Origin of the sequence: Niallia sp. M35, from assembly GCF_050971705.1 — a bacterium.
GTDB lineage: Bacteria > Bacillota > Bacilli > Bacillales > Cytobacillaceae > Niallia > Niallia circulans_A.
Window position 1 is genome coordinate 1 of sequence record NZ_JBPCEP010000023.1, and the last position, 57,671, is coordinate 57,671.

Consider the following 57,671-nt stretch of genomic DNA (forward strand, 5'->3'; position numbering starts at 1 on the left):
CTTTGATTAAATTTTTTATATGCATTATTTTAAAAATAGTTTTGGTTATTATTGATTTGCACGCAGTGTTTCGATGGTTGTATGATCCGTTGTTTTTACTAATTTAGTTACCAGTTCTTTTGCTGCCGCATAATCATCGATGTGGATAATAGAAGCACTTGTATGAATATAACGTGAGCATATGCCAATAACAGCGCTAGGTACACCATTGTTTGAAATATGAACCTGTCCCGCATCCGTTCCGCCTGGTGAAATAAAGTACTGGTAGGCAATATTATTAGATTCCGCTGTATCTAAAATAAATTCTCTCATCCCTTTATGCATAACCATCGTGGCATCATAAATGCGTAACAATGCTCCTTTTCCAAGCTGACCAAATTGATTTTTATCACCAGAGGCATCATTTGCAGGACTTGCGTCTAAAGCATAAAATACATCTGGCTTAATCATATTAGCTGCAGTTCTAGCTCCTCTAAGACCTACTTCCTCTTGCACAGTAGCCCCAGAATACAAGATATTCGGAATCTCCTCTCCTTGAAGATTCTTTAACAATTCAATCGCTAAACCACAACCATAACGATTATCCCAGGCCTTTGCCATAATTTTCTTTTCATTAGCCATTGGCGTAAATGGACAAATTGGCACAATCATTTGACCAGGCTTAATCCCAATTTTCAATGCATCTTCCTTATCATCCGCTCCGATATCGATCAGCATATTTTTTATATCCATTGGTTTACTTCTTAATGCTTCGTCCAATAGATGTGGAGGAATCGAACCGATTACCCCAGTAACAGGTCCTTTATTAGTTATAATCTGTACTCTTTGTGCTAAAAGGACCTGACTCCACCAGCCACCGATAGGCTGAAAACGAATCATTCCGTTATCCGTGATTGCAGTAACCATAAAACCAACTTCATCCATATGTCCGGCAACCATAACAGTTGGTCCATTTTCCGTTCCTCTTTTCACCCCAAAAATACTGCCAAGGTTATCTTGCACGATTTCATTTGTATAAAGACTTAATTGTTCTTTCATAAATTTTCGAACTTGGTGTTCATTTCCAGCTACTCCCGGAAGTTCCGTTAATGTTCGAAACATATCTAATGTCTGTTGTTCCATTCTAGTTAAACCCCTTTAATTACTATGTATTTTGATAATATATTTATTGTACCGAAATATCTAACTGCATACCACTACTTTCCTCTAACCAATTAGAAATTATCCACTTTAAAACTTAGAACCAGTACTCAGGCAGAAATCGGCTAATCATTTCTTCTATCATATAAATTAGTTATAATAACAATATCTACTTTTTTGTAGCTCGAAGTATTTAGCCTAATACAAAAAAATACGACACAAAACATAAGGAGTTCTATTATGAATTGGAAACATATCATAGGCGGTGTTGTGGCAGGACTAGCCGCAAGCTATATCGTGAAAGAAGTCATTGTTAAAAATAGTAGTCTTTCGGGTGACCAGGTCTTATCTTTAGCTAAAACTGCTTTTAAAGAAAAGGGACCGATTAACGGATCTTGGATAAATATGGAGAAGGAAATACTTCATACGCAAGCATCTTCCCTTACCGTTTATAGAGGTGGTATCACTCGCATGAACGGTGATACACAAGAAGTATATGAATTCATTTCAGATAGTGAGACAGGCAGGATTCTTGATGTTAATCAATTAACCTAACTGTATTTTAGCAGCTGGGACAAAGCAATTTTAAAAGAATAAAAAAACCCAACCAATGATACGAAATATTTTTGAAATCTTCGTATCATTGGTTGGGTATATCTTGGCTGGAAAGGTTACGTCTCCAACCTCTTTTACTCTTATTTAAATTGCACTTCACAACGATAAATTCTATTTCCTCGATTGGAAAATTTCTCTTCATATTCAGTCATGATATTGCCCTCATAATCGCTATTATGCAAATCAAGGCTTACATATTTTAAAAGCATACCATATTCAGAAAAACTCTTAAGAGAGTATTCAAATAACCCTTGGTTATCTGTTTTAAAATGCACTTCCCCTTTATCAATGAGAACTGATTGATATGAATCCAAGAACGTTTTATACGTAAGTCTTCGTTTTTCGTGTCTTGTTTTTGGCCAAGGATCGGAAAAATTTAAATAAACTCGTGCAATTTCTCCTTTTTCAAAATAATCCTTAAGCTTTTCTGCATTTATATTCATTAACTTCAAGTTTGGTACTTCTGCTTCAATTAATCGATCTAACGCAGAAACAATGACACTTTCCTGAAGTTCTACGCCAATATAATTAATAGAAGGATTTGCTTTTGCCATTTCTGTGATAAATCTACCTTTTCCAGTACCAATCTCAATATGGATCGGCCCTTTTTGACTAAATGCCTGATCCCATTTCCCTTTCCAATCTTCCGGGGTTTGGATAACATATTGCGGATATGCACTTAATTTATCTTTCGCCCATGGTTTATGTCTTAATCGCATGTGGACACTCCTTATTAATAACTATCGTTTCAAACAATATCATGCATTATACATCGATGCAATACTCTTTTCTTGGCAATTGATTTTTTTGAAGGATAAATTTACATTAGGAACATTTGTATAAAGAAAAAAAGAATTCACAACCTATAAGTGAATTCCTTAACTGGTATTTGAAAAGAATGATTTTACTCTTTTCATACTAGAACCTATAGAAAGGGTGTTCTATGTATGCCTATAAACCATGAGCATCAACTAGCATTATTAGCCGATATTCTCAGTAATCAACAAACAGATTGCTGTGGATCTGTAGCAGAATGCGAACAGATCGAAAGATTGATTACTTCTTTAAGAACCAATGATCAAATTGATCAAAATATCCTTCCGATTTTAGAGGAAGTACACCTTTACAGCAAGCAAGGAGTCAATGCCTCCAATTTAGACAATCATATTCATTCACACCAAGACCAATTGTCGCAATGGGTAGATGGAATTAACAATTTATCTTAAAAGATAAATGGACGATTAATCAATGTCATGTAAAAATTGCATCCATTTTTGCATTTCGCTAAATCGGCCTTTTTTCTTATACCAACGTATGGAATTAATCGTTTGAGCAATAACATACCATTTCATTCTTAAGGATAAATGATCGGTAAGTTCATACCCATAAGTATGTAACCAATTTTTCCAATCTTCCTTTGGAATGTACCAATAAAGTAACATACCTAAATCAATGGCTGGATCTGCAATCATTGCACCATCCCAGTCAATTAAATACAACTGGTTGTCTTCAGAAAGCAGCCAGTTGTTATGATTTACATCACAATGACAAACGACATGCTCTGTTGTTTTGATAAACGGAAGATTATCCTCTAAAAATTGGATATATCGAATGATATCTTCGTTATCTTTTAATTCATCGTCTATTTCTGCTTTTATGACTGACAAAATCATTTCAGGATGAAAAGATGTTTTACCCAGTCTTTTGAGCATCTCTAATAAAGGCTTAGAGGTATGAATTTTTTTGAGTAACATGGTTACTCTTTCATCCGTCATATCCGAATGACTAAATTCTCTACCAATCAGCCATTGCTGGGCAGTAAAAACATCTCCGTTTTCAAATCTTTTTGTCCAAACAAGTTTTGGGACAATTCCTTCTGCTGACAGCACAGCTAAAAATGGAGAAGAATTTCGTTTTAAAAAAAGCTTCTGTCCATTATTTTGTGCAAAAAAGGCTTCGCCTGTTTCTCCACCTGCAGGAGTTATTTCCCAATCTTGCCCTAATAAATGTTCCAAAATTGTTCACCTACTATATATTATGCTCCAAAAAAAAGATGAGAAATTCCTGTTTGAGTCTTTTTTGTCCTAAATTTGTAGGAAGAACAAACAAAAATGGTTATTAGCTATTCATCAATTATAGTAAATTATACTCATCGTACAGCTATCAATCTTTAACTAGCACATATGTGCCTAAAATTTAATGAGATAAAAAAGAAAAAGGACATAGTATCCATACAATTATACTATGTATCCAATATTTCCAATCATTTTATATTAAATTTTACTTAAATACTTATTTTTAATTGAAAGTTTCTCATTTAAATATTATCTCTTATTTCATTTTTTAGTCAAGTGAATCTCCAGTTAAAATAAATATTTCTCTTAAAAAATATCGGATTCTCCTATTAAGAACATCTCTCGTTAAATTCCCACTATTCAGGCAATAGTATTCTCACTTGCCAAATAGCATGCTATTTGGCAAGTATCGTTACACTACTTGGGTTAACTATTAGGCTGTCTCCATGTATTGTTGGATAGTCCTCTTCATATACAATTCCGTCTTCCACAAGTATCTTCCATTCATTTTCCGGACAAAAGCCTTTCTCTGCAGAATCATTACCATTTATCAATACGATGATAGTTTTCCATTCTCCAAATTGCTGCAAATCATTTAAACAATACTGGATAACTTCATTTGCTTGCTGATTTATAGTTACATGTTTTTGGATTTCCTCCACAGATCGTAACCGGAAAGCACGATTATTTTTTCTTAGGGAAATTAATCCTTTTATATAGTCAACATTTCTTAAGAATTGGTCTTTTCTATTCCAATCTAACTGATTAATCTCATCAGGCGATTGATAACTATTTTCCACACCAAATTTTGTGCGAAAAAATTCCTGTCCCGAATGCAAGAAAGGGATTCCTTGACTTAGAAGAACAAGAGAAGTTGCCAGTCGGTGTTTTTTACTCTTTTCTTCATCTGATGCATCTGGAAAGCAAATATCGATTTTATCCCATAAGGTATGATTATCATGTGATTCTACATAGTTTACAGATTGCCCTGGTTCAAAAAACATGCCACCTTCTTTATAGATTCCAACGCTACCAGCTAATAATTCAGCAATTTCTCCTTTATATTGCTTATTTCCAAGCGCGTACCCTCGATCATATTTATCAAAGGTGCTCCCCTTTATTTTATCTCTAAATTGATCATTAAACTGGCCAATTCTAGGCAATGATTGTTGATTAGCAATAATGGCTTTCTTGTCATGATTGATGGGGGTTGCAAGATCCCAGCCTTCTCCAATAATTAAGATGCTCTTATCAACATTATCACAAATTGTCCGGACTTCATTCATTGTTTGGCAATCAAGTATTCCCATCAAATCAAAACGTAATCCATCTATTTGATATTCCTCTATCCAAAAACGAACGGAATCGACAATAAATCTCCTTACCATCGATCGTTCAGAAGCAATGTCATTCCCTACTCCAGTTCCATTTGCTGGCATACCATGCTTATCATAGCGGAAGTAATAACCTGGAACGATTTTTTCAAAAGAGGAATCTTCCTTTTTATAGACATGATTATATACAACATCCAAAATGACACGAATGCCTTGTTCCTGTACAGCATGAATCATTTCTTTCAATTCATTAATTCTTACATAAGGATCCATTGGGTTTGTTGAGTAACTGCCCTCTGGAACATTATAATGGGAAGGGTTATAGCCCCAATTGTATTTTTTTAGCACCTCTAGCTCATCAATTTCTTCAAAGTCATGTACTGGGAGGAACTCTATATGGGTGACGCCTAAGTCTTTAATATAGGTTAGCCCTGACAGATTGTTTTGGGGCGTTTGCGTATTCAATTCTGCCACTCCAACATATTTGCCCTTTTGCTGAATTCCACTGTCAGGATGTATCGTTAAATCGCGTATATGCGCTTCGTAGATGATACTATCTACATCCTGTTCTAACGGCGGCAAGGCTGGTTTCTGCCTTTTGGTTTTATTTAAGTCAACGATTACTCCTGTTTCCCCATTTACAGAAACAGCGACAGCATATGGATCAATCGCTTCTTTCCATTCCAAGTTAATAAGGACTAGATAGCTGTAATAATAACCTTCCAAATCTGCTAAATAGGTTGTTTTCCAAACACCTTTTTCTTCTCTTTCCATCTCTACAATCCGTCTTTCCTTACTAGATGGATCTGGAGATTGCAGCACTAATTTCACTTGTTGGGCAGTGGGAGCCCACAGATAGAAAGTGCACTGATCGGAAGCATAATGAACACCTAGTGGTCCATCATAATAAAACTCCTCATCAAATAAAGGTGTTCTGATAACCGCACCTATCTGTAAATCTGTCACACCTTTATTTCCATCTTCGACTTCATATTTTTGCCCGATCTGTATCTTATTATGCGTACGGCATTTGTACTTGACGAAATGCTGCATTTTTTCTTTGGATTCAATCACAAGATTAGTAGCTTGATTAGTCCCTCTTAATATAAATGATGTTGATTCCCCTTGGAAATACGAATAGGGAAGTAGAACAGTTATTAATGACATTTCATCTAAATAGGCAAAGAAACTCCTTCTTATCGATAACAAATCCCTCAACTCCCTTTTCTCATGAACATCTATCTATTCTCAACTTCCCCATTATTGCTTATGATTCCTCTGTATCCCATTCATACCTTCTTTTTGCATTCGTCAAACCATAATGTAAAAGACTTTCTGCTGCTTTTAATTGAATTGCTTTAATTGGTGAATGGTTATTTCTCATTTTATGAAACCATTCTTCATAGTTTCTTTTTTCGATAATTTTCAAATCATATGGTGGTGCTGGAAAATCAACATAGCCATTTCGGGTAAGGATTACTTTTTGTACAGGTAAAGTAATGTCATACTTTTCTAGAATACCCTTTACAATTTTCTCTGTTCTGTTTATAGATATGACAGGACTAAGAATCTTTTTCTCCTTATCCCCCTTTTTTTTAAGCCAAAATTTATCATTCGAACCAACAAATACGGCTGAGTTCTCTGCTTCAAGAACATGTATACACCAAACATCTGTTGGTGTAACTATAATGGTGTCCAATTCAACAGGAGCATTCTTCAATTGAAATAGCGGTTGATAGAGAACCAAAAAGGTATCTGGGAATCTTTGCAAGAAATATTTTAATAAATCATCATAATAAAGTGTTTTTTTTACTTTTGACATTTCTGTGAGCGTAGAACTGGCCCATTTGAGCTGAAATTCAAATAATTGATTTAGAAACTGCTGTTTTAACTCATCGATTGATTGTGGATGTTTATATTTTTTGGCATCGTAATCGAAGTCTAGTTCTTCTTCATCTTCTTCCTTTTTTTCGCTTTCATTTATTTTTGCCGTTTCTGCATCTTCCAACTTATTTCGATTTAAGATGGTTTTCTTTACTCTTTCCAGCAAAGTCGGTTTTTCCATTAACCAGTTGTCTTCTATTGGATTCTCTATGTAAAAGAGACTTCTGTCTTTAGTATCAAAAGCTCTCTTTAATCCTGTCCACTGTTGTTTTTTTAAACGAACAAAACGTGATGGATACAAGACGATATTCTGCTCATATCGCGAAACATAATCTTGCAATTTGATTAACTGCGCCAAGCTTTTCCCCCCCTATATTACAATGTTTCTATTGCTTGTAATTATGAAAGCTGTAACTATTTATTATCTCATATTTGGGTATTTTATCCATATGCGTTTGAAACAGATGAATGCTATCAACATTAGAAATAAAATTTTTAGGCATTGAAAACTCGTTTAACTCCCGCTCTGAAAAGATGGTGTCTTCCTTCCATTTTCTCGCTAAAGTCAAATGTGGATGAAATGGCCGTGTTTCTAACTGAAAACCAGCCTTGCTGCTTACAGCAAAGACCTGATTTCTTAACTCAACCAGTTTCTGCTCTTCTTTCATCCCTGCCCAGAAAATCCGCGGATTTTGTCGCTGACCGAAAACACCCAAATGATCTATATGTATTTGAAAATTAGTACTTAAAGGAGATGATTGATTTAAAAGAACATGTAACTTTTCCTTTTGTTCATCGGAGGCATTTCCTAAAAAGGCAAGTGTAATATGATAATCTAAAGGATGCACCCATTTCTTAAAAGGAAATTTTAGTTGTAACTCTTTTTGTATCTTTTCTATTTCATTTATAACTTGTACATCTGGCTTAATACCAATAAAGTAATGAGGAATAGTTGTCTTCATATCTAATCTTCCTTTTAGCTTTTTTCTCCAGATTGTTATTTCCTCATAAAATTCATTAAATTCTGGCCTCTCTTAACGCACGGCCTTGTATTTCCTTTATAAGAAACATACTTTACGGAGAACAGCCTGTCTTTGTTTTGTTATAGCTCCTAGTAACTTTATTCTATTATATAACCTATCGGATTAATTTTAACCGTATCTGTGTACGATATTTTAGAAATATATATGCTTACTATACCTTACTTTCCATTGAATTACTTTCTTAAAAAAATGAGTTGTCTCAGAAACATAGCTATTAGCCAGTCTGAAACAACTCTTTTTTATTTTTATAAGCAAAAACTAATTGCTTATTTGTCCACACTCACTAATGATTGCATCAACAAATAAATTTTGGAGTTTTTTTGTCATTTCTCCAACTTCCCCTTCCTTGACGGGGACATTATTCACAGAAACGATTGGTGTTACTTCGGAAGTTGTACTGGATAAAAAAACTTCGTCAGCATCGATTAAATCTTCGATAGAAAATGCCTTTTCTTCAACCTCAATCCCATTTTCGCCACATATTTGAATAATTTTTTGTCTAGTAATTCCATTTAATATAAATTGATTTGCTTCGTGTGTTTGAATCTTTTCGCCATTAACAATCCAAATATTTGAAGAGCTACCTTCTGTTACAGATAACTCTCTATACTGGATGCTTTCATAACAATCTGCTTCTGCAGCTTTTTGTTTCGCCATTACGTTTCCAAGCAAATTTAAACTTTTTATATCACATCGTGACCATCTAATATCTTCTACGGTAATGGTACTGACACCATTTTCCAGATTATCAAGTGGTCTATTTAATGTTTTAGTATAAGCTACAAAGGTTGGAGTAACTGCTTCTGTTGGGTAGCTATGATTTCGCGGGCTCACGCCTCTTGTGAATTGCATATAAAGGATACCGGTGCTTAATGAGTTTTTTGCAATTAACTCTTCTAAAAGATTAGTTAATTCTGAGATGGAATAAGAAATAGCTATGCCTATTTTCTCGCTGCTTGCAGATAATCGTTCTAGATGTTCCTTCGCCATGAACATTTTACCATTGTACACACGGATTACTTCATATATCCCATCGCCAAACTGATAACCTCTATCTTCAATATCTACTTTCGCTTGTTCTCTTGGTATAAACTCCCCATTCATTAACACCATTCTCATTTTCTCTTCTCCTTTAATAAAACATTATTTAGCTAATTCATATATTGCTTGTGCATAAATAGCAGTTGCCTTCAACAAATCTTCTATATACATATATTCATCTTTTTTGTGCGCAATATCTTCTCTTCCTGGAAAGAGTGGTCCGAAAGCAACTCCTTTTTCTAGCGACCTAGCATAAGTGCCTCCACCAATTGATAAAAGCTTCGCCTTTTCACCAGTTTGCTCTTCATAGACTTTGCTTAGTGTCTGAATTAATTCAGAGTCTTTTTCTACATAATGCGGTTTAGAATCCGTGAAATTTTCCAAGCTGAAATTATGTTCTGCTAGTAATTTTATTAATTTTTCTTTTGTTTGATCCATATCATTGGTAACAGGATAACGTACTGTCTGTCCTATTTTCCCACCATGATCTGACTGATAATCCAATATCCCAGCATTTAATGTCAGCTCTCCTGTTATCTCATCCTCAAAATCGATACCAAGTTTTTTCCCTCTAGAGTCATTCACAAAGAAGTTTCTTACAAATTGAAAATAATGGTCCGCTTTTTCATCCAATTCTAACTCTACGAGAAAATCAGCCAGCTTTAATCCAGCATTTATGCCATTATTAGGCTCTAGACCATGTGCTGAAACTCCCTCTAATTCTAATACTAAATCGCCATTGTCAACTAAATAGCGGCCAGGGATATTTTCAAGTTTCAAATAATTTTGATATCGTTGAATAATCTCCGTTTGCTCTCCTTCTTTGACTTCTAACACAGCTTGCGCAAAGTCTGGGACCATATTATATCTTCTACCTGATGAAAAACAGAGAATTTTAACTTCACCCGAATCGCTAGATGCTTCCGTGTATTTTTGTACAATGTCAAAATCAGAAATTCCTTTTTCCGCATAAATAATCGGAAAATCTGCATCAGGAGCAAAGCCGATTGTAGGCATACTTTCTTCTTGAAAATAAGTCTCTACACATCTCCAATCACTTTCTTCATCGGTTCCAATAATCATTCGAACCTCTTTCGTTAAGGGAAGGTGCAGCTCCTTCACAATTTTCATTGCATAGTAAGCAGCCATTGTAGGGCCTTTATCATCTAAAGCGCCTCTTGCGAATATTTTCCCATCGCGAATCTCTGCCTTGTAAGGATCACTTGTCCATCCATCTCCCTCAGGAACAACATCTACATGGCAAAGAACCCCAACGCTTTCTGTTCCCTCACCATAAAGTAAATGTCCAGCAACATTTTTTACATTCTTACTAACAAAACCATCTTTTTCACCCAAGGATAGCATATAGGTTAATGCTTCTTTCACACCTTTTCCAAAAGGTGCATCCTCTGTTGCATTTTCTTCATCTAATACACTCTTAATTTGCAACAGCCCTTGCAAATCCTTAATAAAACTATCTTTACGATTATGTACTTCATTTAACCAATCAATTGAACTCATAGCTGCCTCCTTGCAAGCTTATAAATATATTATAGGAAAAACATATCATAAAACGCTTTATATGAAAAATAAAAGCTTTAAATCCCTATTCCACTAAATTATCATTAAGTATAGTATACCTTTTATTAAAAACAAAGCTATACTTATTTAATCTAGCATATGGAAGGAATGTATTTAATTGGGATACGTAGAAGATTTAAGAAAGCTTGTCGGAAAAATGCCTATTATTCTTGTTGGAGCAGTAGTTATCCTGTTCGATAAAGATCAGAAAGTACTTTTGCAAGAGAGAAAACATCCTAAACATGTGTGGGGTTTACCTGGTGGATTAATGGAATTAGGAGAAAGCACAGAAGAAACAGCAAAACGAGAAGTTTTCGAAGAAACGGGTCTGCAAATAACGAATCTTCAATTATTATCCGTTTATTCTGGGAAAGATTATTTTGCGGTGGCCGCAAATGGGGACCCTTTTTACACCGTAACAACTGCCTACTGCACTTCAGAATATGAAGGAAAGCTCAAAAATGATCAAGAGGAGGCATTCAGTCTCCGATATTTCAATTTAGATGAACTACCAGAAAAAATGGTCGGCAGCCATAGAAGAATGATTGAAGACTTTAAAAAGAATTTAAAGAGAATTTAAAAAACCTTATCCCGTTTTATTTTTTTATTTCATTTGGTTTATCAACCACAAAAATCGGGAAAGAAAGTTATTTACTAACTTTTCGCATTTTTATTCATATCATAAACATAAATCCCATATGATGAATGTAAAGAAACCCTGCAGGGGGTGGTAAATAAATACATAAATAAGCAAATATTTTGTAAATTAACGCAAATAATGTAGAATATATTAGTAAATAGGGGTACAATATTTATATAGAATTTCATTCTATTAACTATTTCACTATTTATTTAACCAGTTGAAAAGGGGTTGTCTGTGGAAAAGAAAATTACATACGCTTGAAGATTTTACTCTTCAAATAAGCTGTCGGTCGCTGGAATTTGCCAAAGGTTTGAAAAAAGGATAGGGAGTGGTTTATTGAAACCTTCAACTAACCGGATGTTAAACCGTATCAAATCCGTCTACATGTTTATTAGTAAGCGTGGAACTGTCACAACACAAGAGCTAGTGGAGGAATTTGGTATTACTCCGCGAACGATTCAAAGAGATTTGAATGTGTTAGCTTATAATGACTTGGTACAAAGTCCAAGTCGTGGAAAATGGACAACAACTAGAAAAAAAGTAAAAATGACATCCTAAAACGAATGGAACGAACTTAAGTTTAAAATTTGTTTAATAAAAAGCAAAAACCTTACTAGATTTTCAGGAAAGGATTGATATTTTCCTAAAATCCAAGTAAGGTTTTTACTTTTACTCCACTAATATGAGCTATTATAGCCATATTCTAATTATTTACTTCATAGTTTCTTAACAGCTCTATTTCTTCTTCTGTCAACTCCCGATATTCTCCAAGCTCTAGTGTTTCATCCAGTTCCAATGGTCCCATGGAAATCCGCTTTAAATAAACAACTTTTTTCCCAACACTTTCAAACATTCTTTTCACTTGATGAAATTTCCCTTCTGAAATCGTTAGTTCAATATCAGAAGTTTCGCCAGCTTTTAATATTACTAGGTGACCAGGCTTCGTAAGGTATCCATCATCTAAAACAACGCCCTTTTTAAATGCCTCGATATCCTCTTCGCCTACTTTCCCACTTATAACGGCAAAGTACGTTTTCGGAACGTGTTTTTTGGGAGATAATAAACGATGTGCTAATTTGCCATCATTTGTGAGCAGAAGTAAGCCTTCTGTATCCTTATCCAACCTTCCTACAGGAAATGGATTATAAACGGAATCCTCTATTTGCAGAATGTCTACCACTGTTTCTTCTCTTGTATCTTCAGTTGCAGAAATAATGCCAGGTGGCTTATTCATCATTAAGTAAATAAACTCTTTGTATTCGACTATTTCATTATTTAACGATACTGCATCCTTTTCCGGATCTACTTGATGCTTAGCATCTTTAATAATTACATCATTTACTTTTACTGCCTTATTTTTCAGGAGCATTTTCACTTCTTTTCTACTTCCGTACCCTAAATTAGCGAGCATTTTATCTATTCGCATATAAACTCAACCTCTATCTATTATTTCTATTTTTAAAGGCTCTTTTCCTATTATTTAAAAGCTTACTTCCTACTGTTTCTCCTAAATTAAAAAGGAAGTCTTAATTTTTGTTTTATTTTATTAGCTTGCTCTCCAAAAATGCGATAAATCAATTTAGAGCGGTAAGCTAAATATACGTACATGAGAACTCCAAAAATAGCTACAATAACAACCATTAATAAAGAAGCTACAACGGACTCTGTTGATAAAAATAACCGGAGTAATGAATAGACAATATTTGTTACAATATACATCATTACCGAAAATCCAATGATGAGAATGCTTCTTCGAATAACTATTTTATAGGAATAATTTGCGTATGCCTTTATTACCCCTAAATTAATGAGGATAGATACTGTATACCCTAATGAAGTTGCAAGGATAGCGCCATTTGTTTCCCATCTTTCTATAAACGGGATATTTAAACTTAATTTAATTAAAATCCCTACTAATAAACTTAATATAGTAAATCGTTGCTCATTTAACCCTTGTAAGATGGACGCGGTAACTGGATAAAGGGAAAAAAGAATGGCAACAGGAGCATACAATCTTAGCACTTCTGCACCCATTAGAAGATCTTCTGTCCCATAAAACAACCGATACACTGGCTCTGCTAGAACAGAAAGACCAATACATGCGGGCAACGTAATAAATAATAAGACTTGGAAAGTTTGATTTAAGTTTGTGGCAAGATCGGTATGATCCTCTTTTATAAAGGCTCTTGTAATCATTGGAATTAATGCCATCGAAAAACCAGTTGCAAGCGATACGGGAATAATAATGATTTTATGGGTTTGGTAATTAAAAATATTTAAGGCAGTTTCAGAGATTGAACTTAGCCCAATACTACTCATCGCACGGTTAAAAGTAACGGTATCGATTGCCTGAAATAACGGATTCGCCACTCCCACGAAAACAAATGGAGCAGCAGACAAGAGAATTTCTTTATACATAGAGCGCAGACGAATATCTGTCTGCATGCCTTTATCATATAATAAAAGATTATCATACTCATCTTTACTTTTTCGCCAATACAATAACAGCACAGCAAGTCCACCTATTGCACCGACAAATGCTGCAAAAACGGAAATACTGACTGCAGTAATCAATTTTCCTTTTAATATAAACAGAACAATTGCTGATCCGCCAAGTAAGAAAACAATCCGAACAATCTGCTCGATTACTGTCGAGACAGCTGAAGGTGCCATTGCATCATGCCCTTGAAAAAAGCCTCTGATTAAACTCATAAATGGAACGACAATCAATGCGAAGCTTACTGCACGGATAACTGTTGTAACCTGCCCTACGGTTGAGGTCAAGTCATCATCTGATATAATAAGCCCTGCTAAAAAGGGAGCTGCTGCATATAAAGCTAAAAAAGACAGGACCCCACTTGCCAGCATGATCACTAATCCTGACTTAAATAATCTTCTTCCTACTTTATATTCTCCCATTGCATTATATTTCGAAATAAATTTACTTACAGCCAATGGAATACCAGCTGTTGCAATACTTATTACAATAGTATAAGCTACATAAGAATATTGATATAGCACTGTCCCTTGTTTTCCGACAATCATATTGAATGGTATAACATAAAATAACCCTAACGCTTTGGATATAATGGTCCCAAGTGTTAAAATAAATGTGCCTTTAAGCAATTTTGATGACATAAAATCCCTTCCTTAAACGAAGCTCTCTTAAAACGTTACACAAATAAGTATTTTACCACGAAAATAGGTAATAAAATATATTCGATTAAAAGTAAATATGAACATTTTCTAACACACTATTAGTAGTGTACCCTTTCTTAAAAAGAAACGCTACTTTTAATAAAGAGCATGATGCGGTTATGGATTACTATAAAAGGAAAGAATCCCCTTTTTTAAAATTAGTGGCTAACAGACATATTCCTTTATAAGATAGATAGATACAAACTAAAATAATAACAAAGAAAACGACACTTTTTCAAGAAAGTAGGATGTAATATGCAATATGATGTAATCGTGATTGGCGGAGGACCATCAGGATTAATGGCCGCAATTGGAGCGGCAGAACAACAGGCGAAAGTATTACTAATTGATAAAGGAAATAAGCTTGGCAGAAAATTAGCCATTTCAGGTGGAGGACGCTGCAACGTAACTAATAGGCTTCCAATAGAGGAAATCATAAAGCATATACCTGGAAATGGGCGTTTTCTCTACAGTGGATTTTCTGAATTTAACAATGAAGATATTATCGCTTTTTTCGAAAAGCTGGGGATTGCTTTAAAGGAAGAGGATCACGGCAGAATGTTTCCTGTTTCCAACAAAGCACAGTCAGTCGTAGATGCCTTATTAAGCGAACTAGATAGATTAGGGGTAACTATTCAGACCAATTCCCCAGTAAAGACAGTAAACTATCATGAAAATAAAACAAAAACGGTGATTCTACAAAATGGTGAAACTAAAACCTGTAAGTCACTGATCATTGCAGTTGGTGGCAAATCTGTACCACATACTGGTTCAACAGGGGATGGATATGCATGGGCTAAAAAAGCAGGGCATACAATAACGGATTTATTTCCAACAGAAGTACCTATCACTTCGAAAGAAGCATTTATTCAAAATAAAACCTTACAAGGGGTTTCACTAAGAGATGTAGCATTAAGTGTACTTAACCCGAAAGGCAAACCTATTATTACCCATCAAATGGATATGATATTCACCCACTTTGGCATTAGTGGTCCAGCCGTATTACGATGCAGCCAATTTGTCGTGAAGGCAAAGAAAAAATGGAATTTAGGGGAAGTGAAAGTTTCCATTGACTCATTTCCTGATAAGAAAGAAGAAGAGCTTTTTCAAGATACAATGACATTGCTGAAAACTGAACCAAAGAAAGCAATTAAAAATACGTTAAAAGGTCTATTAATAGAACGATATTTATTATATTTGCTGGAGCTAGCAAATATCGATCCAGCAGCTCCATGTGCAACTATTTCTCAAGATAAAATTAGAGTCTTTGTTGGTCTATGTAAAGCTTTCACCTTTGATGTAAACGGAACGTTACCGATAGAAAAAGCTTTTGTCACTGGCGGTGGTGTATCTATAAAGGAAATTGCTCCTAAGACAATGGAATCGAAAATGACGGAAGGATTGTTCTTCTGTGGTGAAATATTAGATATTCACGGATATACTGGAGGTTATAATATTACATCAGCTTTTGTAACAGGAAGGCTGGCAGGTGTCAATGCTGCTTTAGTTGCTAAAAGTGAATAAAAAATAAGCAGAGGTGCTTTCCATACAGGCACTTCTGCTTTTTATTTTTCTCTAATTAAGTTCTGTAAATAATCATGGAGGAAAAACAATAGATTTGATCCTCCTCATCCTCTTGCATGGCTGCGACATTGTATTTGATATCGATTAATTTCTTCTCATCTATTTTCTGTAAAAATTTATTCATCTGTAATTCTAGATCCTTCTCGTGCTCTTGATCAAATAATTTTACTTTAATCATCTTTTCTTCCTCTCCCTATTATTTTGTAGGTTATAGTTAAAGGATAGACAAAATTCTTACTATTCAATCAATTCTATAAAAACTTTTAACTTTCTTTTGAATTTCTTAGCAAGCTATTCTTATACTTTCAGAGTGTAGACACTTTTAGCTTTCATTTAAGTTATGTAAACGAAGTCCATATAAAAAAGCTCAAAGAATAAAGGAGAATAATACCTTATCTTTAAGCTTTTTCGCTTATATTAGCTATCAGCCTTTAAACTGTTTTGCCATGCCAATTTAGCATGCCGCCTTCCATATTTACCACTTTGAAGCCTTGGTCTTGCAAATAGTAACATACATTTTCACTTCGTCTACCTGAGCGGCAAATCATGATATATTCTTTATCTTTTGAAAAGTAATCTAAATTTTCAGGGATGCTATTCATCGGAATGTGTTTTGCTCCAGGAATAATTCCTTCTGCTACTTCTTCGTCTTCCCGAACGTCAACTAATTCTAGCTTTTCTTCATTAGTCAGCTTTTCCTCTAATTCCTCAGTAGTAATTGTTTTTATCGTATCCATTTTATTTCCTCCATTATCACCTTTTATACTGTGTATATAGTTTCTCTCATTGTAATATAGATTAAATGACTATGTTATGCAATTAGTCTGCCTAATTGACCGAAAGAGGAGGCTGTCAAAAAAGACAGCCTCTCCCTTTTAATTTGCAACGATATTAACTAATTTACCAGGAACGGCAATAACTTTACGTACTTGCTTGCCATCAATCTGCTCTTTAACTTGGCTATCTTCCATAGCAATCTGCTCTAACGCATCTTTATTAGCATCCGCTGGAACCATTAGTTTCGCTTTCACTTTACCGTTAATTTGTATGACAATTTCGACTTCATCATCAACCAATTTTGCTTCATCATATGCAGGCCATGCTTCATAGGCAATGGATTGATTAGAACCAGTAATGATCTGCCATAGCTCTTCAGTAATATGCGGGCAAATTGGAGAAAGCAACTTCACGAATCCTTCCACATATTTCTTCGGAATACGATCTGCTTTATAACATTCATTGATAAACACCATCATTTGCGAAATGGCCGTATTGAAGCGAAGTGCTTCAAAATCCTCTGTTACCTTTTTCACTGTTTGATGATAAATTTTATCTAGCGCCTTCATTTCCTCTATATCTTGAACTTTAGAAGTAAGCTCTCCATTATCATCAACTAACAATCGCCAAATTCGATCTAGGAATCTTCTTGAACCATCAAGTCCATTTGTTGACCATGCAATTGCAGCATCTAATGGTCCCATAAACATTTCATACAGACGAAGTGTATCTGCACCATGACTAGCTACAATTTCATCTGGATTTACGACATTTCCTTTTGATTTACTCATTTTTTCATTATTTTCACCGAGGATCATTCCTTGATTATATAATTTTTGGAATGGTTCTTTCGTAGGAACAACACCTAAATCATAAAGTACTTTATGCCAGAAGCGTGCATATAAAAGATGCAAGACAGCGTGTTCTACTCCACCAATATACATATCAACTGGTAGCCATTCTTTAATTTTCTCAGGGTCAGCAATCTGCTTGTTATTTTTCGGATCAATATAACGCAAGTAATACCAGCTGCTTCCAGCCCATTGCGGCATGGTATTTGTTTCACGTCTGCCTTTTTTGCCAGTAACTGGATCAACTACGTTTACCCATTCTGAAATATTCGCTAACGGAGATTCACCTGTTCCAGATGGCTTAATTTCAGATGTTTCTGGAAGTGTCAATGGTAATTCCTCTTCTGGAACACCTGTCATTGTGCCATCTTCCCAATGGATAATAGGAATTGGCTCACCCCAATAGCGCTGGCGGCTAAATAGCCAATCACGAAGTCTATAAGTGATTTTCTTCGTTCCTATTTCTTTCTCTTCTAACCAATTAATCATTTTGATAATAGCTTCTTCTTTATTTAAACCATTTAGAAAATCAGAATTTACATGTTCCCCATCACCAGTATAGGCCTCTGTTTCTACATTTCCTCCAGCTACCACTTCTTTAATTGGTAAACCAAATGTTTTAGCAAATTCATAGTCTCTTTCATCATGTGCAGGTACAGCCATAATACTTCCTGTACCGTAGCTGACAAGGACATAATCAGCGATCCAGATTGGCATTTTTTCGCCATTTGCTGGATTGATCGCGTAAGCACCAGTAAATACACCCGTCTTCTCTTTCGCTAAGTCCGTTCTTTCTAAATCACTCTTACTTTTAACCTTTTCTAAGTAAGCTTCTACATCTGCCTTTTGCTCTGAAGTTGTAATTTTCTCTACTAAAGCATGTTCAGGAGCAAGCACAGCATAAGTTGCACCAAATAATGTATCTGGTCTTGTTGTAAAGACAGTGAATGACTCATCATGATTGTCAATTCGGAAGGTAACTTCTGCTCCTTCTGAACGCCCAATCCAATTTCTTTGCATTTCTTTAATACTTTCTGGCCAATCTACTTCATCTAAATCTTCTAACAAACGATCAGCATATGCTGTTATTCTTAATACCCATTGACGCATCGGACGTCTTTCTACTGGATGTCCACCACGTTCACTCTTACCATCAATAACTTCTTCATTAGCTAGAACCGTTCCTAATGCTGGACACCAATTTACTGCTACTTCATCGACATAAGCTAAGCCCATTTCATACAATTTGAGAAAAATCCATTGTGTCCACTTATAATATTCTGGATCTGTTGTGTTAATTTCGCGATCCCAATCATAGGAAAAGCCTAATGATTTAATTTGACGGCGGAATGTGTCGATGTTTTTTTGTGTGAATTCAGCTGGATGGTTACCAGTATCTAGCGCATATTGTTCTGCAGGTAAACCAAATGCATCCCACCCCATTGGATGAAGAACATTAAAATCCTGCATCCTTTTCATACGCGAGAGAATATCTGTTGCTGTATAGCCTTCTGGATGCCCAACATGCAGTCCTGCTCCAGATGGGTATGGAAACATATCTAAAGCATAAAACTTTTTCTTGCTTTTTTCTTCACTTGTTTTAAAAGTCTTGTTTTCTTCCCAAAACTTTTGCCATTTCTGTTCTATTTTCTGATGATTAAAACTCATCTTAAATCCTCCCATAAAGTTGTTTTGACCAAAATAAAAAGCCGCTCATCCCAAATAGGGACGAGAGGCATTATGTATAATCTCCCGCGGTACCACCCACAATTAGTGAATAAATCACTCGCTTCATTATCCTTTAACGCAGGTGTACGGCAAGCATTACTAAAAGTTCACACTTGCAACTCAAAGGTGAGTTCAAGATGTTTTTGACTGACTTGCACCATCCGTCAGTTCTCTTCTTTCAAAAGGGCATCTTTACTATTCCTTATCCTTGTTGATTACTTATATATGTTTTTTATTGTATTGTATTTTAATGTATGTTGCAAGTAGTTTTCAGATTAAGTACATATTAATAAGAGAAATCAAATTAGTCGTTTTGCAACTTAATTATAGTCAAACATTCATTAGAATTTTGCCATTTTCATTTTCAATGAAAACCCACCTTTGACCTTCGTTACTAGAACGTTCAATCGAATCAGCCGCTCTTTAAGAATCGATACATACTAATCAATATCTGTCTAACAAGTGTTTACACTCTTTATAAACCTTGTAACCAAATATTTCTCTAACCTCAGCTTCTTCTTTTGTCATTGTATTCACACAAAGCAACAAATTCTACTTGTGGGAGCTTTGCATAAATTTCAGCATGATAGATACTGATTGTCCCTACACTAATAACACGAATTCTCAGCTTATTTTCATTATTTCCATTGCTTTCATAATTTAATCACATATATTATTCTTATTGCAGCTAACTCCTTACCTATTTCAATAGTTTAGTTTACAATTAAAGACTACTTGAGCATTTTTAGTGGAAAGCAACCGTTAAATTTTCCAAAATACGGATTAATCAGATCCAAATATAGCTACTTAAATTTTGACATTGGCTCACTTTAATATTTTTCGCTCTAAAGTATCCTCTAATAAGGACCAAGCTTCATGACAGCTCGGAGCAGTGATAAACGGCTTAAACCCATAGTTTAAGTACATATTAACCGCTTGGTAACTTGTTGTTTGCGATGTAAGGTATGCTTTTGAGTGATATTTAGCCAAGATATTCATCGCCGCACTTAGTAAAGGTTTGGAGAGTTTCTGTCCTTGATATGCAGGGACAATTCCTACCCAATGAATTCTTCCTGTTATTTCTCCATCTCCTTTTAAGTCACCATACCATGCCGTTGTTGTTCCAATCACTTCTCCATTTTTATTCTCGATGAACAAGCATCTATTTGTCATTTCATCAATATATGGTCCAAATTCTTTATAAAAATGCGCTAAAGCAGCTTCTTCGCTTTCAAATTCATCTACACTCGCCTCCACAAATGCCCAATGATGTTCATCACCTTTTTCAAATAACCTAATTCGAAATTCAGCTGGAAGCGGGTATTGAGGAATATGCGACAAATCTTTTATCACCATACTAAGTGGAATTCTTTTCATTTGAATCAGCTCCTTTTATAATTGATTGTCTATCTTAAATCACGACAAGACACCTTATATATATTTCTTAGCTGTTCATACCCTTTACAAATCGTTTAGTTATTTCCTGAGGACGTGTAATTGCTCCACCTACTACAACAAAAAAAGCACCAAGCTCTAATGCCTTTCTGGCATCTTCTGGGGTTTCAATTCTCCCCTCAGCTATGATAGGAACGTTTACTGCTTTAACAAGATTATCTAATAATTCAAAGGCTGGACCATTTTTCAAATGTTGCGTTTTCACTGTATATCCAGCTAGGGTAGTACCAACGAAATCGCAACCCATAGTCTCTGCACGTATACCTTCCTCTAGAGTGGAAACATCCGCCATAACTTTTTTGTTAAGGTTATCCTTTATAAAATCAATTAATTCCTGTAGATCTTCTGCCCTTGAACGGTCGGTTGCATCTATCGCAATAATGTCGGCGCCCGCATCAGCCACAAGCTGTGCATCTGCCTTAGTTGTGGTAATAAATGCATCATAGCCTGGATAATGTTTTTTTAGAATCCCTATAATAGGTAAATCTACTTTCTCTTTAATTCTTTTGATATCCGAGTAACCGTTTGCTCTGATTCCTACAGCTCCCCCTATTTTTGCAGCAAGCGCCATTGCAGCCATAAATTCTGAACCATGTAATGGCTCAGAATCCAATGCTTGGCAAGAAACGATTAAACCTCCCTTTAGTTTCTCAATCATCAAATTACTCCTCTCTTGAATATATTAGTATGCTTTATCAACCACTGCTTTTGCAGTAGCTTCTCTATATTTTAATGCTATTTCTTTTAACCGATGTGCAACCCCATTGCATAACTTGCCGACATGAAACCGTCTTGAAATGCAGTTTCTCTACCGCCTGTTAATAAAACAACAGTCTGAAATCTTTGTAATGGGAGAATGTTAATGTGCGTAATATATAATTTTAACCTCATTGTTTTTGGCAATATTTAAAGCATCAATAGTATCTTTGGTACTGCCACTTACTGAGATACTAATAGTAATTTTCTATTTGGTTAGCGTTGTTGCAGACATTGCCTGCATATGAGAATCAGTAATCATTTCAGTACCATACTTTTTATGAATTTACTTCGTGCGTCTACAGCAGTGTTCCCTAAAATGCCTGCCCCCAAAAAAGAATTCCTCGCCCTTTTTTGTTTTTATAGTTTCAGAACTGCTTCAAATAGATTACCAAAAATTCGCTAAGCTTGAATAAAAATTTGTAAATAACTAGGTTATCTGCTTCCTTTATAGATATGCCTATATTTCCTTTAAGGTTATATCATTACCATTTCTTTACCCACTCAGCTACTAATCGAAGTAAATTTCTATCTTGATTTCTACTAGCTATAAGAGAAAGACCTACTGGTACTCCATTGCTTGTAGTTAATGGTATGTTCACTTGGGGGAAACCCGTTAATCCTGCAATACAGCACAACTGAAAGGTTTGCTTTCTTCTTTCTTCTAATTCATAAACAGGTAGATTTAAAAGAGGTGCGATTCCTGGAGCTGTAGGAATGATCAAAACTGCGTCATCTTTAAGCAGTTCTTCCATTCTTTGCTGAATTTTACGTCTCAACTGATGATATGGTGCTAAATCTTCGTCTTTTATTGTACTCGCCCACTTAAATCTTTCTGCTATGCCTGGCCCAAACGTAGGCTTTACTTTTTGAATCCATTCTCCATGCTCCTGCCAAATTTCTTTGCCCTGTAGCATTCTAAAGACCTCAGACCACTCTTGCAGACCTTCTTCTGCTATAACCGTTGTTGTATAATTAGGTACCGACTGTTTTAATTTCTCCAATAAAGGAGCAAAGGCTTTATGAACTTCTTGGTCTGCCAATGCCCATGCATCACTTCCCATGATAAATCTCGTAAAAGAGCCGTCTCTTTGGGCAGGCAAAAGCACTTTTCCAACTTCATTTAGAATTTCTGCGTCATTTGCCATCCATCCAACGGTATCAAAGCTTTTTGCAAGAGGGATTACTCCTTCTATATTCACTGCTCCATGGGAAGGGCGGATTCCATAAATTCCACAATAAGAAGATGGAATTCTTATCGATCCTCCTGTATCTGTCCCTAAAGAGAAATCTGTCCGTTTTGCAGCAACTGTTACAGCTGAACCACTGGAGGATCCACCTGGAATTCTATTAGGGGCCTTAGGATTAACTGGAGTTCCGTAATGAAAATTTTCTCCATTTAAACTATACATCAATTCATCTGTGATTGTTATACCTTGCAGCCGGGCACCATTATTCAGCAAGCTAGTAATCACAGGTGCTGTTTCTTTAGCAGGAGGATGACTAGAAAGCCAATCTGGATTCCCAGCCGAGGAAAGATAATCTTTAATAGCAAAAACATCCTTTACAGCGAAAGTCAACCCGTCCAAGTTTCCTCGTTTCATTGGTTTCAATGAAATATTTTTATCTATGTATGCACCAAAATCACTCATTGATCAAATCCCCTTCCAATCATTCCTATTCATGTATCTCCACTAAATGATCGACCAAGTTGTAATTTTTCACTTCCCAGCGCTTCTCTTTATACTGAATATTGCTAATACAAGCATTTGATAAATATTTTTCTATTTTGAGAGATTCTTCTGACACTATGGTTAATAATGTATGGATAACTGCACCGTGAGCAACTAGTAATACTTTTTCGTTTGGAAACCGGCAAAGAATTTTTTCTAGGCCGCCAGTTAGTCTTTTGACAAGGGCTTCTCTTGATTCCTGGTTTGGATAGTGATGATCTGGATAAAGAATCGCTCGTTCTTCTCTTGTTTTCCCTTCCGCATCGCCAAAACTGCGCTCCATGAATTCATCCATTTCTACCACTTCTAGTTGCAAAGCTTCATTTATAATTAACGCTGTTTGCTTTGCTCTTTTAAGAGGACTTGTAACAATGACATCCCAATCTGAATGCTTTAAATAGTCACGGCATTGTTCTGCCTGCTTCTTTCCATTTTCATTTAATGGGATATCCGTTTTTCCTTGAATCCTTCCCAGTGCATTCCAATCTGTTTCTCCATGCCTTATTAAACATATTTTTGTCATTTATTTTATCCTTTCTCCATGCTTAATTTTGGGGTTATTACTACTTTATTAGAAAAATACTTATTTTTCAAATAAATTAAATATTAAAATGATTATTATCGACTTTTCATCCTAATTTACCTTTCAAAAACGCTTTTTATCGCGCTTTTCTATCAGAAAATTCCGCCTTTAAAAAAATGGATACTATTCTATTGCAGGTTTGTTAAAAAGCAACTACACTTATTTTGGTATTTAAGAATAAAGTTGAAAAGGAGCATTATTATGCCTCGTTCTCTATGGCTTTTAGTTATTGGAATGGCTGTTAACGTTACAGGATCTTCCTTACTTTGGCCTTTAAATAGTATATACATTCATGAGCATTTAGGAAAAACACTTACGGTTGCAGGTTTTATTCTTATGCTTAATTCTGGAGCAAGTGTTATCGGTAATTTAATCGGAGGCATTCTTTACGATAAATTAGGGGGATATCTATCCATCTTATTAGGGATCTCTTTAACCGCCTTTTCTTTACTAGGATTGACTCTTTTCCACAATTGGGAAGCTTATTGTACATTCTTTACGTTATCTGGTTTTGGATCAGGTATTATATATCCTAGCATGTACGCAATGGCAGGGAATGTTTGGCCAGAGGGAGGAAGAAAAGCTTTTAATAGTATTTATGTTGCGCAAAACGTTGGTGTGGCACTAGGATCAGCAATTGGTGGATTTATCGCTTCTTATTCGTTCCAATTAATCTTCTTGTCCAACACCCTTATGTATGGGGTATTTTTCCTTATTGCCTTCTTTAGTTATAAAAACATTCAAGTAAAAACAGATGTCCTTCCTTCTACTACTGGTACGGTTTCTAAAAGAAAAGGAAGACATTTGTTAAAAGGCAGTCCCGCTATGTATTCACTCGGTATTTTAGGATTGGGATATTTATTGTGCTGGATTTGCTATGTTCAATGGCAAGCTACCATTTCCACCCATACACAGGAGTTAGGTATTCCTTTAACACAATATAGTTTATTATGGGCTGTTAATGGTGGTCTCATTGTGTTCGGCCAACCGCTGATTTCTTTTTTCACCAAAAAAGTATGTACATCTATAAAGAAACAAATGCTTATTGGAATCGGTATTTTTATTGTTTCCTTCCTTATTGTAGGAAAAGCAGAATACTTTACTGGCTTTCTTGCGGCGATGATAATCTTAACAATCGGAGAAATGCTTATTTGGCCAGCAGTACCGACCATTGCTGATAAGCTGGCTCCTAAAGGGAAAGAAGGCTTTTTCCAAGGAATCGTAAACAGTACAGCAACTGGTGGAAGAATGATTGGTCCACTTGTCGGGGGAATGCTTGTTGACAGCAGTGGTATGACTTTGCTTGTGCCTATATTAGTCGTGCTACTTGTAATTAGCTTGTTTACAGCCTTTTTCTATGATTATCCCACAAAAGAAGCTTCTAAGTTAACGCCTAAAACCAATTGATATAAATGTCCCAACAGTCTTCATACCGTTGGGACATTTTTTATTAATAAATTATTCTTGTCTTGATTTGGATTTAGCTGGTTGACCTCCAGAATTCTCATATTTCTTTTTGGCGGCTTTAATTAGATCAACATCTTTCCCCAGCTCTATATCCTGATTATTTATCCCATTACGTGTTTTTTGTTCTGGATTATTTTTCTTCGAACGTTTATCCATTTTAATCCCCCTCTTAATGCAGTCTTAATGTCATTTGATTTTGCATTTGCTCTATCAGTAATCGCATGCGATGCAGTTCTTCTCTTTGCTGCTGGTTTGCACTGCGATCCATCGTGTGCAAATCATTGTAAATATTCTCTAATTGCATTTGTGCATCCGTATATTCCGTATCATTAAAATGTTCCTGACGTCTTGCTGCTTCATATTGCTGTTCTGCAAAATTGATTACATCATTACATCTTTGTAGTAAGTCGCTCATGGAATCGCGAGTAGCCAAATAATAACCTCCCAACAATCTTTTCAATTAGAAGCAGATTGCTTCACAAGTAGTATCTGTCTATTGTTCCTCTCCTATTACTTCCTTTTCTTAACTGATGAAGAAATTCTGTTGGATAAAGAACTGAGTCATGTTAAAATGCTTAGGTGGAAATGACAAAAAAAGAATTAAAATTACTTAGGAGGTTACACTGATATGAATCAGAATAACCCATTCCCATTTGCCTCTGATAATAAGAGATATCATACATGGAATTATCATCTTCGAAATGAATTCGGTCACAAAGTTTTCAAAATTGCCCTAGATGGCGGCTTTGATTGCCCGAATAGAGATGGTACTGTAGCACATGGAGGATGCACTTTTTGCAGTGCAGCTGGTTCTGGCGATTTTGCTGGCAATCGTGTTGATAGCCTTGAAAAGCAATTCCATGATATAAAAAACAAGATGCATACGAAATGGAAAGACGGAAAGTATATGGCCTATTTTCAAGCGTACACCAATACTCATGCTCCTGTTGATGTACTGCGCGAAAAATATGAAGTGGTGCTTAAGCAGGAAAATGTTGTTGGTCTATCTATCGCAACACGCCCAGATTGTTTACCAGATGATGTTGTCGAGTATTTAGCAGAACTAAATGAACGTACTTATTTATGGGTAGAACTAGGTCTTCAGACGGTTCATGAAAAAACCGCAAACCTTATTAATCGGGCTCATGATTTTCAAACATATGTGGAAGGCGTTAATAAGCTGAGAAAGCATAATATTCGTATTTGCTCCCATATTATTAATGGTTTACCAATGGAAACGAACGAAATGATGATGGAAACAGCCAAAAGCGTTAGCGAGCTAGACGTACAAGGAATTAAAATCCATTTGCTTCATTTATTAAAGGGAACTCCAATGGTCAAGCAATATGAAAAGGGCCTGCTGAAATTTTTAACATTTGATCAATATATATCATTAGTTTGCGATCAATTAGAAATATTACCACCAGAAATAATTATTCACCGAATTACTGGAGATGGACCAATTGAATTAATGGTGGGGCCAATGTGGAGTGTAAATAAATGGGAAGTATTAAACAAAATTGATGCAGAATTAAAAAGCCGCAATAGCTGGCAAGGTAAATTCTATCAGGCAAATAAGAAGGTGACACAATGAAGTTAGACAGAGTCATTCCATTTGCTCATCAATTATTGGAAAAAGCAATATCGAAAGGAGATATTGCAATTGATGCTACAATGGGAAATGGTCATGATACCGTTTTTTTAGCCAATCTTGTTGGAAACAAAGGAAAGGTATTCAGCTTTGATATTCAAGAAGCTGCTTTACTGGCGACAAAGGACAAGCTAATTAATCAAGCATTGCAAGAAGCTGCTTCTCTTCATTTGTGCGGACATGAGCATATAATGGATGTGATTCCTTCTCAGTACCACGGAAAAGTCACAGGAGCTGTTTTTAATCTAGGCTACTTACCTGGTGGAGACAAGTCGATTGTCACAAAGGCTGAAACAACTATTGCCGCAATCGAACAGCTACTTCAAATCCTGTCTAAAGAAGGGATTATTGTATTAGTGATTTATCATGGCCATCCAGAGGGAGCTATTGAACGGGACAAACTTATTACCTATGTTGAAAATATAAATCAACAGGAAGCTCATGTGCTTCGTTATCAGTTTATAAATGGCATTAATAATCCGCCTTTTATTATCGCAATTGAGAAAAGATAGTCACAATATTAATTCAAATGAAATGAAATGGAATGAAACTACTGACATACTTGTGGAAAGAAGCTCAATACCCGCTGCAACAAAATGAGGATGGGACAAAACAAAATATATATTGGATAAAGACGAACAATCTCTAATTCAGTGGTGAAACCAATTCGTTCCATTACACTACAGACACACGATGCGCCGGGGAGCAACCTAAGTCTCCTCGGCTAAAGCCTGTGGGGGCTTAGGCTTTGCTCTGCTTCCCGCAGGAGTCGAGTATCCTCCGTTCCATTTCACTCCTTTTTTAAAGCTTATTTAGTTTTTTAGCAAACTAAAATTACTAGAAAAAAACAGAGCAGACTGAATACACGTAGACTCCTATGGGAGCTGCGAGAAAGTCCAAGACCCCGCAGGAACGAGGAGACTTGGCGCTCGCCCCATGGAAAGCGAAGTGTATTCAGTCTGCGGGTGATTACCACAAACCTTTTTTCTTAAAATAAATAAAAACCCCCAAATAATTATACGAATATTTCCTAATATGCACGCATAATTGTTCGGGGTTATATTGGGTTGAAATACTTATGTCTCACCCTTATTTTATTTGCTCAATGCTCTTAATGCTCCACTCGGTATTACTTTTTGAAACTTTCTATAAGCTCTTCCGTTCAGATAGAAAAAATAGCCGATTGGACCAGATGTCCTAATCATGTTTTTGGCAAGCTTGCGGATATTTCGTTGCTTATTTACCTTCTCGTCAGATAAATAGACGCCTAATAAACCTCGGTTAATCAGTTTATGAAATTTTTGATGAGGGAGTTTATTAGTATGGCGATCGGCTTCTGTTACAAAATGCTTTAGACGATTAAATAATTCCTCTTCATTTTTATAATAGAAACAAAAGTTTAAGTCACCACCTATTTTATCCTCTTCTTGATCGATAAAATAGTCTAGTAAGATATGTAGTCCTTGGATATAAGGAAAATATCCATCTCGAATTAGTGCTGGATAAGAATCATCAAAATCATCCCGAAATGCATAAGAGACTAAGCAAAAAATTCCTAAAGTCGAGCCAGAGCAAGCAGAAAATTCATACCACTCCATTTTAGGGACATGATTTTTATTTTTTTCAAACCAAAATTTCAATCGAGGAATTCGTTCTTCCATTATCACATGTTTATGTATCTGTAAATCACAGTAGTAGCGGCATAATTCTAAAAGCTGTTCCTTAATGCTTCCGTAATTCTGTAGCTTTGCTAGTGTATCTCTGCATGTCTTAGCTAAATCATATAAGTAGCCTCCGTCATCTTGATCCTCTCGATAACGATAATAATTACTTGGTTTAGCTCCAACAGTTAAAGCGTGTTCCATTGATTCATGTAAAGCAGAAAAATCTTTCGGATCAAGCGAAGTGCTTCGATCACAAAGATTATCTAAGTAATCACTTATCGTTTGGTAGGCTACAATAAATTTAATCACTTCTTTGTACTTGCTCATGGCAATTAGGGCCATGATGGAACCACCTTCACAATGAAATGTTTTATTCTCAATACTTGCTAATGCTTGTTTTCTTAATTCTAAATTAGGAATACTCTCTGCTCTTTGCGCCCAATAGCTCAATTCTTGATGGACAACTGGAAAAACCTTTAAGTAAACTTTTGACATTAATGTTATTGGCATCTTTGGAACTGACATATAAAAAACCTCGCTTATACAATATAACCAATTGCTTTCAATTGACTATTGATAAAATCCTTCGTGTATTCAAAAACTTCATCTCTTTCTGGTTCATTAAAAATTTCATGATAAAACTCTGGCCATTCTTTATATCTCTTTTCAGATAATGGTATCATATTGAACCAGGTTTTTACCATTTTTTTATCTACAACTAAATCGCCGCCGCCTTGCATAAGCAAAAGTGGCAAGTCTTGCGTATTGGCGATGTCTTCAAAGGCTTTCTTTGTTGCATTAATCAATTCACGGTACCATCTGATAGAAACTTTCGTTATATATAAAGTATCATTTGAATCAATTTCTCTTACTTCTGCATTACGAGTTGCCATATCAATCGTTAAACCGGAATTAACTCTTAGCTTTGGGGCCACTTTATTCAAGAGAAGTGATACTAAACTCATCAACTTGGAGGGGTAATTAATCAACCCTAAGCATGGTGAAGATAAAATCAAGCCTGCTATTTTTAATTTCTCCTGCTGGAGAAGTCTAATAGAAGCAAGGCCCCCCATGCTATGCCCCAATAAAAAAATAGGCAGATCAAATTGATAGGCAGCTTGAATCCAGTCTTTAATTTCTATTGTATATTCATCAAATGAATCAATATGTCCTCGATCAGATCTAGTTGTCATACCCTGTCCAGGAAGATCTCCCATTACAACATGAAAACCAGCTAACCGAAACATTTCGATAAGCCAGCCATATCTACCATGGTGCTCCATTGCTCCATGAACAATAACAATGACCGCTTTCGCGTTTCCCTCAGCTTCCCATTTCCACATAAAAGCTCCTCCATCCCATGTAAAAATCTAAATTGGCTTTATTCAACTTTAACAAACCAGCAAATTATGAAAAAAATAAAGATTTTATTTGTAATATAACTTATTAATAATAAATGCGAATAGACGAAGATCAGCTTTTTTTATTATGATCCAAAGTTACTTTAATTATAGCAAATAACTTAGAAATGTACCTTTATAATACAAACCTCATCATTTATCAAAATAAATGGTATACTAAAAAAGGTTTCTTTTGTCGAAAAATAGGGAAAAGGAACGAAAGAATGGATATCGTTTCTTAAAAGTTCCAAAATTAACTAAAAGAAAGGAAACTTTGTGACAATTTATATATTTTCTAAAAGAACTTTTTTTCAAGCCGATATAATTTAATAAAGAAATTGATTAGGTGATAACTAAATGGAATCAAATACAATAATAGTAATTTCATTGATTACTTTATTTTTCTTATTATATTTATTAGTAAGAAATAAACTAAGCATCTTTGTAAAAAGTCTCTATTTATTTACGATATTCGCCATGATTGCAATTAGTTTTCTACTTATAAATAGAGACGGCTATCAAGCAATTGTTTATGCGAAGGAGTTTGCCACACAAAATACTCGAAAAGCCCTCTTATCCATAAAAGAGGAAACAAATTTAATAAAAGAATCTGTATTATTAGATGCTCCTATTATAAACCAGTTACCTGAACTTCCACGAGGCTGTGAGGTAACAAGTCTTGCTATGCTGCTTCAATATGTAGATGTAGATGTCGATAAAATGACGCTAGCAAAACAAATTAAAAAAGATACTACTCCCTATACAAGAGCAAACGGTAAAATCTATTATGGACATCCGAATGATGGATTTATTGGGGATATATACTCATTAAACGGTCCAGGTTTAGGTGTATACCATAAACCAATTGCTGCATTAGCGGAGAAATATTTACCAGACTCTATTGTCGATTTCACCGGATCTGATTTTGAAGAAATAAAAAATCATTTATCGAATAATCGACCAGTATGGGTCATTACAAATTCAACATTCAAAAAGTTACCAGAGAGCCAATTTCGGACATGGAATACACCAAGCGGAACTGTAAAAATAACTTATTCAGAGCATTCGGTTCTTATTACTGGCTATGATGAAACATCTATCTACTTTAATGATCCACTTACAGGAGAAAAAAACAAAAAAGCACCCATAAAGGATTTTGAAGAATCCTGGGTGCAAATGGGAAGTCAAGCAATTACGATTAATTCTTAATTGCTACCTTTCCTTCTTTTAAATATTCCTTTTCGAAGGAATATTTTTTTTCAATATAAATACTGTGCCAAACCATGAACATCAATACTGTCCATATTTTACGGCTATTGTCTGCTTTACCTTGACAATGGTCCTCTAGCAACTGAAGAACAACTGATTTATTTAATAAGTGATCTGTATCACTTTCTTTAATAATGTTTTTCGCCCATTCATTCATTTCATCTTTTAACCAATGACGAATTGGAACAGGGAAACCTAGCTTTTTACGATTTAGTACATGCTCTGGGACAAAGGATTCTGCTGCTTTTCGTAAAATATATTTTGTTGTACCATCCGCTGTTTTTAAGGAAGTAGGAATTTTAGAAGCAACTTTAAAGACCTCTTTATCTAAAAATGGTACGCGTAATTCTAGAGAATGAGCCATCGTCATTTTATCCGCTTTTAATAAAATATCCCCACGCATCCACGTATGAATGTCAATAAACTGCATACGATCCACAGGATCATATCCTCTGCTTTCTTCATATAATGGATTTGTAATATCACGATAATGCAAACCATTGTTATAGACAGAAAGTAGTTTTTCTTTTTCCAACTCAGAGAACATTTTTGCGTTTCCAATATATCTTTCTTCCATCGGTGTAACTCCGCGTTCAATGAAACTTTTTCCTTTCACGCCTTCTGGAAGAATATTTGCTACAGCTCGCAACAATTTTTTTCCGACGTTCGGAATTTTATTAAACACTTCAAGAGATTGTGGTTCCCGATAAATATTATATCCGCCGAATAACTCATCTGCACCTTCTCCAGATAGAACAACTGTTACATGTTTTCTTGCTTCACGTGCTACGAAATATAAGGGTACACAAGCTGGATCCGCTAAAGGATCATCCATATGCCACATAATTCTCGGAATTTCGTTCATATATTCTTGCGGAGAAATAATATAACTAATATTTTCTAATCCTAATTTATCAGCTGTTTCTTTTGCTACATCGATTTCACTGAATCCATTATGTTCAAATCCTACAGAAAATGTTTTAATGTTTGGATGAAATTCCTTAGCAATACTAGCAATAATGGATGAATCAATTCCTCCTGAAAGGAATGATCCAACAGGAACATCACTTCTCATATGCATTTTCACACTATCAAACAGTACATCTTTAATTTCTTTTGTATACTCGTCCTCTTGCTTTACAACAGGTTTAAAGGATGCTCTCCAATAGCGTTTGATTTCCATAGGTTCACCAATTTTTTTGGTAAAATAATGGCCTGGTTCTAGCTTTTTAATTCCCTCTGACATCGTATAAGGCTCAGGAACAAATTGATAGGTTAAATAATGTTGTAGAGAACGATAATCGATAACATCACTTTCTAATGCTAATGATATACTTTTCTTCTCAGAAGCAAAGTATGTTTTCTCTCCGTCATCAAAATAAAAGAATGGTTTAATCCCAAACGGATCGCGTGCTCCGTATAATGTTTCTTCTTGTTTATCCCAAATGATGAAAGAGAACATTCCACGCAATTTCTCAACCGCTTTTTCCTTTTCATGGCTATATAAAGCAATAATTACTTCTGTATCTGAATTTGTTTGGAAGGTCAATCCAGCCTTCACTAACTCTTCTCTTATTTCTAAATAGTTATATACTTCTCCGTTAAAGATTATCCAATAACGTTCATTTTCATATGTTAAAGGCTGATGCCCACTTTCAATATCGATAATACTTAATCGGCGAAAACCGAATTGAATGTGGTTATCATAATAATATCCTTCATCGTCAGGACCTCTATGTGTTATAACACGATTCATTCCTGCAAATAGTTCTTTTTGTTCTTCTTGAAAGTTCTGTGCTTTTTCATGTACACAGCCAACAAAACCACACATATTGCTCTCACCTTCTCCATTTCTTTTCCTACATGCATTGAGACATCTATAACTAACTCATTGTTCTAATAGCAGAACCATAATCAATTTTTTACTATACGCTTAAATAGAATAGATGTTAATAGGTAATAAGTTTCATAAAAACTTCACTTAGTCTTCTATTTTAACATAAATAGTGTAAATATATAAATCAGTTATTAGCATTTCCATCCTTATTTTTTATACATGTAATACAATTGTCATCATTAAGTATTAGACGAAAAAAAAAAGAAAGAAGTTACACTTTCTTGTAACTTCTTTCTCAAGTTTTATGCTTCTACTGCTTTTTTTACTAGCTCTGCTCTATCTGTACGTTCCCATGGCAGATCGATGTCCGTACGGCCAAAATGTCCGTAAGCGGCTGTTTGTCTGTATATTGGTTTGCGAAGATCGAGCATTTTAATAATTCCTGCTGGGCGAAGGTCAAAGTTTTCACGTACTGCTTCTACTAGCTTATCTTCTGAAACAATCCCTGTACCAAATGTATCAACAGAAATAGATACTGGCTGCGCTACACCGATTGCATATGCTAATTGTACTTCTACTTTATCAGCTAATCCTGCAGCGACAATATTCTTTGCTACATAACGTGCTGCATAAGCAGCGGAACGGTCCACTTTTGTTGGATCCTTTCCAGAAAACGCTCCACCGCCATGTCGTGCGTATCCACCATATGTATCAACGATGATTTTACGTCCAGTTAATCCAGCATCTCCTTGTGGTCCGCCGATCACGAAGCGTCCTGTAGGATTAATAAAATACTTCGTGTTTTCATCGATTAATTCAGCTGGTACAACAGGATTGATTACATATTCCTTAATATTGCGTTGAATTTGTTCTAATGTCACTTCTGGATGATGCTGTGTGCTAATTACAATTGTATCAATGCGCACTGGTTTATTATTCTCATCATATTCGACTGTAACTTGTGTTTTACCATCTGGACGTAGATAAGGTAAGATTTCTTCTTTTCTAACCTCAGCTAGTCTTCTTGATAATTTATGTGCTAACGAAATGGGTAAAGGCATAAGTTCCTTTGTTTCATTACATGCAAACCCGAACATTAAGCCTTGATCTCCTGCACCAATTGCTTCTATTTCCTCATCCGTCATCTTACCTTCACGAGCTTCTAGAGCTTGGTCTACCCCTAATGCGATATCAGCGGATTGCTCGTCAATAGAAGTTAATACTGCACTTGTTTCTGCATCAAATCCATACTTTGCACGTGTATACCCTATTTCTTTAATCGTTTCCCGAACAATTTTTGGAATATCCACATATGTAGAAGTAGTTATTTCACCTGCAACGAGTACTAGACCTGTTGTTACAGAAGTTTCAGCAGCAACTCTTGCATTAGCATCTTTAGCCAATATAGCGTCCAAAATAGCATCTGAAATTTGATCACAAATTTTATCTGGGTGACCTTCAGTTACCGATTCAGAAGTAAACAAGCGACGTTTTGTTGACATCTGATTTCCTCCTTATTTTAGAAAAAAGTAGAGTGAGGTTTCTTCCTGCACTCCTTAACCTTATCTTGATACGGTACTCATTCCCTAGATAGTATGAAGTAAAAATGGCGTTTTTATCCGAAGTCAATTCCGTGCATTATTATATGTAAAACTTTAAAAATGTTTAAAAATATAATATATATAACGAAGATTTTTGTTTCTAATAAAAACACACATCTAAAAATATACATTTTTATAAAAGATAAATAATTCATTTTACACAAAAAACCTTTTCATTAGTGAAAAGGCTCCTAGTAAAATCAATTCGCACCTTTCACTCTTATCGTTCAAGGAAAAATTCCTTGCTTCAGGTTAGCACCTTTCCTAAGAGAATGTCTGTCCCATTACATGTAAACATGAATGATTCAGTAATTTTCTTCACATAGTAGGTTGCTGGGTTTCATCGGGCCAGTCCCTCCACCAGCTCAGGATAAGAGAGTATCCGTTCAAGGTAAAATGATAGCTTAATCCATCAATACATGTCAATCATTTTTAACTTTATTAATTAATTTGTTGAATTTAATGAAATCAATTTATAAGTGATCGATGTTTTAGTTTTTTCCCATTGTAATTTTTCAATCGTAGCAATCCCCGATATCTCAGCTGTTTTTGTTCTTCTTACCTCTAACGGAATATTCATTGGATATAAACGATAATCTTCTTTTTCTAACAAAAATAAATTTTCTTCTAATCTTATTTCTTTTCCTTTTGTCACAATCATTGTATTTAATTCTAAAGGCATGCCCATTTTTCATTCCCCTTCTCTATTTTTTTCTCTTTCGTAATATGTTACCGGCAATCAAGGCTCCTTGCATGACCATGAAATCGGAACATCAACTAAGATAATAAAGCTTACTTTTTATTTTACCATCCTTTCCGTTTGTTTTTTCATCCAACTGGTTAAGGAAGTGACCACTTTTCGATTTGTAGCTGGAGGAAAGTAGTGAGTTAACTCTGGAAAATACCAAGAGTCTACTTCTTTTCCCAGTTGTTTTAATCTTTCTTCTAATTTGAGACTATGATTAATCGAAACATTTTTGTCCAGCTTCCCATGAATAATAAGAGTAGGAGCATTTATTTTTTCTAATTGATAAAGCGGAGTTCTTTCTTCATATCTGTCTGGATACTTAGAAGGAGTTCCCCCGATCACTCGTTTCATCATCCTACGTAAATCTTTCCGTTCTTCGTATGTTAAGAACATATCGCTTACACCGCCCCATGTAACAATTGATTTTACAGGGCAGTATATACCTACAAATAGAGCCATTACCCCTCCTCTTGAAAACCCAAATACATGAACATCCTGCACATTCGATAAATTCTTAAGGAGTGTAAATGCTGCTATAGCATCATTTCTATCTTCTCCTGCAAAATCTTCATTTCCATCACCACCCTGATTGCCTCTATAAAAGGGAGCAAACACTACAAAGCCTTCGGAAGCAAATTGAATAATTCTTCCAGGACGGACTTTGCCTACATTTTTTATGCCTCCTCTTAGATAAAGAAAGCCATCATACGTTTTCCCATCATTTGGAGAAGCGAGCATTCCTTTTACTCTTAGACCATCGACATAATAAGTAACTAAAAATAAATCTATGGAAGGATTAGGAGATGGAAATCGAATTTTCTCTATCATATCGCCATTTTGCATACTATTTGCTCCTTTCCTTTTTTCTCCTATATTACCCCTTCTATTTGCTTAATAATTCATTTTCAATATAAGCTATACAAAATTGGATGACCTCATCCTTCATAATAAAACTAAAGGATTCATTCCATCGCTTTGTTATTATATTGCCGGTAATCAAAACAGGTCCATCTGTCTCAAGATAATCCTCTTTGGAGGTTAAGTGACTGATTCTTGCAAAAAATACATCCTTCAAAAAAGGAACCTCCCCAAAAACCTGATAGGTCGCAATCCATTTCATACTTTTTATAATGCCACCTGTTTCCTCCATCACTTCTCTGTGTGCTGCTTGAATTGTAGTTTCGCCCATTTCTCTCTTTCCACCTGGAAACTCCAATCCACGTTCCTTATGTTTTGTTAATAACCATTGATCTTTATACTGGCAGATAACTAATACATGTCTTGATTCTTCATTCCATTCATTTTTTACGAATGAAAGTTTCACTAAATTGTTATTTTGATCATAAAATATTTCCATACCTACTCCATTATTATGTATTATTAATATAAGTAGCTTGCATACTAAAGCAAACAGCTGTCATTAACCTGATTTACTGTCTATTATTATCATAGCAAATACTACCATTGAAACTGGAGTTTTTTCCACTAAAATAGGGTATATTTTTTATAGAAGACAGTTTTCTTAATGATATTTATTTTTCAGGATGAATTTTCACGTAATGTAATTAGAAAGGCTTATGAATTTTTGTATCATTCTTTAACATAATGTTCACATAATAACTAGTAATAATAGGATGTTATCATATATAATACGGTTAAATAAAACGGTTACATTTAAAACTGGCTGAAAACTAGGAGGAAACAATAATGAAAATTGTAGATGAACTATATAACTTATATAAAAATAAATTAACTGGTGATGAAGAAGATATCGATATGCTTGCCTTTGCTTTTTTAGAGGAAATGAGTAGAGAAGATTTATTACATATCATCCAAGAATTAAATGAACAAGAATTATATGATTTAATGGGTCTTTATTTAATTGAAAGTTTAAAGGGTAAATTCGCAAGTGAAGATTATCGAAAACCGAATAACCCAATCTTTACCCATCGAAATCTCCATTAATTTTCTATAAAAAGGCTGTTTGACATCCCAAACACAAAAGTTTAGGATAGCAAACAGCCTTTTTTATTATGGATTTGTTATATAATCAAATATGTTTTTCCCAATCAAAGTAGCTGAGACCAAGACAAATAATATTTTTACATATTTAGACCCTTTTGCAATAGCTACTTTAGAGCCAATGTATGCTCCAAAAATCATAGCAATCCCCATCACTATTCCATATAAATAATACACAGAATCATAACATAAAAAAACAATAAGTGCTGTAAGATTACTTCCAAAGTTAAGAACTTTAGCATTTCCCGCAGATTCGACAAAATCAAATCCCATCAGGAGAAAGGAAAATAAAAAGAACGAACCAGTTCCTCCTCCTAAAAAACCATCATAGAATCCTATTAATGGTACAATAAATAGAGCAAACAAGAGTTTCTTTTTCGTCATCCCGTTATATGTAGAATGTAATCCCCATTCTTTTTTCGTAAGAGTATAAATGGTCACCATAATTAAAACAGCAAGAATCAGCGGCTTTAGTGATTCTGATGGGATTTTTTGTACTACATAAACTCCAATTGCAGAACCAATAATGGAAAGAGGTAAGAGTTTTGATAGTAACTTTTTATCTGTTTTTCCATTCCTTATAAAAGAGAGCGAGCTTGTTAATGAGCCCATAGTGGAAGCAAGTTTATTTGTTCCTAACGCAATCTGTGGCGGAAGTCCTGTGAATAATAGTGCAGGCAATGAGATTAGTCCACCGCCGCCAACTACGGAATCAATAAATGCTGCAATAAATCCAGCACCAATTAAAAAGAGTAGCATACCAAGATGTAATTCTTCCATAAAAGCTCCTTACTTTAATTCGTTTTCCATTCCAACATAAAGCATAAATCTTTGGTGAAATTTAAATCAGCAGTCTTGAGGTAAAAATAATATATCTTGCACAAACAACTTTGTTAATTATTTATTAAGTAAATACTTCTTGTTTTATCTTTACATTATCACATTAAAGAAAAAAGGGAATTTCTTCTTATTTAAAATAAATACAAAATAGTACAAAGTTTTACCCTTTTACCCTATAATTATACAGGATATTAGTTTTAGAGCAGTCATATACACATTCTATCTTATTTTATCGCACATATTATTGCTTTTTTTGTGAGAAAGGACAAAATTCGATGCACATCTATTCAATTGTTTTAAGTGTAATTATTATACTTAATATCATTTTTGCTTTTCTTGTTATCTTCTTCGAAAGAAAAGACCCTATTGCAACATGGGCATGGCTAATGGTGCTGACCTTTATCCCTATTCTTGGGTTTATCTTATATTTACTTTTCGGACAAAATCTAAGAAATAGAAAACTATTTCAATGGGATGGACGAAAAAAACTTGGCATAGAGCCAATATTAGCTTCTCAACTGTTGCAAATAAGTTCAAATCAATTGCGGACAACAAATGAAGTCATTAGAAAAAACCAAGATCTTATTTATATGAATTTATTTAATAATGATGCCGTACTTACGGAGAATAATGCTGTTCAGATATTTACAGATGGTCATAAAAAATTCGATCAATTATTTGAAGATATCAGAAATGCTAAAAAATCTATTCATTTACAATACTATATTCTGAAGAATGATGGGATCGGCTCAGATCTTATTAGCTTACTTGTTGAAAAGGCAAAAGAAGGAGTAGAAGTACGCTTATTATATGATGAGCTAGGCTCAAGAACGTTACGTAAAAAAGTTTTTAAAGAGCTGCGGGCAGCTGGTGGTTTTGTTGAGGTTTTTTTCCCAAGTAAATTTCATCTCATCAATTTACGACTAAATTATCGCAATCATAGAAAGTTAGGAATTATTGACGGGAAAATCGGCTATATCGGCGGCTTTAATGTTGGCGATGAATACTTAGGACTCCACCCGAAATTTGGATATTGGAGAGATACCCACTTACGGATTGTTGGTACAGCTGTCTATGCCATTCAAACACGATTTATTCTTGATTGGAATCAAGCTTCTCATCTCCACGAAATTCAATATTCTCCTGAATATTTTCCTGGTAAGATCGAAGAAATTATTGGTAATATCGGCATGCAAATCGTTTCAAGCGGACCTGATTCAGAGTGGGAACAAATTAAAAATGGTTATATAAAAATGATCACATCGGCAAAAGAAAGTGTTTATATCCAAACACCTTATTTTATTCCTGATGCCAGTTTGCTGGATACCTTGAGAATTGCAGCTCTTTCAGGGATAGACGTTAAAATTATGATTCCTAATAAACCGGATCATATGTTTGTTTATTGGGCCACTTATTCTTATATTGGAGAAATGTTAAAAGCAGGGGCAAAGATTTATATATATGAAAATGGATTCATCCATGCAAAAACTATTTTAGTCGATCGGAAAATCGCTTCAGTCGGAACGGCTAATATCGATATGAGAAGCTTTCGACTTAACTTTGAAGTAAATGCCTTTATTTATAGTGAACAGATTGCTAATGAACTAACAGAGGATTTCTTAAAGGACATGGACTTATCCACAAATTTAACTGCCGACCAATATTCAAAAAGGTCCTTATGGATTCGTTTCAAAGAATCATTTTCAAGGCTTCTTAGTCCACTTTTATAGAGCTTAAAATTTGGTTATGATGTTTTAAAGATAAATTTATTTTATGAATAAAAAACCCAAACAATATACGGAATTTTTCATTAACGTTTCCGTACAATTGTTTGGGTTTCTATTTGGTTGGAATATTTATTTCTTTATTATTAAGCAAAAACCTGTTTTAATTCTTCTTTATCTTTGCTTAACCAGAAATTCATCAGCTTTTTTGCACCTTCTAAATCATGAAGTTTTGCTTGACCGCATTGTGTTTCATTAGCTGCTGGAATTTCAGTAATTTCAATTGCTGTTTTCATCGTTGCCTCTAATAAATCGATAATTTCTTCAACGGTTGGTTCCCCACTTACAACTAAATAGTAGCCAGTCTGGCAGCCCATTGGTGAAATATCAATAATATCAAAATGATTGTACTTCTCTACATGTGCGCGTAAATTAAAGGCAAGTAGATGCTCTAACGTATGAATAACATCTGGCTTCATTGCCTGCTTATTTGGCTGGCAGAAACGAATATCGTATTTATTAACTACTCCATCACTACCAACTTTGTGTACACCACAATGTCTTACATATGGGGCTTTTACGGCAGTATGATCTAATTCAAAACTTTCAACTGAAGGCATAAAGTCATCTCCCTTTCTTCTTCTATCTCTATTATATCTAAAAAACCGAGTAATTTCATCAACTTAATATATATAATATTTTCCCAGTGGGAATTTTGTGTTAGATAGTGACTACTTTTACTCCTCTCTCCACCCATGTTATACTACATGCAAAGAAGGAGAGGACATAGCATAATGAAACACATCTTTTTATTTATTATCCAATTTTACCGCAAAGTAATTTCTCCTATAAAGCCGCCAACTTGCCGTTTTTATCCAACTTGCTCTAGTTATGGCTTAGAAGCGATTCAAAGATTTGGCGCTTTTAAAGGAGGATACTTAACCATTAAACGAATTCTTAAATGTCATCCCTTTCATCCAGGTGGTCTGGATCCAGTACCAGAAGATTGGCACTGTAGAAATCATCATCATTCATCAAAAGAAAAACATTAATAACCGTCTATTACCAAGTCTAATTTTCCAGTCTTTGGATCAATCACTAACCCATGAACTGGAACACCACTTGGCAATAGCGGATGCCTTTTAATCATTTCTACACTATGGGTAACACTATCTGATACAGAATCAAAACCTGTTAACCATTTTTCTAGATTAATACCAGAATGTTGTAAAGTTGCAAATGTTTCGTCTGAAATGCCTCTTTCTTTCATTTTTTCCACCATGCTATCTGAATGCAAAGCACTCATTCCACAGTCATGATGACCTATTACCATTACTTCATCAGCTTGCAGCTCATACACTGCAACCAAAATACTTCGCATAATACTTCCAAATGGATGCACAACTACAGCACCTGCATTTTTTATAATTTTCACATCTCCGTTAGAAAGATTCAATGCTTGTGGCAAAAGTTCTAACAATCTTGTATCCATACAAGTTAGAATCACCATTTTTTTATTGGGAAATTTACCTGTAATAAATTTTTCATATTTTTGTTCCCTTACAAATTCCTCATTATAGACTAACATATCTTGTAATAGGCTCATTTTTGCACTCCTTAAAAAATTCAATTCATAAAATACAAATAATTTCTGTTTTAAAGAAAGAGTCTCCTTATTAATAGTAATGAAAATTTGCATAATATACAAATTTGAAATACATGATACTTTCCAACATTGGTACTTCTTTTCATTCGCCCTGTGTATGTAATTCCTCCAACCTTCTAATACTAAGGTACAATGGGACTGTTATCAGTTTCATTGCATCCTATGTGCAAATCGAAGACATCTTCTAAAAAGACTTTTGATAAATAACTTAAGAAAAGGAGTGGTATTCTATGGCAAAAGACGTTCTTTGTGAAGTAAGGAATTGTACTTTTTGGGAAAAAGGAAACCGTTGCGGAGCCGACCAAATTTATGTTGTAAGTAATGTGGGAAAACATGCGGATACGAGTTATGAAACAGATTGTAAAACATTTGAACCTGAAAATAGCTTAAGCTAAAATTTATGGAAATGAAAAAGGAATCCCACTCAAAACTACTAGGGATTCCCTTCCTTTTTTATCTATCCAATTGTACCAAATCAGCATCAGGGTGCTTCCCCTTTATTATTAAATCCTTTAGTATGTTCGAACCGAAAGCACTGTAAACAGTACCATTTCCTCCAAATCCTAAACAATAATATAAATTCTTATGTTGCGGATGTTCACCAATAAAAGGAATTCCATCTTTTGATTCCCCAAATGTTGCGCCATATACATAGTCAGCTTTTAGTTGCAAATGGGGAAAATGCTCTTTAATACGAACTAATAATCTATCCGCATATAGTTGCAAAATCTGTTCATCTCTTGGCGCTTCCCTTGCTTCTTCGTCTAAACCACCCGCTATTATCCTTCCATTCGGAGTTGTTCGCATATAGAAATACGGACGCTTTGTTTCCCAAATTAAACATCGATCCTCCCAATGTGGAAAAGAGGAGACCGGATTCGTTACGATTGCAAACGTTCTATTTATTTTTGTAGGTATGTCTATTGCAAAGTTATCCAAATCGTACCCAGTTGCATACACGACATGCTTGGCCTGTATACTTGAATCGCCGTTGTTAAACAACCAGCAGCCATCTTTATTCTGAGGCTTTGAAACTTCTGTGTTTTCAAAAACTTGAACATTGCTCTTTTGTGCAGCCTCTTTTATTAAGGAAATTACAAACCTTTCTGGGTTCACTTCTGCGTCCCCACTTGTTTTTATTGCAGCATGTTTATTAAATCCATATACTTTATAAATCATATCCTTTTCTAAAAATTCTACTGGGAATTTATACTTTTGAAGCATCTCATATTCTTTTCTTAGAGAAAGTACGTCAGCATCTGTACTTGCGTAATATAAGCTTTGTCTATTTACAAATTGGACATCTTCGTGTAAGGAACTTGCGATACTTTTCAATTCCTCCATCCCATTAAAACATAATTTGTAAAATCGAACTGCGTCTTCTTCCCCAATACTTTCTGCAAAGGAATGCAGCATTTTATCATTAGAATACTGCAATAGCCCTGTGTTGGCAGCAGAGCTTCCATTGCCAACACTACCTTTATCCACAAGAATCACCTGAAGCGATTCCTTTGCAAGCATATAGGTTAATAAGGCCCCTGACATTCCAGCTCCTATTATAAGCACATCACAAGTAACATGATTATTCAACTTTGGATAAACGGGTCTTTCCTGAACCGTTGTTGGCCAATATAATGATCCATGATATAAGCTCATACGTACACTTCTTTCATTGAATTTTTTCACTAGTAGGCACAACATCATGAACTAGCTAAAATTACAAAGAAAAGTCCGATTTTTCCTCTATCCATTTTCTTAATTCTCTTCTGACTATTTTTCCTGAGGCATTGCGTGGGACTTCTGATATAAAAAATACTCTTTTGGGGATTTTATATTTTGCTAGAACATTTGTACATTGTTCGATAATTGTATTCTCTTGTATTCTTTCATCTGTTACGATAAACGCAATCGGTACTTGCCCCCATTTTTCATCTGGAACTCCAATCACTGCCGCTTCTTTTATCCCGTTCATTTCAGTCAGTACAGCTTCGACTTCTGCTGGATAAACATTTTCACCACCCGAAATAATTAAGTCAGACCGTCTATCTAACACATAGAGAAATCCTTCAGAATCTATATACCCTATATCTCCTGTAAAAAACCAGCCATCTTGTAAATGATTCTCTTTATTTAAATAGCCTTTTGATACATTTGGTCCACACACTTTAATTTCGCCTATCTCATTTGATCCTAAACAATGTCCTGCTTGATTAACAATTTGTAATTGGGCGGGAAACAGTGGCTTTCCGGCTGAACCTATTTTTCTAATACTGTCCTCTGGCGAGAGGGTGACAATTTGTGAGGCAGTTTCCGTCATTCCATATGAATAATAAACAGAAATCCCTTTATTCATACATCGAGTCAGCAGTTCTACTGAGGCTGGTCCCCCACCTAAAAGCATATACCGGAAATAGGGTGGAAACTTATCATGAGCTGCCTTTTCAATTCGCTCTAGCATCGTGGTGACAACCGATATAATCGTTACTTTTTCTTTCCATAAATCCTCTAATACCCTCTTTACATCAAAGGAATCATGTAAAACGACTTTCATCCCATAAATGATACTTCTCATTAAAATCGAATATCCGCTGATATGAAATAATGGGACTGTACATAACCAGGTATCCTTTTCATATAGGCCTGCATTCAACGTATTTCCCACGGCACTCCACCAGTGATTACCGTAAGATTGAATAACTCCCTTGGGAAGTCCGGTTGTTCCTGATGTATACATTATCGTACAAGTGTCCTCTAATGACACTTGATCCTTTTCTATTGGCTCTATGTAGGTACTTTCTGTTATATTTTCTTTATAAAATACAGTCAATTCTTTCTCTTCTTCAAGCACAGCTACCTTCTCTTTAAACGCTTCTTCTGAGATTAAATAGGAAACTTTCGCATCGTTTATTTGATAAGCCATTTCTTTCGCTGTTAAGCGATTATTAAGAAGGACTGCCTTTGCTCCAATAATTTGCATAGCAAATAAGTGCAGTACAGTTTCTAAATCACTTTTAACAAGAAACCCCACATAATCTGTGTCCTTTACTCCAATGGCCGACCAAATCCCTGCACGGTAATAAGCCTTTTCATATAATTCTTTAAATGTTAGTCTTTCTTCTTTAAATACAATTGCCTCTCTATCTGGTGTTAAATGCGCTCTATTTTTAATAAAATTCGGAAGTATTTCTGTCATAATTTATTATCCCTCTTTTCTATACAAACAAAGGTGACACTATTATTAGCATGTCCATTAAAACACCATTGCTAAAAACGAGTGTCACCCTTGTATCTATTAATTAATATGAATGAATTGCGATTCCATCTCTTGGATAGCTAACTTTTCATTCATCCTTTTCCATTAAGGAAAACGCGGGAATTGTCCAAAATCAGGTTTGCGTTTTTCCTTAAAGGAATCTCTACCTTCTTTTGCTTCATCTGTTGTATAGTAAAGCAAAGTTGCATCACCAGCAAATTGCTGTATACCAGCTAAACCATCTGTATCTGCATTAAAGGCAGCTTTTAGGAAACGAAGAGCAGTTGGACTTTTCTCTAAAATCTCCTCACACCATTTAATCGTCTCTTCTTCTACCTTTTCTAACGGTACTACCGTATTTACTAATCCCATATCTAGTGCTTCTTGGGCATTATATTGACGGCATAAGAACCAAATTTCCCTAGCTTTTTTATGGCCAACGATTCTTGCTAAATAACCAGAACCGTAACCAGCATCAAAGCTACCTACCTTTGGACCAGTTTGTCCAAAAATAGCATTATCTGCAGCAATCGTTAAATCACAGACAATATGCAGCACATGTCCTCCACCAATGGCATATCCTTTTACCATCGCAATGACAGGCTTAGGAATAACTCTGATTAAACGTTGTAAATCAAGGACATTTAGGCGGGGAATTTGATCTTCTCCTACATATCCACCATGACCTCTAACTTTTTGATCTCCACCAGAACAGAATGCTTTATCGCCTGCACCAGTTAAAATGATAACTCCTACATTACTGTCATCTCTTGCCATTGCAAACGCATCAATTAATTCACTAACGGTTCTTGGCGTGAATGCATTATGTACATGAGGTCTATTAATTGTAATCTTGGCAATACCATTATATGTTTCATAAATGATTTCTTCATATTGTCTGCCAGCTACCCATTCCACTGTCATTCTTTTTCCTCCTTATTAATAGGGCTGAACATCTATGTTCAGCTCCTTAAAAACTCCAATACTATTGTACCAAAAATTTCTGGTTTCTCCACATGAATTGCATGACCAGCATCATTTATAGTTAAATGCTTTATTTTTTTATTACAGTCAACCATTTCTTCAGCGATTTGACAAAACTTTTGATCAAGTTCTCCTGTAATTAACAATGTTTCTATTGATAAGCGAGAAAGAGAGGACCAATACGAATTTTGTGCACCTGTCCCCATCCCTCTTAAACTATTTGCCAATCCAACTGGGTTATTAGCCAGCCGTTGCTTCCTTATTGCTTGCTTTGCATCTTCACTCAGTATCTTTTGGCTTTTAAACAATGGGATTTCCTCCCATTTGTTCACGAAGTTTATTATTCCTTGTTCAAGGATAGAGTCTCCCAATTTCTCATCTTGTATTCGTCTTTGTTTTCTCTCTATATCCGTTCTCAAGCCGGGAGAGGAACTTTCCAAAATAAGTTTTTTCACTGTCTCAGGATAATTCATACAGTATGCTAACGCTAACCTACCACCCATCGAATAACCTAATAAATGAACAGTAGCCAATTGAAGATGATCAATGAGCGCTTTTAAATGAGTGACACTTTCTTGCATAGTATACTTTTCTATTTCTTCCGGCGAATCTGTCTTTCCATGACCGATAATATCGACCGTAATAACCGTATACTTCTTCTTCCATAAAGGAATAAATGGAATCCAAGTACCACTATCCCCAGTAAAACCATGTAATAATAAAAGAGGTTCTCCTTCTCCTTCAACCGTTACATGATAGCTTATATCCTTTAGTTTGATAAACATAGGCTTCACCTTTTTAATCTAATTGATCTAACACCTTTAGAATCCGATTCGTCATTTGCCGATGTTCTAATAGATTATTTTCCCGATTGGTTTGTATTTCCCATACTCGTAAGCCTTTCGTGAAATCACTATCTTGGAATAATGTTTGTAAATTGTCCCAGCTGTTAACAAGCTTATATTGTCCCTTGTACATTTCCACTGCATGCTTAAAGTCAATATTTAGAGGCGTTCCAAATAATAATTCAAAATGTCTCGGCAGTTCTACTTGAGGAAGAAATGAAAAGATTCCGCCCCCATTATTATTTATTAATATGACAGTGATTGGAAGCTGATATAGCTCAGAAAGAATTAAACCATTTAAATCATGGAAAAAGGTTAAATCCCCTACAATTAAAAAGAGCGGCTGCTTAATAACCCCTACTCCGAGAGCAGTAGATATCGTCCCATCAATGCCATTTGCTCCTCTATTTGCAATAATAGTTACCTTTTTATTTTGTTTATGAAAAAAAGTATCCAAATCGCGAATGGGCATACTATTACCTACAAATAAAACGGCATCATTCGGAATCATTTCACCCAAGCAATGAAAAAGCTTCGCTTCACTCATTTCTTGAATTTCTGCTGTTTTTGTTAATTCCTTTTTGGTTATCTCATTGATTTCTATCCATTTATTTAAATAGTGATTTATTGAGCAAGGAGAAACAAACGATGTAAGCTTCTCACAAAAATAACCTTCTTCACAATAAACCATTTCTGTTGTCAGCTGATTAGGATCACGGTAGCCGCTTCCCCCGTCTATTACAATCTGTTTTGCTCTTTCATTTTCTCGTAAGAAAATAGTTAATGGTTTAGAAATCGGCATACTGCCAAACCGAATAACAATATCCGGTTTTAATAGTGATTTAATCCTTTCATTTCGCAAAAACGTATCATATGTGTCGATGACAACTTCCATGTCCGCACTCTTACTTCGTAGTTGGGAAAGTGGATCAGCTATAATCGGAAAACCTGTTTTTTCTGCCAATTGCAGTATTTTCAAAGAAAAGTTCTCTTTATCCATCTCTCCGCAGATGATAATTCCCTTTCTTTCCCCTTTAGCTTCCAAACTTGCTGCTAAATCATGAAAATAGGAATCATCAATCGTAAACTCCCCAGTTTTAATCTGAATAGACCTTGATTCTTGATCCTCTCGACGATAGTGTTCTAAATTATCTAAATCAGGGATTAATGGCTCTCTCAATGGAATATTCACATGCACTGGACCGCTAGGATGCTGTTTTGCCATCGCCACCGCTCTAGCCCCCACCGTTTTAGCATATCTTATCATACCTGAACTATTATCAGGTGTAGACATTTCCATAAACCATTTAACATGCTTTCCATAAAGATCTAATTGATCAATCGCCTGCGGTGCTCCCACATCTCGAAGTTCATGGGGCCGATCTGCCGTCAGTACGATTAATGGTATGCGAGAAATCTTCGCCTCTACAATTGCCGGAAAATAGTTTGCAGCGGCAGTACCAGATGTACATACTAATACAGTTGGTTTTTTAGACGCCTTCGCTATTCCTAAAGCAAAAAAGGCAGCTGATCTTTCATCAATATGAACATGAAGCTTTATATCCTCTTCTTCTGCAAGCAATAAACTGATGGGGGTTGATCTTGATCCTGGACTGATAACAGCATGTTCAACCCCGTTTTTTACCAACTCGGATATTAGCGCATCCAAATAGGCAGTTAACTGTTGCTGATGACTCATTTTATTTTCCTCCTAACGCAGTTAGCATTGGCTTAAATTTAATTGCAGTTTCTATATACTCAGATTCTGGATCAGAGTCAGCAACAATACCGCATCCTGCAATAATTGTTGCAACATTGCCATCTATTAAGCCAGAACGGATGCTTACTGCAAATTCTCCATTGCCCTGGTAATCAAGCCAACCGATAGGAGCACCATACATCCCTCTATCTAATCCTTCTACCTCTCTAATAACCTTTAAGGCTTCCTCTCGAGGAAATCCACCAAGAGCTGGAGTTGGATGCAATAAGCGTATGAAGGAAATTAGGGATTCTGTTTCTTTTACCTTCCCGCTAACTGGAGTATAAAGATGTTGAATATCTCTCATCTTCAAGATTTGTGGGTTTAATGGCATTTCTACCGTACTACAGACTTCCTCCATAGCATTCTTTATCATTTTAACAACATAATTATGTTCTTCTCTATTTTTGGAATCCGAAAGCAAGGCTTGCGCAAGCGCATCGTCTTCTTCTTTGTTTTTTCCTCTCGCAATTGACCCGGCCAGACAGGTAGAAAAAACAGTTGGACCTTCTTTTTTTACCAATCTTTCTGGAGATGCTCCGATGAAACATTTATTCTTTGCTTCCAAGGCAAATATATAACCATTGCTTTGTTGTTGTATTAAATTTTTTAGCACAAACTCTGTCTCGACGTCATTAGAAAAATGCACTTGACTAGCACGTGCTAACACTACTTTTTTTAAATCTTCATTTAACTCATTTATTACTTTATTAACTTTATTCTTCCATGTTTCTTGATCGATCTCAGTAATCATTTCAATTAAAGGTAAAGAAGGAGGAGATGCTTCTGCTCTTCGATACACAATAGAATGCTTTTTTAACTCCGCTTTTGCATGATCCTGTTTATCTGATGGAATCATTATATTTGTAGTAATAAATTGACTTCCATTTATTTCACTTAACATAAATTGAGGTACGTAAAAATGGGCTTCCCCGAAGCCATCCCAGACATGCGTTTTCTCTTTTAATGGATCAAAGGAGAAACCACCTAAAAGGACTGGTCCGATCCCTATTTCATTGTATTTGTTAAATACTATTGCATCATCTAACAGCTGCCTCCATTTTTTTTCTACAAATGAATAAGAGTTTTCCCCTAATGAATACTCAATCCCTTCACAAATGCCTATTCCTACAAGCATGTTTTTTTCAGAAGGATCCTTCCAAAAAAAACGTTTTCCTTTATAGGAGCTGTAATTGGAAAAGAACTCTAGAATATCTATTTTCTTTTCTAGCTTCTTCACTTCACTAACTAAGATAGTTGGAGAATCACTTTCCTTTATTATTGTTTGTACCATTATTCCTTTGCTATCATTCATCCCTTTGTAAATCCCCCTAAAACTAATCAAGAATATAAGCCTTGATTATATTGGTTCAAAGATATACGCCACTTATTATTTTAGCATATTTTACGATACACCTGTCTTTAATATTATGTCAATCATAGTGAATTCTTAATGCACTTTTCAACTATTTATTTTTCTTAAGAAAAGGCTGCACAAATGGAAAACTAGGTTTGATAACCATAAAACAGGGAAATTTATGAACAGGTTGTCTATATATACTAATAGTAAGAAAAGATAAGGATGTGTTTACCTTGTTATCAACAGAGCAAATAAATCATTTAAAAAAAGAATTAGAAGACAGAAAAGCAACTTTACTAGATAGAACAAACGGATACGCAAGTGAAGAAAATGCCTTGGAATCAGTTGGAGAATTATCCAGTTATGATAACCATCCAGCAGATCTAGGAACAGAATTATATGAAAGAGAAAAAGATTCTGCCTTAGAACAACATGACCAATCTGAATTACAAAAAATTAATAGCGCCTTAAAGGCAATAGAAGACGGTTCTTATGGAATTTGTAAGGTTTCAGGTAAAGAAATTCCTTACGAAAGATTAGAAGCAATTCCGACAGCTCTTACGCTAAAAGAATATAGTGATGAACAAACTATTCCAAATGATCGACCTATAGAGGAAGATATTCTAGAATTAGCTCATGGCAATGAATTTCGTCATTATGATACTGGCGATGTTAGAGACTACGATGATAGTTTTCAAGAGGTAGCTCGCTATGGAACTTCGGAAACGCCCTCAGATTTACGAGGTGATTTCGAAGATTATGACAGTCTCTACGATAGAGAGAACGACGATGATACTTTCCCGGAAGATTATGAAAACTTTACAGCTACAAATATTGATGGAACAGAAAGAGCAGTATATCCATCTAAAGATCAAGAAAAATATGAACAAGCATTAGATGAGGAAGGAATTGAAGCTCCCTTTGGTGATGTTCCATACCATAAATCAGATGGATATATAGAGGAGGATACAGAAGACGAGGAGGAATAAGAGACTTTTAGATAAAACTAAAGGTTCAATAAGTGAAGGTGAATATTTTTGGTTTAATTTTCGTTGGGAACTTTATTGGATAATAAAGGAGTCGGAAAATAAACCAGCCTGTATGCTCGAAGAATTCTATGGGAATGGCGTGAGAACGGTGTGGTCTAACAGGAGAACTCACCGCTCGCCCCATAGAAAACAAGGTGTCTCAGACATGGATGAAACCACAAACCTTCTTTATTTAAATGAATTAAAAAACCAAACAATTATACGAAACTTATTAGCATCTCCGTAAAATTGCTCGGTTTTATATTCGGTTGGATTCCTTTCCTCCGACCTGCTCCTAAACAATTAACTATAAGGTTTTATACGCCAAATATCCTCTGCATATTCCTTTATTGTTCGATCGCTTGAAAAATGTCCCGACATCGCAATATTTACAATGCTTTTTCGCAGCCAGCCTCGTTTATTCTTAAATGTCTGGTTCACCTTTTCGTGAATGCTTGCATAAGAATTAAAATCTTTTAATACAAAGAACTGATCATTCTCTATTAGTAAAGAATCAAAAATAGGATCAAATTCACCCACTGGATGATCATAAAAACCATTTTTTAATTGATTCACTACTTCATGAATTCTATCATCATGATAAAAATACTCTCGAGAACTATAGCCACCATTTTGATAAAGCTCTAATACTTGATCTGCGTTCATCCCAAAGATGAAAATATTATCATCTCCCACTAATTCATGCATTTCAATGTTTGCTCCATCCATTGTTCCAAGTGTCAATGCACCGTTCATCATAAATTTCATATTACCAGTGCCTGACGCTTCTTTACTTGCGGTAGATATTTGCTCACTTACATCAGCAGCTGGAAAAATATGTTCCGCTAAGGAAACTCGATAATTTTCTAAAAAAACAACCTTTAATTTATTTTGTATTCTTTTATCATTGTTAACTTTATGGGCAACTGTATTAATTAATTTAATTATCTTTTTTGCATAATAATATCCCGGTGATGCCTTTGCTCCGAAAATAAACGTTCTAGGCTCCATATCAATGGATGGATCTTCTCTTAATTTATTATAAAGAAACATAATGTGCAAAATATTTAATAATTGTCTTTTATATGCATGCAGTCTCTTTACTTGAACATCAAAAATAGAGGAAGGGTCTACAAGAATTCCATTCTTCTCCTTAATTATCTTTGCAAGTCTTTCCTTATTACTTTGCTTAATTACTGCGAGATTTTCTTGTAAATTAGCATCTTCTTGATAATTTAATAATTCCCTTAATAATTCTGGCTGATCGACCCATTTATCACCAATTGTATTAGAAATTAAGTTTGTAAGCTTAGGATTAGCCTTTATTAGCCACCTTCTATGTGTAATTCCATTCGTTTTATTATTAAACTTTTCTGGATAGAAGGTAAAAAAATCAGCCATTTCTCTTTTCTTCAAAATCTCAGTATGGATTTCCGCTACTCCATTTACACTATAGCTACCAACTAATGCTAAATGAGCCATCTTAATCATGCCGTGGGCAATTATCGCCATTTTTTCAATTTTCAAAAAATCTCCAGGGTACTTTTTCCATAATTCCATACAGAAACGTTCATTTATTTCATCGATTATCATATAAATTCGGGGTAACAGGGGTTGGAATATATAGATTGGCCATTGTTCTAATGCTTCAGATAACGTGGTATGATTGGTGTAAGAAATAGTATTTGTAGTAATTTTCCAGGCTTCATCCCAGCCTAATCCTTCCTCATCCATTAATATTCTCATTAGCTCCGGGATTGCCAAAACGGGATGTGTATCATTTACATGGATGCTTATATAGTGATGCATTTCACTAATATTTTTATATTGTTGCTTATAATTTCGAATAATGGATTGCAAGCTTGCAGAAACTAAAAAGTATTGTTGTTTTAACCGTAAGATCTTTCCCTCATCATTGGAATCATCTGGATATAAAAAGCCAGATATCGATTCTGTTTCTCTTTTGTAACGCATTATATCCTTTACATCTTTTGCGACTAAGGACGATGGTTCAGCATTCCATAGCCTTAATGTATTAACAGTCGTTGTATGATAGCCGATGACCGGTACATCATGGGGAACTGCTGTTACAGTTTCGGCATTTAGATGCCGAAACTGTAACTTTCCATTCTTCTCATACATATCAATATTTCCCCAGAAATAAATATCAACAGCTAAGTCTTCCTTTCGAACTTCCCAAACCTGGCCTTGCTTTAGCCATTGTTCTGGCAATTCAAGTTGGTATCCATCAACAATTCGTTGTTCAAATAAACCATGTTTATAACGAATCCCCATACCATGCCCTGGTAAGTCTAATGTAGCTAAAGAATCCAAAAAGCATGCTGCTAACCTTCCTAATCCACCATTGCCTAATCCCGCATCGTGTTCCATATCTTCCACTTCAAAAAAGTTAATTCCAAGATCTCCCAGACCTTCGATAACAACTTGATCAATACCTAAGTTAATTAAATTATTATGAAGCAATCTTCCTAATAAAAATTCAATAGAAAGATAATATACCTGTTTCCCGTTATTGTTACGACTTTGTTCATTCGTCTGAATCCAATTTGAGCTTACATATTCTCTAATCATATGCCCTAACGTTTGAAAATGATCACTACTTGTTGTATCTTCAAAGGTCTTTCCATAAGTCATTTCAAGCCTTTGTAAAAAATATCTTTTAAAGCGTTCTTTATTAGAAAACATGGGATTCACTCCTCGAAATAAGCTCTGCATATAACTGATTATATTTAAATGCAGATTGAGCCCAGCTATTATCCATCGACATGGCATTCTTCATTAACTTATGCCATACCTCTTTTTCCTCTTTATAAAAGTGAATGCCTCTCCTAATCGTGTATAGCATATCATGGGCATTGAAATTGGTGAAACTGAATCCATTTCCTTCCTCTGTCCATTCGTTATAAGAGAAAACAGTGTCATTCAGCCCTCCTGTCTCTCTCACAATAGGGATATTCCCGTATCGTAAAGCAATTAGCTGCCCTAATCCACAAGGCTCAAATTTGGAAGGCATTAAAAACAAGTCTGCACCTGCGTACAGCTGATGGGCTAAATTTTCATCAAAGCCAATATAAGCTTTACATTTGTCAGAATACGTATATTCCATCTCACGGAAAAAGTTCTCAAATTCAGGATCTCCTGTTCCTAATACGAGAAACTGTACATCTTCTTCCATTATTTCATGAAATATATGTCTAACTAATTCTAATCCCTTTTGACTAGTTAATCTAGTAATCATACAAATGATTGGAATTTCTAGATCTTCCTTCAATCCAAATTTTTGTTGGATGAATCGCTTATTTTCTTGCTTTTTATCTAAAGAAGTAACTGTATAATTTGCTGCAATTACCGGATCTGTTTCTGGATTATATGTTTCTTCATCAATCCCATTTATAATTCCATATAAATCCGGCTCTCTCTGCTTTAATACATTATTCAGCTTCTCACCATAATATTCTGTTTGAATTTCGTTTTTATAGGTAGGACTTACTGTCGTTATCTTGTCAGCAGCGATAAGTCCCCCTTTCATCAAATTAACATTTCCGTAGAATTCAAGATTATTTGTTGTGAAGTAATAATCGTTTAGATTGAATAAATCACCAAGAACCTCTCTTGGCAATATTCCTTGAAACTGAAGATTATGTATGGTGAATACAGTCTTAATATTGCTATATTCTTTTTTCCACTTATAGTCTACATCCAATAAGAAAGGAATCATAGCTGTATGCCAATCATGGCAATGAATAATATCAGGATAGTCAGCTAAATAGGGTAAACTCTCTAGTACGGCTCGATTAAAGAATGCAAAGCGTTCTCCATCATCACCATAACCATATAAACCACTTCTCTTAAAATACCATTCATTATCAATGAAATAAAAAGTAATTCCATCTACTTTTAATTCTTCAATTCCACAGTATTGATTTCGCCAACCTACTTGCACAAAGAAATAGCATCTTTTCTTAACATTAGCAAGTAAATGGGCTGGAATATCTTGATACTTTGGCATAATTACTGCTACATCCGTACCTTGCTTCTTTAACTCTTTAGGAAGAGAACCAGCTACATCTGCCAGTCCCCCTGATTTTATAAATGGTACACATTCTGAAACTGCAAATAATACTCTCACGAATTCATCAACGCTCCTTGCACTGTTCCTTTTCTAACTACAAAGGGAGAACTAGCAGTACCAATCATCACAGTACCACTTTCTACAACCACATCTTTATCTAAAATAACCGAGTCTAGGTCACAATTTTCCCCAATTGTACACTTTTGCATAATAATACAATTTTTCAAGCTTGAACCTTTTCCAACCTTAACCGCTCGAGAAATAACACTATTTGTAATATCGCCTTCAATAAAACATCCATTTGCTATCATGGAGTTTTTCACTTCACCTGTACTTGTATATCGTGTAGGTGGTTCATCTTTAACTTTTGTAAATATTGGTCTTTCTTTTATAAAAAGCTGATTCCAGACTTTGGCTTTTAATATATCTTTACTTACATGAAAATAACTAGATATTGAATCTATTTTTTCGGCATAGCCGTTATATTCATATTCACATATTTTTAGCTGATTATTCATATCTAACACAACATCATTCATACATGTATAACCTGTAACTGCTCTTGTTTCTATTAAATCAATTAGCTTTGATTTCTTAATTAGATATATTTCTAATGAACTTCCATTATTCGTAATCTCCGTTATATCACAGCCAGAAGAGAGATGCCGCTCTAATACAGGATTAAAATTCATATTAAACACAGTAAAACAATTTGCAACTAGAGCATATTCTTGCTTGCTTCTCTGAAAATAATCCATATTTGCCGCAAAATGATTAAAAGAACCTATTCCATCTGTATTTGTTTCGGTCAAAGATGCCGGGAAAAAGAACAATCCATCTCTCTTTCTATCTAAATCCCAGTTTTTTCCCGATCCTAAATGATCCATTAACGAGCGATACTGATACTTTGGAAAAATTGCAACACTACCTATTCCAGAGTTCACCATATTGGAAAGGACAAAATCTATTAAACGGTACCGTCCGCCTATCGGAAGTGCAGCAAGTGTGCGATGTGAAGTTAATTCTTCTAAATCTTCCTTATGTGTTGTTGCATCAATAATGCCCAGCATAGATCTTATCATCTTAATCCCTCCTATCTAGTTTGTTAGGAAATCACTTCATTAACCATTTCTTCTGTTACAAGGACTACTTCATTTGAGTCTTTTTTTGGTTTAATGACCATTCCATCTGGTATGGTTATGTCAGAAGGGACAATAGCCTTTTCAATATAAACATTATTACCAATCTTCGCATCTGGCATGATAACTGAACTCCGAATAATTGTCCCTTCTCCTACAGTAACACCTTGAAAAACAATTGTTTTCTCTAAATTGCCACTAATAATACACCCTTCATTCACCATCGACTCTTTCACATGTGCATCACTAGAAATATACTGTGGTGGATGATTGGGATTTACTGTATAAATTCTCCAATTATAATCAGATATATTTAATTCACAATTATCATCCAATAAATCCATATTTGCTTCCCATAGACTTTGAACAGTTCCAACATCTTTCCAATACCCTTTAAATGGATAAGCAACCACCTTTTTCTGTTTTTCTATGAGTAAAGGAATAATATCCTTTCCAAAATCATGGGAAGAATTTTTATTTAAATTATCTTCTACAAGTAATTCCTTCAAAACACGCCATTTAAAAATATAGATTCCCATCGAAGCTAAATTATTTTTTGGATGTTTAGGCTTCTCTTCGAATTCTACAATGTTCATCTCTTTATTTGTATTCATAATTCCAAATCTACTCGCTTCTTCCCATGGTACTTGAATCACAGAGATAGAAGCGTCTGCTTTTTTATCTATATGATATTCAAGCATCTCTTCATAATTCATTTTATAAATATGGTCTCCTGACAAAATAAGAACATATTCAGGATCATATTGAGACAAGTAGTTCTGATTTTGATAAATAGCACTTGCTGTTCCTGTATACCATTTCACTTCTGATGACTCACTATATGGAGGTAATACGGTTACTCCTCCATTAACACGGTCTAAATCCCATGCACTTCCTATTCCAATGTATGAGTTTAAAACAAGCGGCTGATATTGCGTTAAGACGCCAACAGTTTCTATTCCCGAATTGGAACAATTACTTAAAGTGAAATCGATAATTCGATATTTACCTCCAAAAGGGATTGCTGGCTTTGCTAGACTTTTTGTTAAGGAATAAAGTCTACTCCCCTTTCCTCCTGCTAATAGCATTGCGACGCACCGTTTCTTTCCCATTTCCCTTTCTCCCCTTCCGGTGTTGAACTGGACGTAAAATGATTATACTGAAAGCTGGTATCGTTAGTTGAACAGAATAAGGTTTTCCATGAAACTCTACTTTTTCTGCTTTTATTACCTTTTTATTTATATAATTAGCTCCACCAAATCTATCAGTGTCACTATTTAATATTTCTCGGAAAGAGTTA

54 protein-coding genes, 1 riboswitch and 1 other annotated feature (1 of these 56 running past the window's edge) are annotated in these 57,671 nt (G+C 35.1%); of the genes, 14 read left to right on the top strand and 40 right to left on the bottom strand.

Going from position 1 to position 57,671, the window contains the following annotated elements:
* Positions 1-48: 48 nt before the first annotated feature.
* Entirely contained in the window at positions 49-1,122 is a 1,074-nt protein-coding gene (locus tag NiCM35_RS24070; protein ID WP_095332455.1) for a M42 family metallopeptidase, read from the bottom strand.
* A gap of 258 nt (positions 1,123-1,380) precedes the next feature.
* Here NiCM35_RS24070 and NiCM35_RS24075 point away from each other — a divergent pair, with 258 nt between their 5' ends.
* The gene (locus NiCM35_RS24075) at positions 1,381-1,695 is read left to right on the top strand and encodes a PepSY domain-containing protein (RefSeq protein WP_095332457.1); all 315 of its coding nucleotides are present in this window, start codon (positions 1,381-1,383) and stop codon (positions 1,693-1,695) included.
* A gap of 140 nt (positions 1,696-1,835) precedes the next feature.
* Here NiCM35_RS24075 and trmB read toward each other — a convergent pair whose 3' ends face one another.
* A complete protein-coding gene (gene trmB, locus NiCM35_RS24080; protein WP_047944502.1) occupies positions 1,836-2,474 on the bottom strand; it encodes a tRNA (guanosine(46)-N7)-methyltransferase TrmB in 639 nt (212 codons plus the stop codon).
* Between the two features lie 228 nt (positions 2,475-2,702).
* On the opposite strand from trmB, the gene NiCM35_RS24085 reads away from it, so the two are divergent.
* Positions 2,703-2,981: a YtzH-like family protein gene (locus tag NiCM35_RS24085; RefSeq protein WP_047944503.1), complete on the top strand. Its 279-nt coding sequence runs from the start codon at positions 2,703-2,705 to the stop codon at positions 2,979-2,981.
* A 15-nt stretch (positions 2,982-2,996) separates the two neighbouring features.
* Here the strand turns inward: NiCM35_RS24085 and NiCM35_RS24090 are convergent, their stop codons facing one another.
* From NiCM35_RS24090 to pepV, 6 genes are all read right to left on the bottom strand, one after another.
* Entirely contained in the window at positions 2,997-3,770 is a 774-nt protein-coding gene (locus NiCM35_RS24090; protein WP_123258092.1) for a phosphotransferase family protein, read from the bottom strand.
* Between the two features lie 455 nt (positions 3,771-4,225).
* Positions 4,226-6,373, bottom strand: coding sequence for a type I pullulanase (gene pulA, locus NiCM35_RS24095; RefSeq protein ID WP_123260669.1), 2,148 nt, complete (start codon positions 6,371-6,373; stop codon positions 4,226-4,228).
* 58 nt (positions 6,374-6,431) lie between these two features.
* Positions 6,432-7,406 (bottom strand): nuclease-related domain-containing protein, encoded by a 975-nt coding sequence (locus tag NiCM35_RS24100; RefSeq protein ID WP_095332463.1) that lies wholly within the window; start codon positions 7,404-7,406, stop codon positions 6,432-6,434.
* 28 nt (positions 7,407-7,434) lie between these two features.
* Positions 7,435-8,010: an RNA 2',3'-cyclic phosphodiesterase gene (gene thpR / locus NiCM35_RS24105; protein WP_123258094.1), complete on the bottom strand. Its 576-nt coding sequence runs from the start codon at positions 8,008-8,010 to the stop codon at positions 7,435-7,437.
* A gap of 339 nt (positions 8,011-8,349) precedes the next feature.
* Positions 8,350-9,210, bottom strand: coding sequence for a D-amino-acid transaminase (gene dat, locus NiCM35_RS24110; RefSeq protein ID WP_095332467.1), 861 nt, complete (start codon positions 9,208-9,210; stop codon positions 8,350-8,352).
* Positions 9,211-9,234: 24 nt separating this feature from the next.
* On the bottom strand, positions 9,235-10,653 hold the full coding sequence (pepV, locus tag NiCM35_RS24115) for a dipeptidase PepV (RefSeq protein ID WP_095332469.1): 1,419 nt from the start codon (positions 10,651-10,653) through the stop codon (positions 9,235-9,237).
* A gap of 178 nt (positions 10,654-10,831) precedes the next feature.
* Between pepV and NiCM35_RS24120 the strand changes: the two genes are divergently transcribed.
* The gene (locus NiCM35_RS24120) at positions 10,832-11,293 is read left to right on the top strand and encodes an NUDIX hydrolase (protein WP_095332471.1); all 462 of its coding nucleotides are present in this window, start codon (positions 10,832-10,834) and stop codon (positions 11,291-11,293) included.
* 399 nt (positions 11,294-11,692) lie between these two features.
* Entirely contained in the window at positions 11,693-11,914 is a 222-nt protein-coding gene (locus tag NiCM35_RS24125) for a DeoR family transcriptional regulator (RefSeq protein WP_016202849.1), read from the top strand.
* A gap of 145 nt (positions 11,915-12,059) precedes the next feature.
* Here the strand turns inward: NiCM35_RS24125 and NiCM35_RS24130 are convergent, their stop codons facing one another.
* Both NiCM35_RS24130 and NiCM35_RS24135 read right to left on the bottom strand, forming a co-directional pair.
* Entirely contained in the window at positions 12,060-12,782 is a 723-nt protein-coding gene (locus tag NiCM35_RS24130; protein WP_095332473.1) for a pseudouridine synthase, read from the bottom strand.
* A gap of 86 nt (positions 12,783-12,868) precedes the next feature.
* On the bottom strand, positions 12,869-14,494 hold the full coding sequence (locus NiCM35_RS24135; protein WP_095332475.1) for a putative polysaccharide biosynthesis protein: 1,626 nt from the start codon (positions 14,492-14,494) through the stop codon (positions 12,869-12,871).
* A gap of 315 nt (positions 14,495-14,809) precedes the next feature.
* On the opposite strand from NiCM35_RS24135, the gene NiCM35_RS24140 reads away from it, so the two are divergent.
* On the top strand, positions 14,810-16,078 hold the full coding sequence (locus NiCM35_RS24140) for a BaiN/RdsA family NAD(P)/FAD-dependent oxidoreductase (RefSeq protein ID WP_095332477.1): 1,269 nt from the start codon (positions 14,810-14,812) through the stop codon (positions 16,076-16,078).
* Positions 16,079-16,133: 55 nt separating this feature from the next.
* Here the strand turns inward: NiCM35_RS24140 and NiCM35_RS24145 are convergent, their stop codons facing one another.
* The 7 genes from NiCM35_RS24145 to NiCM35_RS24175 form a co-directional block, all read right to left on the bottom strand.
* Positions 16,134-16,316: a sporulation protein Cse60 gene (locus NiCM35_RS24145; RefSeq protein WP_047944513.1), complete on the bottom strand. Its 183-nt coding sequence runs from the start codon at positions 16,314-16,316 to the stop codon at positions 16,134-16,136.
* Between the two features lie 253 nt (positions 16,317-16,569).
* The gene (locus tag NiCM35_RS24150; protein WP_095332479.1) at positions 16,570-16,875 is read right to left on the bottom strand and encodes a rhodanese-like domain-containing protein; all 306 of its coding nucleotides are present in this window, start codon (positions 16,873-16,875) and stop codon (positions 16,570-16,572) included.
* Between the two features lie 138 nt (positions 16,876-17,013).
* A complete protein-coding gene (gene leuS / locus NiCM35_RS24155) occupies positions 17,014-19,434 on the bottom strand; it encodes a leucine--tRNA ligase (RefSeq protein WP_095332481.1) in 2,421 nt (806 codons plus the stop codon).
* A 53-nt stretch (positions 19,435-19,487) separates the two neighbouring features.
* Positions 19,488-19,712, bottom strand: a binding site (T-box leader).
* A 607-nt stretch (positions 19,713-20,319) separates the two neighbouring features.
* A complete protein-coding gene (locus NiCM35_RS24160; RefSeq protein ID WP_123258096.1) occupies positions 20,320-20,871 on the bottom strand; it encodes a GNAT family N-acetyltransferase in 552 nt (183 codons plus the stop codon).
* A 67-nt stretch (positions 20,872-20,938) separates the two neighbouring features.
* Positions 20,939-21,607, bottom strand: coding sequence for an N-acetylmannosamine-6-phosphate 2-epimerase (locus NiCM35_RS24165; protein WP_123258097.1), 669 nt, complete (start codon positions 21,605-21,607; stop codon positions 20,939-20,941).
* Positions 21,608-22,190: 583 nt separating this feature from the next.
* Entirely contained in the window at positions 22,191-23,357 is a 1,167-nt protein-coding gene (locus NiCM35_RS24170) for an amidase (RefSeq protein ID WP_123260665.1), read from the bottom strand.
* Positions 23,358-23,382: 25 nt separating this feature from the next.
* Positions 23,383-23,961 carry a histidine phosphatase family protein gene (locus NiCM35_RS24175; RefSeq protein WP_095332489.1) on the bottom strand — a complete coding sequence of 193 codons (579 nt, stop codon included), beginning with the start codon at positions 23,959-23,961 and terminating at the stop codon, positions 23,383-23,385.
* Between the two features lie 261 nt (positions 23,962-24,222).
* Here NiCM35_RS24175 and NiCM35_RS24180 point away from each other — a divergent pair, with 261 nt between their 5' ends.
* Positions 24,223-25,428: an MDR family MFS transporter gene (locus NiCM35_RS24180; RefSeq protein ID WP_123258099.1), complete on the top strand. Its 1,206-nt coding sequence runs from the start codon at positions 24,223-24,225 to the stop codon at positions 25,426-25,428.
* 51 nt (positions 25,429-25,479) lie between these two features.
* Here NiCM35_RS24180 and NiCM35_RS24185 read toward each other — a convergent pair whose 3' ends face one another.
* Together NiCM35_RS24185 and NiCM35_RS24190 are read right to left on the bottom strand one after the other, a co-directional pair.
* The gene (locus tag NiCM35_RS24185; RefSeq protein ID WP_095332492.1) at positions 25,480-25,644 is read right to left on the bottom strand and encodes a glycogen biosynthesis protein GlgD; all 165 of its coding nucleotides are present in this window, start codon (positions 25,642-25,644) and stop codon (positions 25,480-25,482) included.
* Between the two features lie 13 nt (positions 25,645-25,657).
* Complete coding sequence (locus NiCM35_RS24190) at positions 25,658-25,921, bottom strand: YtzC family protein (protein WP_047944522.1); 264 nt, start codon at positions 25,919-25,921, stop codon at positions 25,658-25,660.
* Between the two features lie 195 nt (positions 25,922-26,116).
* Here NiCM35_RS24190 and mnmL point away from each other — a divergent pair, with 195 nt between their 5' ends.
* Both mnmL and mnmM read left to right on the top strand, forming a co-directional pair.
* Positions 26,117-27,082 (top strand): tRNA modification radical SAM protein MnmL/YtqA, encoded by a 966-nt coding sequence (mnmL, locus tag NiCM35_RS24195; protein ID WP_433780831.1) that lies wholly within the window; start codon positions 26,117-26,119, stop codon positions 27,080-27,082.
* A complete protein-coding gene (gene mnmM, locus NiCM35_RS24200; protein WP_095332496.1) occupies positions 27,079-27,651 on the top strand; it encodes a tRNA 5-(aminomethyl)-2-thiouridylate-methyltransferase MnmM in 573 nt (190 codons plus the stop codon). The genes mnmL and mnmM overlap by 4 nt, the downstream gene beginning before the upstream one ends.
* Positions 27,652-28,233: 582 nt before the next feature.
* Here the strand turns inward: mnmM and NiCM35_RS24205 are convergent.
* Both NiCM35_RS24205 and NiCM35_RS24210 read right to left on the bottom strand, forming a co-directional pair.
* Entirely contained in the window at positions 28,234-29,328 is a 1,095-nt protein-coding gene (locus NiCM35_RS24205) for a tetraprenyl-beta-curcumene synthase family protein (protein WP_095332498.1), read from the bottom strand.
* 14 nt (positions 29,329-29,342) lie between these two features.
* On the bottom strand, positions 29,343-30,146 hold the full coding sequence (locus NiCM35_RS24210) for an alpha/beta hydrolase (RefSeq protein WP_047944530.1): 804 nt from the start codon (positions 30,144-30,146) through the stop codon (positions 29,343-29,345).
* Between the two features lie 414 nt (positions 30,147-30,560).
* On the opposite strand from NiCM35_RS24210, the gene NiCM35_RS24215 reads away from it, so the two are divergent.
* Positions 30,561-31,412 carry a C39 family peptidase gene (locus NiCM35_RS24215; RefSeq protein ID WP_095332500.1) on the top strand — a complete coding sequence of 284 codons (852 nt, stop codon included), beginning with the start codon at positions 30,561-30,563 and terminating at the stop codon, positions 31,410-31,412.
* Here NiCM35_RS24215 and asnB read toward each other — a convergent pair.
* The 5 genes from asnB to ytkD all read right to left on the bottom strand — a co-directional run bounded on the left by asnB (position 31,402) and on the right by ytkD (position 37,015).
* A complete protein-coding gene (gene asnB / locus NiCM35_RS24220) occupies positions 31,402-33,303 on the bottom strand; it encodes an asparagine synthase (glutamine-hydrolyzing) (RefSeq protein WP_095332502.1) in 1,902 nt (633 codons plus the stop codon). The two genes, NiCM35_RS24215 and asnB, sit on opposite strands and share 11 nt — an antisense overlap.
* Before the next feature lie 308 nt (positions 33,304-33,611).
* Positions 33,612-34,811 carry a methionine adenosyltransferase gene (gene metK / locus NiCM35_RS24225; protein ID WP_047944533.1) on the bottom strand — a complete coding sequence of 400 codons (1,200 nt, stop codon included), beginning with the start codon at positions 34,809-34,811 and terminating at the stop codon, positions 33,612-33,614.
* A gap of 316 nt (positions 34,812-35,127) precedes the next feature.
* Positions 35,128-35,287: riboswitch (SAM riboswitch) on the bottom strand.
* Positions 35,288-35,355: 68 nt separating this feature from the next.
* Positions 35,356-35,598 carry a DUF2584 domain-containing protein gene (locus tag NiCM35_RS24230; RefSeq protein WP_095332504.1) on the bottom strand — a complete coding sequence of 81 codons (243 nt, stop codon included), beginning with the start codon at positions 35,596-35,598 and terminating at the stop codon, positions 35,356-35,358.
* A gap of 111 nt (positions 35,599-35,709) precedes the next feature.
* Positions 35,710-36,501: an alpha/beta hydrolase family protein gene (locus NiCM35_RS24235; protein WP_371471750.1), complete on the bottom strand. Its 792-nt coding sequence runs from the start codon at positions 36,499-36,501 to the stop codon at positions 35,710-35,712.
* 40 nt (positions 36,502-36,541) lie between these two features.
* Positions 36,542-37,015: an RNA deprotection pyrophosphohydrolase gene (gene ytkD, locus NiCM35_RS24240; protein ID WP_095332508.1), complete on the bottom strand. Its 474-nt coding sequence runs from the start codon at positions 37,013-37,015 to the stop codon at positions 36,542-36,544.
* Between the two features lie 350 nt (positions 37,016-37,365).
* On the opposite strand from ytkD, the gene NiCM35_RS24245 reads away from it, so the two are divergent.
* On the top strand, positions 37,366-37,623 hold the full coding sequence (locus NiCM35_RS24245; RefSeq protein ID WP_047944536.1) for a DUF6154 family protein: 258 nt from the start codon (positions 37,366-37,368) through the stop codon (positions 37,621-37,623).
* A 66-nt stretch (positions 37,624-37,689) separates the two neighbouring features.
* Here the strand turns inward: NiCM35_RS24245 and NiCM35_RS24250 are convergent, their stop codons facing one another.
* The gene (locus NiCM35_RS24250) at positions 37,690-38,460 is read right to left on the bottom strand and encodes a sulfite exporter TauE/SafE family protein (protein ID WP_095332510.1); all 771 of its coding nucleotides are present in this window, start codon (positions 38,458-38,460) and stop codon (positions 37,690-37,692) included.
* A 335-nt stretch (positions 38,461-38,795) separates the two neighbouring features.
* On the opposite strand from NiCM35_RS24250, the gene cls reads away from it, so the two are divergent.
* Positions 38,796-40,250, top strand: a complete 1,455-nt coding sequence (gene cls / locus NiCM35_RS24255; RefSeq protein WP_095332512.1) for a cardiolipin synthase — start codon at positions 38,796-38,798, stop codon at positions 40,248-40,250.
* A gap of 140 nt (positions 40,251-40,390) precedes the next feature.
* On the opposite strand, the gene NiCM35_RS24260 is transcribed toward cls, so the two are convergent.
* Entirely contained in the window at positions 40,391-40,864 is a 474-nt protein-coding gene (locus tag NiCM35_RS24260) for an S-ribosylhomocysteine lyase (protein ID WP_047944539.1), read from the bottom strand.
* A gap of 174 nt (positions 40,865-41,038) precedes the next feature.
* On the opposite strand from NiCM35_RS24260, the gene yidD reads away from it, so the two are divergent.
* Positions 41,039-41,296 carry a membrane protein insertion efficiency factor YidD gene (gene yidD, locus NiCM35_RS24265; RefSeq protein ID WP_204259848.1) on the top strand — a complete coding sequence of 86 codons (258 nt, stop codon included), beginning with the start codon at positions 41,039-41,041 and terminating at the stop codon, positions 41,294-41,296.
* Here the strand turns inward: yidD and NiCM35_RS24270 are convergent.
* Positions 41,293-41,850 (bottom strand): beta-class carbonic anhydrase, encoded by a 558-nt coding sequence (locus NiCM35_RS24270; RefSeq protein WP_047944541.1) that lies wholly within the window; start codon positions 41,848-41,850, stop codon positions 41,293-41,295. The genes yidD and NiCM35_RS24270 overlap by 4 nt on opposite strands.
* 290 nt (positions 41,851-42,140) lie before the next feature.
* Between NiCM35_RS24270 and NiCM35_RS24275 the strand changes: the two genes are divergently transcribed.
* Positions 42,141-42,305 (top strand): DUF1540 domain-containing protein, encoded by a 165-nt coding sequence (locus NiCM35_RS24275; RefSeq protein ID WP_082138439.1) that lies wholly within the window; start codon positions 42,141-42,143, stop codon positions 42,303-42,305.
* Between the two features lie 58 nt (positions 42,306-42,363).
* Here the strand turns inward: NiCM35_RS24275 and NiCM35_RS24280 are convergent, their stop codons facing one another.
* From NiCM35_RS24280 to NiCM35_RS24305, 6 genes are all read right to left on the bottom strand, one after another.
* A complete protein-coding gene (locus NiCM35_RS24280; protein WP_164464114.1) occupies positions 42,364-43,566 on the bottom strand; it encodes an NAD(P)/FAD-dependent oxidoreductase in 1,203 nt (400 codons plus the stop codon).
* Positions 43,567-43,627: 61 nt separating this feature from the next.
* Complete coding sequence (locus tag NiCM35_RS24285; RefSeq protein WP_123260661.1) at positions 43,628-45,103, bottom strand: o-succinylbenzoate--CoA ligase; 1,476 nt, start codon at positions 45,101-45,103, stop codon at positions 43,628-43,630.
* Positions 45,104-45,268: 165 nt separating this feature from the next.
* On the bottom strand, positions 45,269-46,087 hold the full coding sequence (menB, locus tag NiCM35_RS24290; RefSeq protein WP_095332522.1) for a 1,4-dihydroxy-2-naphthoyl-CoA synthase: 819 nt from the start codon (positions 46,085-46,087) through the stop codon (positions 45,269-45,271).
* Positions 46,088-46,125: 38 nt separating this feature from the next.
* Entirely contained in the window at positions 46,126-46,932 is an 807-nt protein-coding gene (gene menH, locus NiCM35_RS24295) for a 2-succinyl-6-hydroxy-2,4-cyclohexadiene-1-carboxylate synthase (RefSeq protein WP_095332524.1), read from the bottom strand.
* Between the two features lie 13 nt (positions 46,933-46,945).
* Positions 46,946-48,691, bottom strand: coding sequence for a 2-succinyl-5-enolpyruvyl-6-hydroxy-3-cyclohexene-1-carboxylic-acid synthase (gene menD, locus NiCM35_RS24300; protein WP_123260660.1), 1,746 nt, complete (start codon positions 48,689-48,691; stop codon positions 46,946-46,948).
* A 1-nt stretch (position 48,692) separates the two neighbouring features.
* Complete coding sequence (locus NiCM35_RS24305) at positions 48,693-50,066, bottom strand: isochorismate synthase (protein WP_123260659.1); 1,374 nt, start codon at positions 50,064-50,066, stop codon at positions 48,693-48,695.
* A 269-nt stretch (positions 50,067-50,335) separates the two neighbouring features.
* Between NiCM35_RS24305 and NiCM35_RS24310 the strand changes: the two genes are divergently transcribed.
* Complete coding sequence (locus NiCM35_RS24310) at positions 50,336-51,100, top strand: TraR/DksA C4-type zinc finger protein (protein ID WP_328588013.1); 765 nt, start codon at positions 50,336-50,338, stop codon at positions 51,098-51,100.
* A gap of 342 nt (positions 51,101-51,442) precedes the next feature.
* On the opposite strand, the gene NiCM35_RS24315 is transcribed toward NiCM35_RS24310, so the two are convergent.
* The 5 genes in view from NiCM35_RS24315 to glgB are tightly spaced (at most 23 nt apart) and all read right to left on the bottom strand, a layout consistent with a single transcriptional unit that may run on beyond the window.
* Positions 51,443-53,845, bottom strand: coding sequence for a glycogen/starch/alpha-glucan phosphorylase (locus NiCM35_RS24315; RefSeq protein WP_433780832.1), 2,403 nt, complete (start codon positions 53,843-53,845; stop codon positions 51,443-51,445).
* The gene (glgA, locus tag NiCM35_RS24320) at positions 53,835-55,289 is read right to left on the bottom strand and encodes a glycogen synthase GlgA (RefSeq protein WP_095332534.1); all 1,455 of its coding nucleotides are present in this window, start codon (positions 55,287-55,289) and stop codon (positions 53,835-53,837) included. The genes NiCM35_RS24315 and glgA overlap by 11 nt, the downstream gene beginning before the upstream one ends.
* A complete protein-coding gene (locus NiCM35_RS24325; RefSeq protein ID WP_095332536.1) occupies positions 55,286-56,314 on the bottom strand; it encodes a GlgC family sugar phosphate nucleotidyltransferase in 1,029 nt (342 codons plus the stop codon). Before NiCM35_RS24325 ends, glgA begins: the two co-directional genes overlap by 4 nt.
* Before the next feature lie 23 nt (positions 56,315-56,337).
* Positions 56,338-57,483 (bottom strand): glucose-1-phosphate adenylyltransferase, encoded by a 1,146-nt coding sequence (locus NiCM35_RS24330; RefSeq protein WP_095332538.1) that lies wholly within the window; start codon positions 57,481-57,483, stop codon positions 56,338-56,340.
* A protein-coding gene (gene glgB / locus NiCM35_RS24335; RefSeq protein WP_095332540.1) for a 1,4-alpha-glucan branching protein GlgB crosses the window boundary here: on the bottom strand, positions 57,431-57,671 show its 3' end. Its footprint extends 1,700 nt past the window's final position; 241 of the gene's 1,941 nt are visible here — the last part of the coding sequence; the start codon falls outside the window, past its right edge — the gene reads right to left on this strand; the stop codon is at positions 57,431-57,433. Before glgB ends, NiCM35_RS24330 begins: the two co-directional genes overlap by 53 nt.

What these genes read in the sequence shown, in the direction of transcription:
- mnmL (WP_433780831.1), top strand. Translation starts at nt 26,117, where the DNA reads ATGAATCAGAATAACCCATTCCCATTTGCCTCTGATAATAAGAGATAT.
- yidD (WP_204259848.1), top strand. Translation starts at nt 41,039, where the DNA reads ATGAAACACATCTTTTTATTTATTATCCAATTTTACCGCAAAGTAATT.
- NiCM35_RS24245 (WP_047944536.1), top strand. Translation starts at nt 37,366, where the DNA reads ATGAAAATTGTAGATGAACTATATAACTTATATAAAAATAAATTAACT.
- NiCM35_RS24165 (WP_123258097.1), bottom strand. Translation starts at nt 21,607, where the DNA reads ATGATTGAGAAACTAAAGGGAGGTTTAATCGTTTCTTGCCAAGCATTG.
- NiCM35_RS24160 (WP_123258096.1), bottom strand. Translation starts at nt 20,871, where the DNA reads ATGAAAAGAATTCCACTTAGTATGGTGATAAAAGATTTGTCGCATATT.
- pepV (WP_095332469.1), bottom strand. Translation starts at nt 10,653, where the DNA reads ATGAGTTCAATTGATTGGTTAAATGAAGTACATAATCGTAAAGATAGT.
- metK (WP_047944533.1), bottom strand. Translation starts at nt 34,811, where the DNA reads ATGTCAACAAAACGTCGCTTGTTTACTTCTGAATCGGTAACTGAAGGT.
- NiCM35_RS24270 (WP_047944541.1), bottom strand. Translation starts at nt 41,850, where the DNA reads ATGAGCCTATTACAAGATATGTTAGTCTATAATGAGGAATTTGTAAGG.
- cls (WP_095332512.1), top strand. Translation starts at nt 38,796, where the DNA reads ATGCACATCTATTCAATTGTTTTAAGTGTAATTATTATACTTAATATC.
- NiCM35_RS24085 (WP_047944503.1), top strand. Translation starts at nt 2,703, where the DNA reads ATGCCTATAAACCATGAGCATCAACTAGCATTATTAGCCGATATTCTC.
- NiCM35_RS24150 (WP_095332479.1), bottom strand. Translation starts at nt 16,875, where the DNA reads ATGGATACGATAAAAACAATTACTACTGAGGAATTAGAGGAAAAGCTG.
- NiCM35_RS24260 (WP_047944539.1), bottom strand. Translation starts at nt 40,864, where the DNA reads ATGCCTTCAGTTGAAAGTTTTGAATTAGATCATACTGCCGTAAAAGCC.
- NiCM35_RS24145 (WP_047944513.1), bottom strand. Translation starts at nt 16,316, where the DNA reads ATGATTAAAGTAAAATTATTTGATCAAGAGCACGAGAAGGATCTAGAA.
- NiCM35_RS24205 (WP_095332498.1), bottom strand. Translation starts at nt 29,328, where the DNA reads ATGTCAGTTCCAAAGATGCCAATAACATTAATGTCAAAAGTTTACTTA.
- NiCM35_RS24070 (WP_095332455.1), bottom strand. Translation starts at nt 1,122, where the DNA reads ATGGAACAACAGACATTAGATATGTTTCGAACATTAACGGAACTTCCG.
- NiCM35_RS24315 (WP_433780832.1), bottom strand. Translation starts at nt 53,845, where the DNA reads ATGTTTTCTAATAAAGAACGCTTTAAAAGATATTTTTTACAAAGGCTT.
- ytkD (WP_095332508.1), bottom strand. Translation starts at nt 37,015, where the DNA reads ATGGAAATATTTTATGATCAAAATAACAATTTAGTGAAACTTTCATTC.
- NiCM35_RS24230 (WP_095332504.1), bottom strand. Translation starts at nt 35,598, where the DNA reads ATGGGCATGCCTTTAGAATTAAATACAATGATTGTGACAAAAGGAAAA.
- NiCM35_RS24305 (WP_123260659.1), bottom strand. Translation starts at nt 50,066, where the DNA reads ATGAATGATAGCAAAGGAATAATGGTACAAACAATAATAAAGGAAAGT.
- thpR (WP_123258094.1), bottom strand. Translation starts at nt 8,010, where the DNA reads ATGAAGACAACTATTCCTCATTACTTTATTGGTATTAAGCCAGATGTA.
- NiCM35_RS24325 (WP_095332536.1), bottom strand. Translation starts at nt 56,314, where the DNA reads ATGATAAGATCTATGCTGGGCATTATTGATGCAACAACACATAAGGAA.
- NiCM35_RS24170 (WP_123260665.1), bottom strand. Translation starts at nt 23,357, where the DNA reads ATGAGTGATTTTGGTGCATACATAGATAAAAATATTTCATTGAAACCA.
- NiCM35_RS24235 (WP_371471750.1), bottom strand. Translation starts at nt 36,501, where the DNA reads ATGCAAAATGGCGATATGATAGAGAAAATTCGATTTCCATCTCCTAAT.
- NiCM35_RS24210 (WP_047944530.1), bottom strand. Translation starts at nt 30,146, where the DNA reads ATGTGGAAATGGGAAGCTGAGGGAAACGCGAAAGCGGTCATTGTTATT.
- NiCM35_RS24075 (WP_095332457.1), top strand. Translation starts at nt 1,381, where the DNA reads ATGAATTGGAAACATATCATAGGCGGTGTTGTGGCAGGACTAGCCGCA.
- NiCM35_RS24285 (WP_123260661.1), bottom strand. Translation starts at nt 45,103, where the DNA reads ATGACAGAAATACTTCCGAATTTTATTAAAAATAGAGCGCATTTAACA.
- dat (WP_095332467.1), bottom strand. Translation starts at nt 9,210, where the DNA reads ATGAGAATGGTGTTAATGAATGGGGAGTTTATACCAAGAGAACAAGCG.
- leuS (WP_095332481.1), bottom strand. Translation starts at nt 19,434, where the DNA reads ATGAGTTTTAATCATCAGAAAATAGAACAGAAATGGCAAAAGTTTTGG.
- menD (WP_123260660.1), bottom strand. Translation starts at nt 48,691, where the DNA reads ATGAGTCATCAGCAACAGTTAACTGCCTATTTGGATGCGCTAATATCC.
- trmB (WP_047944502.1), bottom strand. Translation starts at nt 2,474, where the DNA reads ATGCGATTAAGACATAAACCATGGGCGAAAGATAAATTAAGTGCATAT.
- NiCM35_RS24180 (WP_123258099.1), top strand. Translation starts at nt 24,223, where the DNA reads ATGCCTCGTTCTCTATGGCTTTTAGTTATTGGAATGGCTGTTAACGTT.
- menH (WP_095332524.1), bottom strand. Translation starts at nt 46,932, where the DNA reads ATGTTTATCAAACTAAAGGATATAAGCTATCATGTAACGGTTGAAGGA.
- NiCM35_RS24140 (WP_095332477.1), top strand. Translation starts at nt 14,810, where the DNA reads ATGCAATATGATGTAATCGTGATTGGCGGAGGACCATCAGGATTAATG.
- NiCM35_RS24135 (WP_095332475.1), bottom strand. Translation starts at nt 14,494, where the DNA reads ATGTCATCAAAATTGCTTAAAGGCACATTTATTTTAACACTTGGGACC.
- mnmM (WP_095332496.1), top strand. Translation starts at nt 27,079, where the DNA reads ATGAAGTTAGACAGAGTCATTCCATTTGCTCATCAATTATTGGAAAAA.
- NiCM35_RS24250 (WP_095332510.1), bottom strand. Translation starts at nt 38,460, where the DNA reads ATGGAAGAATTACATCTTGGTATGCTACTCTTTTTAATTGGTGCTGGA.
- NiCM35_RS24215 (WP_095332500.1), top strand. Translation starts at nt 30,561, where the DNA reads ATGGAATCAAATACAATAATAGTAATTTCATTGATTACTTTATTTTTC.
- NiCM35_RS24130 (WP_095332473.1), bottom strand. Translation starts at nt 12,782, where the DNA reads ATGCGAATAGATAAAATGCTCGCTAATTTAGGGTACGGAAGTAGAAAA.
- NiCM35_RS24185 (WP_095332492.1), bottom strand. Translation starts at nt 25,644, where the DNA reads ATGGATAAACGTTCGAAGAAAAATAATCCAGAACAAAAAACACGTAAT.
- NiCM35_RS24275 (WP_082138439.1), top strand. Translation starts at nt 42,141, where the DNA reads ATGGCAAAAGACGTTCTTTGTGAAGTAAGGAATTGTACTTTTTGGGAA.
- NiCM35_RS24330 (WP_095332538.1), bottom strand. Translation starts at nt 57,483, where the DNA reads ATGGGAAAGAAACGGTGCGTCGCAATGCTATTAGCAGGAGGAAAGGGG.
- asnB (WP_095332502.1), bottom strand. Translation starts at nt 33,303, where the DNA reads ATGTGTGGTTTTGTTGGCTGTGTACATGAAAAAGCACAGAACTTTCAA.
- NiCM35_RS24175 (WP_095332489.1), bottom strand. Translation starts at nt 23,961, where the DNA reads ATGACAAAAATATGTTTAATAAGGCATGGAGAAACAGATTGGAATGCA.
- menB (WP_095332522.1), bottom strand. Translation starts at nt 46,087, where the DNA reads ATGACAGTGGAATGGGTAGCTGGCAGACAATATGAAGAAATCATTTAT.
- NiCM35_RS24280 (WP_164464114.1), bottom strand. Translation starts at nt 43,566, where the DNA reads ATGAGCTTATATCATGGATCATTATATTGGCCAACAACGGTTCAGGAA.